Genomic DNA, 51,142 nt, shown 5'->3' with positions numbered 1-51,142 from the left:
AAAACGTTGACAGTAGCTGAACCAGAAACCAATTGAGAACAAACAGGTATCGTATTAGAACTCACACTCACTAAATCATATGTTGCATCAAGCATCTGGAAAACAGTGGCAGATCCTGAGGCATTTAACTGTACAAAATCTGAAACCGTACCTGAAACTGTTGTGACTGTATAATTAACAGTAGCATCTGGCGTACCAGTAAAAACAACATTTGCCGTGTCGCCCGCACAAATATCTTCTGCAGAAACACTTGCCGTTGGTAATGGTAATATCGTAATCGTTACACACTCCGAATTAGGAGTAAAAGTAAATGTACATGCAGGTAATGTAGCCGAACTAACACTTACCAAACAGTAAATAGCATCTACTGTCGTTGTAACTGAGGCAGATCCTGATCCATCCAAAACAATAGAAGCCGTAGATCCATTTAAAGTATAATTAACAGTAGCATCTGCTGTACCCACAAAATCTAAAGTGGCAACATCACCAAAACAAACCTCAGGAGTTGATGTAGATATTGAAACCGTTGGAAGGGGATTAACAAAAATTACTATACTTTGATTGAGGTTTTGAGTACAAAGATCTTGAGAAGTAACAGACGTTAATTGATAAGTTTTATCTGCAAATAAAGGAGAAGTTGTAAAAGAAAAATTTCCTGAATTGTTAAGTTCAATAGTTGTAGAAATTGTACCATCTTCTAGAAAATCAACACTAGCATTAGGTGTACCAGATATGGTAACTAAAACTGTTTCACCTTCACAAATTGTAGTACTATTAGCAATTGTAGCAGTAGGCAAAGGTGAAATTGTAATATCCATCGTAGTTGTATCTGAACAACCTGGTGCGTCTGGAGTAAAAGTATAAGTTAGTGTACCTAAAACAGAAGTATCTACTGTTGGTGGATTCCAAGTCCCTGTAACCCCTTCATTTGAAGTTGTTGGCAAAGCATCAGGTGATTGATTTTGACAATAGGGTCCTAATTGCGTGAACGTAGGAGTTGTTTGCTGAAGGCAAATTAAATTAAAAGGATGCACCTCATAACATGATGAAACCGTATTATCAATTCTTAAATAAATAACCTCGTCACAAAATCCATTATAATTGGACGGATTTGAAATTGGATTGTTATATTGTTCAGCATCAGCGAGTGTATTAAAATATTCTATTTCATGTTCAAAAGGTGATAAGGTTCCTAAAACCTGTGAAGTATTTTGCGTCAAGTCAAAAATGTAAGATGAAGCTCCTGTATCACAAACAGCTAAATCATTTGGAAGTTCATTGTCAATGCCTTCAAATACTTCAACAGTAACAAAATCTGTAACTACAGTTGGTGTTCCTGTACCACAAGGAGCATAAATCGCTTGAGCTGTGTAAGTTGTTGTTATGGTTGGACAAACAGACATAGAAGGACTATTTCCGATAACAACTCCATTTTCTAACCAATTAAACGTTACCGTGCTTGGTCCTGATGGTGTAAATCTCCATGCTTCGTTTGAAGCGGACCAAGGTCCAGTATTTCTACCTGGTGGTGTGTATCCTAAAGTACCTGCAGTATTTTGAATACCAATTACTCCTCTACCACCATTCCAGCCTGTACATGGAGTTCTATCTTTTACATAAACCTCAATAACATTTGTAGTTTCGTACAAAAGAATTTGAGAAGTTTGAAGCCCTACTGAATTATTACATGAAAATTGAGGTACATTCGAAAAGTTAATTACCGCAGTTCTACATGGAAAACTACCTAAAATTTGATAATTGATACTTAAAGTTGCTGGTGGTGTTGGTGTAACATTTGGATTAATATCCTGATAAACACCATATATAGCATTTCTAATAGGAAAACCTGTATTAGGAACTGTTTGGCTGTAAGACCATGCACAATTTCCTCCAGGATTATAATCACCACCACCAAAAGTTACGACACCATTAGAACCTACTAAAATGGTATTATAAGTTGCTCCAAAAAAGCAGAAATTAAATGGTAAAGTTACTAAAGGTGACCAAACATCATCTGTGTTTACTGAAACTGGTGTTCCTCCAACAAAAGGAAAAGGCGGTGCATAAGGAACCGAAGTTACTGAATATGAATTGGTTTGACCTGTTTCAAGATAAGTTGCTTCAATTGTACTACACTGCCCAACTTCACAAATAGGGGACGGATTAAGTGTGGTTACATTAGCACAACCTGGTGCTTGAGCCATTACAAAATTAGTAACTAACAGTGTAACAAATAATATTATTCTTCTTAAACTCATTTTATTCTTTTTTTGAGGGTCTAAAAATACATAATTTTAACAAATAATTTAATAAAAAAAGTTAAAAATTAATGTTTTAACATTTCCATTCTTAATTATGTTTTTATTATTTATCTTTGCCCAATCGAAAAAAATGCAAATTACAATAATAAAACATGCCAGAAAACGAAGAAATAATAAATGAATTGGGTGATAATCACATTGCCACAAGTGCTGAAACTCCTCTTAGAAAAGATGCCTTTGTACTAACAGACGACGAAAAAATAGCATCCATTAAAAAAGATGTTGAAAACATTTTACTTACCTTAGGAATGGACTTGGAGGATGATAGTTTAAAAGGCACTCCAAATCGTGTTGCAAAAATGTTTGTAAAAGAAATTTTTGGCGGCTTAAACCCAGCTAGAAAACCAAGTTCATCAACATTTGATAACAAATACAAATACAACGAAATGCTAGTTGAAAAAAACATTGTAGTTTATTCAACTTGTGAGCATCATTTACTTCCAATAGTTGGTAGAGCTCATGTTGCTTACATTTCGAAAGGTACCGTAGTTGGATTATCAAAAATGAATAGAATTGTGGATTATTTTGCTAAAAGACCTCAAGTTCAAGAACGATTAAATATTCAAATTGTTGAAGAATTAAAAAAAGTTTTAGGTACTGAAGATGTTGCTTGTGTAATTGATGCCAAGCATTTGTGCGTCAACTCAAGAGGAATTAAGGATATTGAAAGCAGTACGGTTACTGCTGAATTTGGTGGTAAATTTAAAGAAGAAAACGTTAGAAAGGAATTTCTTAACTACATCAATTTAGAAACTAAATTTTAATTGTTTAAGATTTTGATTTTAACGCTCAACCCCTAGCCCTGATAGTAACGGCATCCTTTTTTTGTTTTGAAATGAGTTGTATTTTAAATCTTTTTCAACAAAAAAAGATACAGTGAATAGCAGGATTAGCTTCTAAAAATAAGAATTAAAAAACACATGGAATTATATAAAAATCAGCCTTTAAAAATTTACAATACCCTATCTGGTGAAAAGGAACTTTTTAAACCTATTCATGAAGGAACTATTGGAATGTATGTTTGTGGACCAACTGTTTACAGCAATGTTCATTTAGGAAACGTGAGAACTTTTATGAGTTTTGACATGATTTTTAGATATTTAAATCATTTAGAATACAAAGTAAGATATGTTAGAAACATTACCGATGCAGGTCATTTAACAGATGATGGTGATGTTGCCAATGATCGATTTGTAAAACAATCGCGTTTGGAAAAGTTAGAACCTATGGAAATTGTACAGAAATACACGGTTGATTTTCATAATGTTTTGAATACATTTAACTTTCTTCCTCCAACTATTGAACCCACTGCAACGGGACATATAATGGAACAAATTGAATTAATTGAAAAACTAATTGATTCAGAATTAGCTTATGAAAGCCAAGGTTCTGTTTATTTTGATGTTTTGGCTTATAACAAAAAAGGCTTAAATTATGGCGAACTAAGCAATCGAAATATTGAAGAATTATTTGCCAATACTCGTGATTTAGACGGGCAATCCGAAAAAAGGAATCCTCAAGATTTTGCTTTATGGAAAAATGCTTCTCCAGCACACATTATGCGTTGGAATTCTCCTTGGGGAGCTGGTTTTCCAGGATGGCATTTGGAATGTACTGCAATGAGTACAAAATATTTAGGAGAAACTTTTGACATTCATGGCGGTGGAATGGACTTGAAATTCCCGCACCATGAATGCGAAGTTGCACAAGCTAAAGGTTGTTTTGGTCATGCTCCTGTAAAGACTTGGATGCATACCAACATGCTTACCATGAATGGCTTAAGAATGAGTAAATCTACTGGTAACTATATTTTACCTATGGAATTGCTTTTTGGAGAAAATACGTTTTTTGAAAAACCCTTTAATGCCAATGTGGTGCGATTTAATTTCATGCAAGCGCATTACAGAAGCGTTTTAGACATCTCCAATGAAGCTATGTTAGCCAGTGAAAAAGGGTATAACAAAATGACTGAAGCTTATAATTTAGCTAAAAATCTTACTGCAAGTTCTACTTCTACTTTTGACATTTCTGAGTGGAGCAAAAGTTGTTACAATGCAATGAATGACGATTTTAATACTCCAGTTTTAATTGCACAACTTTTTGAGGGTGTACGCTTTATTAATGTAATTAATGATAAAAAAGCAACAATCACTGAAACTGATTTAGAAATTTTGATTAGCACCTTAAAGACTTTTGTAATCGATGTTTTAGGAATTAATTTGGAAGCCTCTAAAGACACTACTTCTTCTTCAAAATTAAAAGGCGTAGTTGAAATGTTAATTGAAATGAGAAATGAAGCTAGAGCCAATAAAAACTGGGCTTTATCTGATGAAATTCGTGATAAACTGGCAGGGCTTGGAGTTATTTTGAAAGATGGCAAAGACGGAACAAATTTTTCGATTTAAGTAAAAAATTAAGAATAATAATTAACGATTTTTGATTGCAGAAAGTTTGGAACACAGATTTGAGAAAATAGAGAAATTTGAATTATCTAAACTATTAAATCTGATTTCTTTTTTGGAATTTAGATTTAAAATATTGGAATTTACATTGAGTTTGAGCTTAAAAAAGATACTTATTTTCCCATTTGTGCTTTTGGTACGTTTTTATCAAGGGGCTATTTCTCCATTTACACCTGCAACTTGCCGTTTTGAACCAACTTGTTCGCATTACACCGTTGAAGCATTGCAAAAACATGGTTTATTTAAAGGAGGCTGGTTGGCTGTAAAAAGAATAGCAAGTTGTCATCCATGGGGAAAAAGTGGTTATGACCCTGTACCGTAAAAGATTTTAAATTTAAAATTAACGATTTTAGCTTGCAGCAATTTTTGGAAATTGTAATTTAATGAATAGGAATTTTCTTTTTTTTAACACCTAAACAAATAATAATCTTTATTTTTACCTCAAAATAGAAAATACTCTTATGAATAACGCTTTAAATATTGTTTGGAATCCAAGTGAAGGATTTGATTTGGGTTTTATTACAATTCGTTTTTATAGTTTAATGTTCGTTGTAGCCTTTGGACTGGGATGGTATATTATGAAAGCTATTTTTGTTCGTGAAAATGAATCTATTGAAAAACTAGACAACTTATTCATGTTTACCGTTTTTGCTACTTTGATTGGAGCAAGACTAGGTCATGTGTTTTTTTATGATTGGGCGTATTTCAGTCAACATCCTTTAGAAATATTATTACCAATGAAAGAAACCCAATCAGGTTGGGAATTTACTGGTTTTAGTGGATTAGCAAGTCATGGTGCTGCAATTGCAATAATCATAGTAATGTTTTACTATAGTAAAAAAATCATCAAGCGTCCTATTTTATGGGTTTTGGATAGAATTGTAATTCCAGTTGCCAGCGGTGCAATTTTTGTAAGAATTGGTAATTTTATGAATTCTGAAATTGTTGGTAATGAAACTAATTCTTCATTCGGAATTAAATTCGTTAAGGATTATTTTTCACCAAGAGAAGCTTCTGTAAAGACTCAAATTATAGACCCAAATGAAGCCTATAATGCCATTGCAAATGATCCAAAATATGCTGATTTGTTGGCAGAAGTTACTCCAAAACATCCAGCGCAATTGTATGAATCATTTGGATATATTTTTGTTTTTGCTGTTCTTTTTTACATGTATTGGAAAACGGAAGCAAGAAATAAGCAAGGACTTTTATTTGGTACTTTTTTAGTATTACTTTGGACGGTTCGTTTCTTTGTAGAATACGTTAAAGGAAGTCAAGGTGGTTTTGAAGAAATGGAAACATTTAACGCACTTTCAACCGGTCAATGGTTAAGTATTCCTTTTATCATTGCTGGATTTTACTTCATTTATAGAGCTAAAAAAACTGCCTAATTTTAACTTTTTTTCACTTTCAATCCAATTCCTAAAACGTTGGGTAAAAATCCGAATTTAGAAGTATTTGAAATAGAAATGGAGTAGTTACCTTTTTCTAAATCGTAATTTGGTTTTAAAACGTATTTTAAATCACAAATATCTCCTGAACAATCCGCTAAATGCTTTCCAGATTTATCTTTTATAGGTAATTCTAATTTTTCATTGGTTTCAGTTCCATCAGGTGATTGTATTTTAATTAACAATGGAATACTTTCCATATCATAATCGTAAATATGAGAAAATTCAAGAATAACATCATACTTATTTGGTTCTGAAATTTCAAAATCATACTTTTTTATGTCTAATTTAGACCAACGATTAGACTCAAAATCTTTATCAAATTTATGAAAGACATTATCTTTGTTACAGGATAAAATAACTAAAAAAGCGATAATCGGTATTATTTTTTTCATAAGATTTGTTTTATTTAAAAACGAAAACCACAAAATTTTAGTATATATGATCCAAAAATTAGTTTTTGATACATATTATTCATTGAACAACTTAAGAACTGTCAATCAATTGAAATTTATTCAAAAATAAGTAAGACAATGGTTTACTGTATTTTTTTTCTTATCTTTTAGGTCTAATTAAAAGACTAAAATGAAAATCACACATATTAGTGCGGAATGTTATCCTATTGCTAAAGTTGGCGGACTTGCAGATGTAGTTGGAGCACTTCCAAAATACCAACAAAACAAGAATAATGTTGCTCAGGTTATCATGCCATTTTACAATAACAAGTTTACTAATGAACATGATTTTGAAAGTCTGTACGAATCTGAACTCAAACTAGATATCATATCTTATAATTATCGGGTTTTAACATTAAAAGAAAATATTCTTGATTTTGATGTGTTTTTTATTGATGTTCCAGATTTATTATTTAAAGATTATGTCTATTCTTTTGATGATACCAATCGTTTTCTGGCTTTTCAAATTGCTACTTTAGATTGGATGCTAACCTGGAAAACAAAACCATCCATTATTCATTGCCACGACCATCATACAAGTTTAATTCCTTTTATGTTACAAGAATCGTTTAAATATGAATCTTTAAATAAAATTCCGGTTATTTTAACCATTCATAATGCGCAATATCAAGGTTGGTTTTCCCATGAAAAAGCAAATTTAATTCCAGAATTCAATCCCATTAATTTTGGTTTACTCGATTGGAATTACCAAATAAATTCTTTAGCTGCCGCAATAAAATGTGCTTGGGCAGTTACAACAGTTTCTCCAAGTTATATGGAAGAATTGAAAGAAAATGCCAATGGTTTAGAAAGCCTGTTAAGTCACGAAAGTGCCAAATGTCACGGAATTTTAAACGGAATTGATTCCGAAGTATGGAATCCTCAAACTGATGAATTCATTATCAAAAATTATAATAATAGAACCATAAAATCGGGAAGAGAAGCTAATAAAAAATGGTTGTGTGAGACTTTCAATTTGGATGAATCAAAACCACTATTTGCTTTTATTGGTAGATTAGTTCACGAAAAAGGAACCGATTTACTTCCTGAAGTTTTAGAAAAAGCTCTAGCTAACAAAGAAATTTCCGTTTTAGTATTAGGTTCAGGAAGCGAAGAAACTCAAATCCAACTTAAACAATTAATTGCTAAACATGAAAACTATTATTATGCTTTCATTGGTTACGATGAAAAATTATCGCACATTATTTATGCTGGAGCCGATTTTCTTTTAATGCCTTCTCGCGTGGAACCTTGTGGTTTAAATCAAATGTACGCTTTACGCTATGGAACTATTCCAATTGTTAGAAATATTGGTGGTTTAAAAGATACCATTGTTGACATTGAAAATGACGGTTTCGGATTCATTCATGAAGATGTGGAAGTCAATCAAATTTTACATGCCATTTCAAGAGCTACTTCATTTTACAGCAATAAAACCAAATTCAATAAAACAAGAAAAGAAATTATGGAAATTGACCATTCTTGGTATGTTTCTGCAAATGAATACAACAATCTATATCAATCCTTATTAAAAAAATAACTACTTATGATTAACAAAGATGTACTTTCGATTATCCTTGGAGGTGGACAAGGTTCAAGACTTCATCCATTAACACAATCTCGATCTAAACCTGCTGTTCCGATTGCAGGGAAGTATCGATTAGTAGATATTCCAATTTCAAATTGTATTAATTCTGATATCAAAAGAATGTTTGTTTTAACACAATTTAATTCAGCTTCATTAAATAAACACATCAAAAACACTTATAGTTTTAGTTTTTTTAGTGATGCCTTTGTAGATGTTTTGGCTGCTGAACAAACTCCTGATAATAAAACTTGGTTTCAAGGAACAGCTGATGCTGTGCGTCAAAGCATGCATCATTTTTTAAGTCACGATTTCAAATATGCTTTAATTTTATCTGGTGATCAATTGTATCAAATGGATTTTGGTGCCATGATAAAAGCTCACGAAAATAATAATGCCGAAATTACCATTGCAACCATTCCTGTGAATGATAAAGATGCAACAGGTTTTGGAATATTAAAAACCAATGCTGAAGATAGAATTACTTCATTTATAGAAAAACCATCAAGTGATTTATTACCTAATTGGACTTCAGAAACCAGTGAAGAAATGAAAGCAGAAGGCAAAAATTATCTAGCTTCAATGGGAATTTACATCTTCAATAGAGAATTATTAATTGATTTGATGAGCAATCCAGACACCAATGATTTTGGAAAAGAAATTATTCCAGGTGCCATTGATAATAATAGGGTTTTTAGTTACCAATATGAAGGCTATTGGACAGATATTGGAAACATTGACTCCTTCTTTGAAGCCAATTTAGGTCTAACAGACGATATTCCTCAATTTAACTTATATGACAAAAATAATAGTATTTATACTAGAGCGAGAATTTTACCTACTTCAAAATATTCTAATACAAAATTAGAAAAAGCTGTAATTGCTGAAGGTTGTATCATTCAAGCTGAAAAAATTGAACATTGTGTTATTGGAATTCGTTCAAGAATTGGTAAAGATTCTGTTGTAACTAACACCTACATGATGGGTTCAGATTATTATGAATCCTTAGAAGAAATTGAAAAAAATCACATTAAAATCCTTTTAGGAATTGGTGAACGTTGTGTAATTAATAATGCTATCCTCGATAAAAATTGCAGAATTGGTGATGATGTAAAAATAATCGGAGGAACACATTTAGAAGATTCAGAAACAGACACATATGTAATAAAAGACGGAATAGTAGTAATCAAAAAAGGAGCTGTAATTCCTTCTGGATTTACCTTATAAACTATGGCAAACACAATAGCATTTAGTCTTTTTACTGACTTTGACATCAATCTTTTTAAAAGCGGAAAACATTATCGATTGTACGAAAAAATGGGTTCACACATCACCACTGTTGATGGTGTAAAAGGTACTTATTTTGCCGTTTGGGCTCCTTCTGCACAGCAAGTTTCTGTAGTTGGAGATTTCAATCATTGGACTGATGGTGAATACAAATTAAACGTGCGTTGGGATTCTTCTGGAATTTGGGAAGGTTTTATTCCTCAAGTTGGTAAGGGAAATCTTTACAAGTATAAAATTCATTCCAACATCAATAATGTCATTACTGAAAAAGCTGATCCTTATGCAAGAAGATGCGAACATCCTCCAAAAACAGCTTCTGTAATTTGGGATGACAATTACAAATGGGAAGATACCGATTGGCTCAAAAACAGAAAAAAATACAATGCTTTAGATGCACCCTATTCTGTATATGAAATGCATTTGGGTTCATGGAAAAAAGTGATTGAAGAAAATCGTTCCCTTTCTTATTTTGAATTGGCAACCGATTTAGTCCATTATTTAAAAGAAATGAATTATACCCATGTAGAGTTAATGCCTATAATGGAGTATCCTTACGACCCTTCTTGGGGTTATCAAATTACAGGTTACTTTGCTCCTACTTCTCGATTTGGTTATCCTGAAGAGTTTAAATATTTAGTAGATAAATTACATCAAAACGGCATCGGAATAATTTTGGATTGGGTTCCTTCTCATTTTCCGGAAGATGCACATGGATTGGGATTTTTTGATGGTTCAAATTTATACGAACATCCAGACAGGAAAAAAGGGTATCACCAAGATTGGAAGAGTTTAATTTTTAATTATGGTCGCAATGAAGTACGTTCGTTTTTAATTAGTAATGCTCTTTTTTGGTTGGAACAATATCATATTGATGGATTACGTGTGGATGCGGTTGCTTCCATGTTATATTTAGATTATTCTCGTGAAGACGGTGAATGGGATCCCAACGAATTTGGAGGCAATGAAAATTTAGATACGATTTCGTTCTTAAAGGAATTGAATGTTGAAATCTATAAATCTTTCCCAGATGTTCAGACAATTGCTGAAGAATCTACTGCTTTTAGTGGAGTTTCTAAACCTGTTTTTTTAGGTGGCTTAGGTTTTGGAATGAAATGGATGATGGGTTGGATGCACGATACATTGGAATATTTTCAAAAGGATTCTATCTATAGAAAATACCATCAAAATGAAATCACTTTTAGTTTGGCTTACGCTTTTACTGAAAATTTCATGTTACCGCTTTCTCATGATGAAGTTGTTTATGGTAAAAACTCTATTTTAGGAAGAATGCCCGGTGACGAATGGCAACGTTTTGCTAATTTAAGACTGCTTTATGGTTATATGTTCACACATCCGGGAACCAAATTAAATTTCATGGGAAGTGAATTTGGACAATATGAAGAATGGGATTTTCAAAGTAGCTTACATTGGAATTTATTGGCATTTGAACCTCATAAAAATACACAAAACTTTATTAAAGATTTGAATGCTTTTTACAGAACCTCTCCTGCTCTATTTGAAAAAGGATTTTCACATGATGGTTTTGAATGGATTAGTTATGACGATTATGAAAATTCAGTGATTTCATACATTAGAAAAGGAAACAATCCTGAAGATGATGTAATTGTTGTTTGTAATTTTACACCAAACACCCATTCAAAATATAAAATTGGAGTCCATCGAAAAGGAAAATTAAAAGAAATATTTAATAGTGATGCATCTAAATATGGAGGTTCAGGAATATCAAATAGCAAAACTATTTCTTCAAAAAAAACAACTTGGAATGGAAAAGAATTTTCTGCTGAAATTGACTTACCACCATTAGGAATAATCGTTTTCAACCTAAAATAACAGATTTATAACAAGATTCAAAAAAACAGCCTTATTTTTATTAATAACCAAAATAATTGCTTTAATTTTTAGCAAAAAGAACCCTTTAAAAAGAACAAAATTTATTAGGTTTACGCTTAATTAAAAATGTTGATTGATTTATGATTTTAAATACAGAATTAGAACAAAAAGGAAATTTATTTCCATCCAAAATAGTATCATATAGAAAAGATGTTGATAGATTATATTTTACTACAGAAAACAACGTTGTTCTTCAAGTAACGATAGTCAGAGATAGTGTTATTCGCTTTCGATATACTACAACTTCTATTTTTGAAAAAGATTTTTCATACGCAATTACAAAATACGCAAGTACGGGTTATAATAAACTTGAAATAAGTGAAGATGCTGAAAAATATTGTATTGCGACTGAAAAATTAATTTGCTACATTTTTAAAGCAGATTTACACACTCAAATGTTTGATGCCAAAGATAAAACCTTAATTTGTGATGACGAACTAGGTTTTCATTGGGAAGAAAGCTATGAATTTGGTGGTGATATTGTAAAAATGTCTAAAACTTCTCAAGCATCTGAAAGTTATTATGGTCTTGGTGATAAACCTGTACACATCAACCTAAAAGGCAAAAGATTTGAAAATTGGGTAACCGATTCTTATGCATATGGCAGAGACACTGATCCAATTTATAAAGCAATTCCGTTTTATATAGGTCTACATCACGAAAAATCGTATGGAATCTTTTTTGACAATACATTCCGATCTTTCTTTGACTTTTGTCATGAAAGAAGAAATGTAACTAGTTTTTGGGCTCAAGGTGGAGAAATGAATTATTACTTCATTTATGGACCAGATATGTCAGATGTAGTTGCCAATTATACAGATTTAACAGGAAAACCTCATGAAATGCCTCCACTTTGGGCATTAGGATATCACCAATGTAAATGGAGTTACTACCCTGAATCCAATGTTAAGGAAATTGCCGCTAAATTTAGAGAATTACAAATTCCATGTGATGCTATTTATTTAGATATTGATTACATGGAAGGTTTCCGTTGTTTTACTTGGAATAATGACTATTTCCCTGATCCAAAACGAATGGTGAAGGAATTAGCTGATGTTGGCTTTAAAACCATTGTTATCATTGATCCTGGAATTAAAATTGATATGGAATATAGTGTTTTTAAAGAAGCACTTGATAAAGATTATTTTTGTAAACGAGCCGATGGACCTTACATGAAAGGAAAAGTTTGGCCTGGTGAATGTTATTTTCCAGATTTTACTAAACCTGAAGTTAGAGAATGGTGGTCCAATTTATTCCAAGAATTAGTTGAAGATATTGGTGTCGCAGGTGTCTGGAATGACATGAACGAACCTGCAGTTATGGATGTTCCCGGAAAAACATTCCCAAATGATGTACGTCATGATTATGATGGAAATCCTTGTAGTCACAGAAAAGCTCATAACGTGTATGGAATGCAAATGGCAAGAGCAACTTATCAAGGAATTAAAAAGTTTGCTTATCCGAAAAGACCTTTCGCTATAACAAGAGCTGCTTATTCTGGTACACAACGCTATACTTCTTCTTGGACTGGTGATAACGTGGCCACTTGGGATCATTTGAATATTGCCAACATTCAAGCACAAAGAATGTGTATGTCAGGTTTTTCTTTTATTGGTTCTGATATTGGAGGTTTTGCCGAACAACCAAACGGAGAATTATATGCCCGTTGGATTCAACTAGGAATTTTTCATCCATTTTGTAGAACACACTCATCAGGTGATCATGGACATCAAGAACCTTGGGCTTTTGACAAAACAGTTACCGATGTTGTTAGAAAATTCATTGAAATTCGTTACCAATTGTTACCTTATTTATATACTGCTTTTTGGAAATATGCCGAAGAAGGTGTACCCATTTTAAAATCTTTAGTGCTTTTTGATCAAGAAGATGAACATACGCATTACAGAAATGATGAATTTATTTTTGGTGAAAAGATTCTAGCATGTCCAATTGCTGAACCTAATGCAAAAGGGAGACGCATGTATATTCCTAGAGGAAAATGGTATAATTTCTGGAATAATGAACTTGTTGAAGGGGAACAAGAAATGTGGGTAGATGCAGATTTAGATAGTATGCCTATTTTTATTAAAGAAGGTGCTATTATTCCTAAATATCCAATTCAACAATATGTTGGTGAAAAAGAAATCACACAAGTAAAATTAGATGCTTATTTTAAGGAAGGAAAAGAAAAGTCAGAGGTTTATGAAGATGCTCATGATGGCTACGATTACAAGAAAGGAAGATTTAGTCTTAGAAACTTTACTTTAGTCGGAAAAAAAGAATCGTTGACTATTCAACAATTCAAATCGGGTAAATACATAACACCTTATGAAACTTTTGAAATAAAATTAATTGGATTGCCTTTTGAAATTGGTAAAATTGAAATTGACAATGAAAACTTTGAATTATCTAATGTTACTTCAGAGAGTATCATGATCATCTCCAAAGAATTTACTGAAATTCACATTACTGGAAAATAAAAAAAAGACCTTAAATTTATTTTTAAGGTCTTCTTTTTTAACTTATAATCTAAATCCTAAAGTTACATGAGCTTTAAAATTTATATCTGAATAATAATCACTTATCTCTTTAGTATTGGTTAAATTTCTTGCAATTTGAGAACCAACCATAAGACTAATTTTATCATTAAATAACCATTTATGTCCAATTCCAAAACCAGCTTCTAAACCACTTAAGTCATTTTCTTGAGTTTCTTCAACATATATTCCAGATACTGGATCATAAACATAAAAATCATTTACTTCTTGCGTTCCGATTCTGTATTTTAAATATGGAAAAAACATAAACCCGTTTTGCTTTTTGTTTTTTGAGAAATAAATATTGTACGAAGCTTGCAAACCTATCAAATCATTATTTTCTAAATAAGAAGCATCTAAATAAGAATAGGTGTCAAATAAGGTTACATCAAATTGAATGGATTGGTTTCCTTTTAAAAAATGTTCGTAACCTACATTAAAAGATTTTCCAATTACTAAATCAAAAAGATTGGATTTGATTTCGCCTTTATACACTTTTGTTTCTTCATTTTGAGCTAACGAAAAAAGCGGCAACATTAACAAAATCAATAAATGTTTTGCCTGTTTTTGAATACATGATTTCATAAATTATCTATTAAAAGTTTTTCAAATATAAATAGAGTTTTTCAAAAAAAAATCCTAAAATTTTCATTTTAGGATTTTTTTTAAAATATATTTAATGGACTAGTCTTCTTTTTTGAATTCAGCCATTTTCAGTTTTTCTTTTTCACTCATAGAGTCTCTCATGATTGGAGTAGCTACAAATAATGAAGAATATGTTCCCACTAATATACCTACTAAAATTGCAAATACAAACCCTCTAATAGTTTCTCCACCAAATGCGAATATGGCAATTAATACTACTAATGTTGTTGCAGAAGTATTAATTGTTCTACTTAAAGTTGTATTTAAAGCTCTGTTAGTTAATCCATCAAAATCTTTTGTTGAATTATAATTTAAATATTCTCTAACACGGTCAAATACAATTACAGTATCATTTAATGAATATCCAATTACAGTTAAGATTGCAGCAATAAATGCTTGATCAATTTCCATATTAAATGGCAATACATTGTAGAAGAATGAGAAAATACCTAAAACAATAATAACGTCATGAGCAACTGCAGCAACTGCACCAAGTCCAAACTGCCATTTTCTGAACGAAATCATTAAATAAAGGAACACAACTAATAATGAAATTACAACAGCCCAAATAGAGTTTTTAGTAATATCTTTTGAAATGGTTCCTGAAACTTTAGAAGATTGCATGATTCCAACAGTTTTAGTATCTGATGTAACTACAAATTCTTCGTAAGTTAGATTACTAGGCAAATATTTCTTTAAAGATTCGTATAATTTTACGTTCACTTCTTTATCTACTCCTTCACTTTCTTCGTCAACTTTATATTTAGTAGTAATTTTCAACTGATTATCGTTACCAAATACTTTAGCTTCTGCACTTCCAAAAGTAGCTACTAAATCTTTTGCAACATCAGGAGCAACAACGGGTTGATCAAATCTTACTTGGAAAGTTCTACCTCCAACAAAATCTACTCCTAAGTTTAATTTTTTAGTAAAAATAGAAGCTAAACTTGCTATAATCAATACACCAGAAATCACGTAAGCAATTTTTCTTTTTCCTAAGAAATCGAAGTTTAAGTTTTTAAACCAGTTTTTAGTGATTCCAGTTGAAAACGCTAATTTTTCCCCTTTTGATAAACTCCAATCTAACAACATTCTTGTTATGAAAATTGCAGTAAACAATGAAGTTAAAATACCAATTAATAATGTAGTTGCAAAACCTTTTATTGGTCCAGTTCCTAAGAAGAAAAGAATTAATGCCGTGATAAAAGTTGTAATGTTTGCATCAACAATAGATGACATTGCTCCTTTCCATGTGAAAGCATAGTTTACAGCCTCTTCGGTTGTTTTACCTGAATCTAATTCTTCTTTAGCTCTTTCAAAGATAATTACGTTAGCATCAACAGCCATACCAATTGTTAAAACAATACCAGCAATACCAGGTAAAGTTAATACAGCTCCAAAACTTGCCAATACACCAAAAATGAATAAAATATTTACTAATAAAGCTAAATTAGCATAGAAACCTGTTTTTCCATAATAGAAAATCATCCATAAAAGTACTAATGAGAAACCAATGATGAATGACATAATACCACTATCAATTGCTTCCATACCTAAAGATGGACCTACTACATCAGATTGTAAAATATCTGCTCTTGCTGGTAATTTACCTGCTCTTAAAACGTTTGCTAAATCCTTAGTTTCTTCCACTGTAAAGTTTCCTGAAATTTCAGAACTTCCACCAGAAATTGGTCCTTTTGACACACCTGGAGCAGAATAAACTGTATTGTCAAGAGTAATAGCTATAGCATTACCTTGTTTAGATACTTCACCAGTCATTTTTTCCCATGCATTTGCACCAGTTCCGTTCATTTGCATACTTACTGCTGGTTTACCAAAACTATCATAAGTATCCGTTGCGTTTGTAATAACACCACCACTAATTGGAGCTTCATTTGATCTGTTTCCTTTTAATGCGTACAATTCTAAAACCGCTTCTTTATTTTTATCATCATTAGATTTTCCCCAAGCAAACTTAACATTTGCAATTGAGTTAGGAATAAGTGCTTTGATGTTATTTCTTTTGAAGTAACTGTTAATAACAGCTGTATCTTTCACTTTTGCATAACCTACAACAGATATTCCTTGTTGTGTTTGCATTTGAAATTTATCAAATAATGGATTTACTTGAGTTTTTAAAGTATCATTCTTATCGGTAAGTAATGAATCTATACCTGTTTTTTTAACTTCTGCAACAGCAGCATCAGTAGTACTAATTTCGGTTTTCTTTAACTCTTCATTAATAGCTCCAAAATATTGATATACCTCATCAATTTTATACGTTTCCCAAAACTCTAACTGAGCTGTTCCTTGTAATAATTTTTTGATACGATCCACATCTTTTGCTCCTGGTAATTCAACTAAGATTCTACCCGTATCTCCTAACATTTGAATGTTTGGTTGTGTAACTCCAAATTGATCGATACGTTTTCTTAGTACTTCAAAAGCACTTTCTACAGATTTTATAACTTCTTGTTTTAAAATTGGTTTAACTTGATCGTTAGTCATTCCAATTTTAACTACTTCGTTTAATGTTTTGGTTAAAAAAATATCTGGACTTGCTAATTGTGTTTTTGTAGCAGCAGCTTCTTTTTCAAAAGTTTCAAAAAAGGCATCAAAATACGTTTGATTACCTACTTGATTTTTTGATGTTTCAGCCAAAGCTTTAACAAAAACTGGGTTTTTAGAATTATTAGCTAAACCATTTAAAATATCTTTAACTGAAATTTGAAGAATTACGTTAATCCCTCCTTCTAAGTCAAGACCTTTGTTGATTTGTTTTTCTGTAACTTGATTGAAAGTGTAGCCCATGTACACTTCTTTGTTACTAATTGAATCTAAATAACTTTGTTCTTTTAATGGATTTCCATTAGCAAATGATTTTGCTTTTTCTTTGTAACTATTTGCTACGAATGTAAATGACAATTGGTAGATACATGCTACAGCAAAAATAATTGCGAAAAATTTAATAAGTCCTTTATTCTGCATTATTCAAAAATTTATTTATTGTATTTTAAAAAACGGACAAATATATACTATACAATAGGATTATACAATTTTATTTTATACTAATGTTAAATATTTAGTACTTTAAAAAGCATTTCTACTCATTTAAAGAAAATAAAAAAGGCTGTTAACAATTAACAGCCTGATTTTTATTGAATTAGTTTATTACAATACCGATTTTAAATCTGCATTCATATTTCTAACTGCGTCAGCGCTTTTGGCAAATAATGCTTTTTCTGCCTCATTTAATTGAATGTCTACAATTTGTTCCACACCATTTTTACCAATGATGCATGGAACTCCGATGCAAATATCGTTTTGACCGTATTCACCATCCAACATAACAGAACAAGGAATCATACGTTTTTGATCGTTTAAAATAGAGTCTACTAAAAATGCTACAGAAGCTCCAGGAGCATACCAAGCAGAAGTTCCTAACAACCCAGTTAAAGTTGCCCCACCAACCATTGTTGAAGCAGCAACTTTATCCATTTCTTCTTGAGATAAGAAATTAGCCACTGGTGAACCATTATAAGAAGCCAATCTAGTTAAAGGAATCATTGTAGTATCACCATGACCACCAATTACCATACCTTGAACGTCATTTGATGGTTTTTGTAAAGCTTGAGATAAGTAATATTTAAAACGAGAACTGTCTAAAGCTCCACCCATACCAATTACTCTATTTTTTGGTAGTCCTGTTGCTTTTAATGTCAAGTAAGTCATCGTATCCATAGGATTAGAAACTACTACAATTATTGTGTTTGGAGAATGTGCTAAAATATTTTCTGCCACTGATTTTACAATTCCAGCATTGATTCCGATTAATTCTTCACGAGTCATTCCAGGTTTTCTTGGAATACCTGATGTAATTACTACAACATCAGAATTAGCTGTTTTGGAATAATCATTGGTGCTTCCTGATACTACAGTATTAAATCCTGTTGTAGTAGCACATTGCATAATATCCATTGCTTTTCCTTCTGCAAAACCTTCTTTGATGTCTAATAAAACTACTTCACTTGCAATTCCTCTGTAAGAAATAACATCTGCACAAGTAGCACCAACATTACCAGCACCTACTATTGTAACTTTCATATTTAATTATTTTAGATATTAATTTTATTTATTTTTTAAGAATCCTATTAGAACTCGTATTGCAAACCAACGTTTGTGTTTACAAATTTACCAAAAGCAACAGTACCTTGAACAAAAAAATTGCTAAATTGATATCTACCAGAAATTTCACCTATTAAATTTCTTTTTGTTTTAGATAATTCTTTCATTTTTTCATTTAAAATATCTTGTAATGGAATAATGCTTTCAATTTCTCCTTTTTCGCCACCGATTTTGTAATTAAAATCACTGACATTAAAAATCATACTCCAAAGCACTTCCAAATTTTTGTGTGTTTTTGAAATTGAAATTTGTGATTGATACGTATCCACTATACTATTCAAGTTATTGATTCCTAGACTTCCAAAACTAGATTGTATGTCTATAAAATCAAAATTAAGATTCTCCTTAGAGTAAGCAATTAAACTTGAAACATGAATATCTTTACTAAAATTAGGAGAAAAATATTGATCTAAATTCCATTTTAAACCAGCACCATAAACTTGATAATTCCCTTTTTTTAATTGTGTTTTTGGAGCAAATTTAACTAGTAATTCTGTACCATATAATAAACCTACTGCTCCTTGCACATAAGGATAAAATACAGTTTCTTCATTAAGTCCTTCTGGAGTTTTTAAGCGAACTTCATTTCCATCTAATTGACCTGTTAAGAAATATTTATCATTATTCCCTAGGGCTGAAGGCACCGTAATTGTTTGTTGATCTTGAATTTGAAAAAATTCTAAATCTGCATTATTCAGCTTAAAAGTTCTGTCAGCTTTAGGTACAAAAAACATGTTTGAATGTATTCCTAAAGTAACTTCACCAAATTGTTTCTTTTTTAATGACGTCATCCAACCAGAAGAGGCTTGATAAACAGCCGCATCCGTAGCTGGAGTAATGTATTTATGAGAATAAAACAGAGCATCATTTAAGAGATGCCCTATTTCTTCTAAAACCTGATTATTTTGAGCTTGTACTTTTCCAAAAAAGATTAAAAAAACCAGTACTAATTGAGATAATTTTCTCATTTAAGCATCAATTTTAGCGTAAGCTGCATTTTTTTCAATAAATTCTCTACGTGGTGGAACCTCATCACCCATTAACATTGAAAATACTCTATCAGCTTCTGACAAACTATCAATAGTTACTTGACGTAACGTTCTGAAATCTGGATTTAAAGTCGTATCCCATAATTGTTCTGCATTCATCTCTCCAAGACCTTTATAACGCTGAATTGCTGCTCCACCACCTAGTTTTTGAGAAATTAAATCGCGCTGATCGTCATTCCAAGCGTATTCTTTTTTATTGCCTTTTTTAACTAAATATAAAGGTGGTGCTGCAATGTAAACATGACCTCCTTCAATTAATTCTTTCATAAAACGGAAGAAAAATGTTAAAATTAGCGTTGAAATGTGAGAACCATCGACATCGGCATCACACATAATCACTACTTTATGATAACGTAATTTAGATAAATTTAGAGCTTTGCTGTCTTCTTCTGTTCCAATAGTAACTCCTAAAGCCGTGAAAATATTTCTAATTTCTTCGTTTTCAAAAACCTTGTGTTGCATGGCTTTTTCAACGTTCAAAATCTTTCCTCTTAATGGTAAAATAGCCTGAAACATTCTGTCACGTCCTTGTTTTGCTGTTCCACCTGCAGAATCTCCCTCGACAAGGAAAATTTCACATTTATGTGGATCTTGTTCAGAACAATCTGATAATTTTCCAGGTAATCCACCACCACCCATAACGGTTTTTCTTTGAACCATTTCACGTGCTTTTTTTGCAGCGTGACGAGCTTGAGCAGCTAAAATTACTTTTTGAACAATGATTTTTGCGTCATTAGGATTTTCTTCCAAATAGGCTTCAATCATATCACCAACTGCTTGACTAACGGGTGATACAACTTCTCTGTTTCCTAATTTTGTTTTGGTTTGTCCTTCAAATTGAGGTTCTGCTACTTTTACAGAAATAATCGCTGTTAAACCTTCACGGAAATCGTCTCCTGAGATTTCAAACTTCAATTTATCTAACATTCCTGAAGCATCTGCATACTTTTTCAAAGAACGAGTTAAACCCGTTCTAAATCCTTGTAAATGAGTACCACCTTCATGAGTATTGATATTATTTACATAAGAAAAAATATTTTCGGAATAACTTGTATTGTAAATTAATGCAACTTCCACTGGAATATCTCCTTTATCAGTATCCATTGAAATTACATGTCCAATAATTGGTTCACGATTGGCATCTAAATATCTAATATATTCTTTTAAACCTTCATTTGAATGAAAAACTTCTGAAAGAAAATTTCCATCTTTATCTAATTCTCTTTTGTCTGTAAATGTGATTGTAATTCCTTTGTTCAAGAAAGATAATTCACGCATACGAGCCGATAAAGTATCATAAGAATACTCTATTGATTGTGTAAAAATTGTCGGATCTGGATAAAAAGTAACGATTGTACCTCTTTTATCCGTAGTTCCAATTTGTTTTACAGGATATAATGCTTTTCCTTTTTCGTATTCTTGCTCATAAATTTTTCCGTCAGAACTATGAACTGTTGCACGTAAATGATTGGATAATGCATTTACAACGGAAACTCCTACACCATGTAATCCTCCAGAAACTTTGTATGAATCTTTATCGAATTTACCTCCAGCACCAATTTTAGTCATTACGACCTCTAATGCAGAAACACCCTCTTTTTTGTGAATTCCGACAGGAATACCACGACCGTTATCTTCTACTGAAATGGAACCGTCTTCATTGATATCTACACGAATGGTATCACAATGACCTCCCATTGCTTCATCAATAGAGTTATCTACTACTTCATAAACTAAATGATGTAAACCTCTTACTCCAACATCTCCAATATACATGGAAGGACGCATTCTTACATGCTCCATTCCTTCTAAAGCCTGAATACTATCAGCTGAATAATTATTATTCTTGTTTTCTTCGCTCATATTTAATCGCTTATAATATCATTTTTATTAAACATACAAATATAGTCATTCAGTAAGAGAAAATGCCTAAAAAGCACCTTAAAATCATTTTAAGTTATCAACATTTGTTAATTTCTGCAAAGTTCCTTAAATCAAATAAAAAAAGGCAAAAATTAGATTTTACTCCATTTTTGCCTTGTTATAAATTAGCGTTTTTGAAAAAGTGTCTTAAATGCGATAATTTGATTGTTTGGATATTTAGAATTTAAGATGTTAGATTTTTAGAAAAAAGAAATTAATATCAAAAATCGATTTTGTACTAAATTTCAAAACAAGAAAAAATCCGAAAACCCACTATCCAAAAATTAGAAAATCAATTCACTAATAAGCTTTCGTATGCACATTTGCTACTGCTCTACCCGATGGATCATTCATGTTTTTAAATGCTTCATCCCATTCTAATGCAATTTTTGTACTACAAGCTACACTTGCTTCCTGAGGCACGCTTAAAGCAGCAGCATCGCTAGGAAAATGTTCAGCAAAAATAGAACGATAATAATATTCTTCTTTTGATGTTGGCGTTTGAATTGGAAACTTGTATTGAGCATTGGCTAATTGTTCATCAGAAACTTCTTTAGCCACCATTTCTTTTAACGTATCGATCCAACTGTAGCCAACACCATCGCTGAATTGTTCTTTTTGTCTCCAAGCTACACTTTCGGGCAACATATCTTCAAAGGCTTTTCGTAAAACCCATTTTTCCATACGTTCGCCATTGATCATTTTGTCTTGTGGATTAATTCGCATGGCAACATCCATAAATTCCTTATCTAAGAAAGGTACACGACCTTCAATTCCCCAAGCGGCAAGACTTTTATTGGCACGAAGACAATCGTACATGTGCAATTTACTTAATTTACGAACGGTTTCTTCATGAAATTCTTGTGCATTTGGTGCTTTATGAAAATACAAATATCCGCCAAATAACTCATCTGAACCTTCTCCAGAAAGAACCATCTTAATTCCCATTGATTTAATAACTCGTGCCATCAAATACATTGGCGTTGAAGCTCTTATCGTAGTAACATCGTAAGTTTCAATATTATAAATTACATCTTTTATTGCATCTAAACCTTCTTGAATGGTGAATTTAATTTCATGATGGATGGTTTTTAAATGGTCGGCTACTTTTTGAGCTGCAGCCAAATCGGGGGAACCTTCTAATCCAACCGCAAAGGAATGTAATTGTGGATACCAAGCTTCTGAAGTATCCTCTGATTCAATTCTTTTTTGCGCATATTTTTTGGCAATAGCCGAAGTAATTGATGAGTCTAATCCACCCGAAAGTAAAACTCCGTAAGGAACATCACTCATCAATTGCCTTTTTACTGCTGCTTCAAGTGCTACTTTAATAGCTTCAATACTTGTGGCATTTTCCTTTACAGCATCAAAATCTGTCCATTCTCTTTTGTACCATTGCACAAATTCTCCGTCTTTACTTGACATGTAATGTCCTGGAGGAAACAATTGAATTTTTGTACAAACTCCTTCTAAAGCCTTTAGTTCTGAAGCTACATAAAATGTTCCGTGTTCATCCCAACCAATGTATAAAGGAATAATTCCCATGTGATCGCGTGCGATAAAATATTCATCTTTAGCAACATCGTAAATCGCAAAACCAAAAATTCCGTTCATTTCATCAACAAAATGAGTTCCTTTTTCTTGATACAAGGCCAAAATAACTTCACAATCACTTTCGGTTTGAAAATCGTATTTGCCTTCAAATTGTTTTCTCAACTCTCTATGGTTGTATATTTCTCCATTAGCAGCCAAAACCAAACTTTTATCTTTAGTAAACAAAGGTTGTTTTCCAGAAGCTGGATCAACAATTGCCAAACGTTCATGAGCCATAATGGCTTTTTCATCGCTATAAATTCCGCTCCAATCTGGTCCACGATGACGAATTATTTTAGACATTTCCAAAACTTTTGGTCTTAACGTTTCTGCTTTTTGTTTAAGGTCGAAGGCACATACTATTCCGCACATTTTTTTTAGTTTAAATGGTTATGAGTTTATAAGTTTAAAAGACAAACTGTTTAATTGTTGAACAAAATTGAAGATAAATTGACAATACTTAAACTTAATTGTTATTTTTAGTTTATATTTATAACTATATTTTTTATTTTAGTGTAAAATTATAACTAAAAGTGCGTGTTGGTTTGATTTTGATTGAAATATTTAAAAATAAGTGAATTACTTCCTTAGTAAGGATAATAAAATTGTCCAAAAGAATTAAAAAAATATTGTATTTAGAAACTGAATCAAGTTGGCATGACAAAAAAAATTATTCTATTGATTGAATTATGTATTTTGTAGTATTCATTTGGAATTCAGCTCCCACTTTGTTTCCCATTAATTTTAAACCTAAAGGTGAATGTGGTGAAAGTGCAAAAACATCTTTACTTTCCTTACTTATTTTTGGCAAAGCTGCACTTACAAAGAAATAAGTTTCATTCGCTATTACTAAACTTCCTAAAGCAACTAAATTATGAATTTGAGTAATATCAATTTTATCTAAAACTGCCTTTTGTTCTAGAACTTCTTTTAATTTTTGTGTTAACTTTTCTTGTTCCAAATGCATCATTGCTAGGGCTGTTTCGTGTTTGTCTCCAGCTGAACCTTTGGCATCGTTTTGTGCATCAATAGCTAAATCGGAAATCATCTTTTGAAGCGTTTCGATTTTTTCTTGAACTATGGATTTATATTGAGAAAGTATTTGAGGTTTTAATAACATGATTTATCATTTTCTGCCAATGATTACAAAGATTTACACGGATTTTTCAATAAAAAAACACAAAGAAAAAACTATATTCTTCTTTGTGTCTTTGTGACTTTGTAGCTAAAACTAAAAATCAAACTTATAATTAGCTCCAAGCATTATTTGAATTCCTTGAACTGGATAGTTTACCCATCTGTTGTATTGCTGATTGGCTATATTGTTTGCTTTTAAAAATCCCGTTAATCTTTCGTTATACTTATAACCTAAATGTGCATTTAAATCAAAAAAACTATCTAAAGTAATAGTTTCAGTGTTGTAAATTGGAGGAAAAATAGCTGCTGCGCTTGGAATGGCTACTTGGTCTTTTCTATCACCAACAAAAAACACTTTAGTTCCAGCATACCATTTATCTGAAAGTATAAAATCTAATGTTGTAGCCAATTCAAATTGAGGTAAATTCCATGCTTCTTCTTCAGCATCAGTGCTATAATTGTTATACGAACCACTTAAACCAAATGACACATTTTTAGAGAAATCGGCTTTTATTTCGGCAAATCCAGTTATTGTTCTAACATTATCATATGTAACGTTAAATGAGTTTCCGTTAGCATAACCTTCTGTATTTGTTGAAGTTGGATTAAAAACATTGTTATTGAATAAGGCTTTTGATTCTTCATCTTTGTAAGAAGCTCTTAAATTAAAAGCTACTGCATTGGACAATTTACCTTTTAATCCTAAATAAGCATCATATTTTTGGTTGGTTGGTGTAACTAACAACGTAGGAGAAACAAAGGGGTTTTCATCCACAAAATCTGCATAAGTATTTTGTTTTAGTGTTCCTTCTGCACCAGCATAAGCGGTTATAATTTCTGGAACTAATTTGTACGAAGCTAAAATATTTGGATAAATGAATACATTACTGTCAGAAATTCCATCGAATTTTTGTGTACTGTAAAAAATAGATGCTCCAATTTGTACCGAATAATCATCCTCTTGTAACAGAATACTTGGGCTAGCTCCAAAATTAATGGTACTGTATTTATAGGCTTGATTGTTTTCAAAAGTTCTTTCAAAAGTGCCACCAACATAATCAACTACTACATCAAAATTTATTTTTGTGTTTACAACTTCAAATGAAGTTTCTGGTTTAATATAAAAACGATTCTCACCTGATCCAAAAGCATCTGAAAAACGTTTAAACAACAAGGTGGATTCGTCTAAAATCCCATCTTTTAAAGCAATTTTTCCACCTAAACCAATAGTGTTATAAGATTGTTTTTCGTTAATCGCATCTAAAGCGGTTTGATCGAAATTAGTGTAATCAACAGGTAAACCATACCAATTGCTTACTTGATTTTTATATCCTAAATCTATACTATATTGTACATCTTTATCACGACTTCCATAAGCTAAATCAACCGTTGAAGTTGCAAATTGGTTGTCTAGTTCAACGTCTTTAATTCCTCCTTGAGAAGATAAATGACGAATCATTCCGCTCACGTATTCGTTTCTGTTAAGATTTTCGGTAATGTATAATTCTGCATTAGCCGTTAAAAAATTTCCTAAACCTAGAGTAGCATAATTTTTAAACAAACGTTCCTTTTTGGCTTTTTCTACATCAGCTGCTTTTCCTTTGGCTGGTGTAAATGTTGATGCTACAGGAAATGAAAAAATAGAATACGCTACTTTTTGTTTTTGAACCTCAACATCGTCTTCAAAGGCTGGAATTTCTTTCACTTTAAATGCATCAGAAATCGTTGGACTATAGGGTTTTACAATAGTTACAACTTCTGAACCAATTTTATCGTCTTCTTTTTGAGAAAAACCAATTTGGAAACTGATTAAAGTTAGTATTAGTGCTATTTTATTGAAATTTGTCATTTTGTTTTTTTCTAAATTCTTAATCAAATTAACTATTCTTGGATGGATGAATTTCGTTTGGCTTCTTCCGCTTTAATTTGTGCTAATTCTGTTTTTGCCTCATCCACAACATCACTATATTCTTGATAATTTTCAATTATATTCTCTAAAATACTAGTGGCTTGAAAACTATCGTTTAGTTTGTAATAATTTTTAGCCATTACTATTAAACTTTTAGCTGCAAAATAATCGTAACCCGAATATTTTTCTGAATATTTTTCAACAACTTTGTTGGAATCTCCGTATTTTCCTTCTTTATTTTTAAAATAAGCTTCGAAGTATAAAGCTTCAGCAGCCAACTCACCTTTAGCAATTTTTTGTAGGTTTTGGTAAGCGGTTTTAGCTTTAACTTCATTGCCTGATTTGAATGCTGAACGTGCTACAATAATTTGAGCATCACTCTTAATTCTGTCGTCAATTTTATCTTGTGCCAATACTTTATCTGCATAAACAACAGCATTGGTAAAATCTTCTTTTTCGTAATATGACTTCATTAAATTAGATTGTGCGTACAATACATTTTGCGGAAAGTCAGCTTCAACTTCCAAACGTTTTAAGACAGGAATTGCATCCGTAAAGTTTTTAGATTTTATGTAAACTTCGCTCAATCTTGCTAATCCTTGCTCTGTAAATTCGCTACGTGGTTTGCTAATTACATATTCATAATGTTTGGCTGAATTGCTTTTTAAATCATCTGCAAAGTACAATTGAGCCAAGTAAAAATTAGCATTTAAAGCATTTAATCCATCAGGAAACTTACTTAAATAAGAAGTAAATCCTGAGATTGCTCCTTTTGTATTGTTGGTTAAGTATTGCTTTTCAGCAGATTCATAAGTTGCATTATCCAAATCTTCGTTTGAAACTTCAATAAAGTTTAAAGTTTTTACCCAAGCAGCATATTCTTCTACTCTACCTTTATCAATATAAATCAAACGAGCTGCATCAACCGCTGCAATCGCTTCTGGTGACTTAGGAAAATCAGCTGCCACTTTTTTAAACTTAGTAATGGCTAAATCTTGTTTTCCTGAATTGTTGTAAATTAATCCTTGTTTCAAAAGCGCTTTTGCTATGTAAGAACTCGACTTATAATTGGCTACTAATTTATCGAATGTTTGAATGGCTTTATCGTTTTGATTCTGATTTACATAAGTATTTCCCAATTCGTACAAAACATCATCTGCGTATTGTGATTTTGGATAAACCAACATAAATTTATTTAAATCCTCAATTTTTCTATCAACTTTACCAACAAATCCGTAGCTGATTCCTTTTTGATACGCTGCATAATCGGCATCAGGACTTTTTAATTCCATTACTTTATTATAGGCATCCATTGCAGGCCAATATTTTGCTGAAATAAAATTACAATCGGCAAGTCTTAAATAAGCATCCGATAATCTTGAAATATCTGACGTTCCGTTGGTTGTATATTTTGAAAAGTAAGCAATTGCATTATCATATTCCTTCAATTTAAAATAGGTATAAGCCATATTATAATCGAAATTCTTAATTTCAGGAGTTGCAGTTGCAGCACTGTTATTCATAAATTGCTTAAATGTAATTTTAGCTTCTTCAAACTTATCTAAATTGTATTCGGTTTCGGCTTTCCAAAATAAAGCTCTTGCTGTAAATTTTGGATCTTTATTTTCTAAAACCGCTTTTTTAAATAATGCATAAGCTTCGTTATTATTTCCATCGGTATACAATTCTAAACCTCTGTAAAAATTAGCCATTTGATAGGCCAATTTATTTTCTGGTGCTTTATTTTTTTCTAATAAGACTAATGCGTCTTTATAATTTTTGGAAGTTATATAACTACTAATCAATAAATTATTTATTTCTTGTTTGTAAGAAGAATTAGGATATTTATCTAAATACGATTGCAAAACTTCTGGAGTACTTTTAAAAGCATTTCCAATTTCGTAACTTAATTTGGCATAATTTAAAAAGGAATCTTCCTGAATTTTAGCATCAAAATCCATTTCTGAAGCAATTTTAAAAGCCGTTAAAGCTTGACTTTTCTTATCGGTATTCAAATAACATTCTGCTAAATGATAATATGCATTTTGAGCAACTGCATCTTTTCCCCCAATAATTTTGTTGAATTGCGAAATGGCGTTTTCATACTCCTTTTTTTGATAATAAGCATAACCCAATTGATAGTAATCCGTGTTGTTTAATTTTCCTTTTTTTCCTTTATAATCTGACAAATATTCAAGTGCTTTATCATATTGTTTAAGGTTAAAATAACTTTCGCCAATAATTTTAGATAATTCGCTTTTTTCAATTCCTTTAGATTTTGACATTTGAGCCAAACCTAAATCAATAGCTTTTTGAAAATTACCTAGTTTAAAATTCATATCTGCTTGAAAGTAACCCATTTTTTCTTTATATCGATCTTGGTCTGATACTTTATCAAAATAGTCATTAGCTTTATCGTAATCATCGGTTTCATAAGCTAAGTAACCTAAATAATATTTGGCTTGATTTCCATATTCTTTCGAATTGACCACTTTATTAAAATAATTAGAAGCCTCTTTTACATTTTTACCATTAAAGTAAGCATACCCTTTTTGAAAATTAAATTTTTCGCGTTCGCCATAAGTCAAACCACTTTCATCAACTTTATCAAAATATTTCAAAGCTTGCGGATAATTACTTTGATCAAAATAATAATGAGCCACTTCAATGTAGGCTTGGTTTTGCTTGGTACTTGTTGGATATTTTTCTACAAAATCTTCTACTAATTGATCAGCACCTACTTGATTTAAACGAATGGCACAATTAGCAATATAATAGGCACAATCCGATTTTACATCGAAGCTTACTTGCGTATTATTTACTTTGTCAAAAATAATTTGAGCAGCCAAATATTGCTTGTCGTTGTACAAGGCAACTGCTTTGTCAAATTCTTTTAAATCGTGAGAATAGATAGCTGTTTTTTGAGCAAAACTTAGGCTTGCCGTAATAAAAAAAGCTAAGATATACAGTTTTTGAAAATTCATTAGTCTCAATATTTTGTTTAAAATTCAAAGATAAGTTTTATATTAGGGTTAACGAAAATTAAGCCTTTAATATTGTAAACAAGGTTTTAAACAATTTGGATTGAAGGATAAAAAATAAATCAAATTTTAATTCTACTATTTTTTTGAAGTAATAGAATGTTTAGTACTTTTACATCATAAAAGAGTATAATTATGTCAGAATCCATTCTAAGTTTAAAAGACGCCACAATTTATCAAGAAAACAACAACGTACTTGTTGATGTAAATTTGGAAGTTAAAAAAGGTGATTTTATTTATATTATTGGAAAGACAGGTTCTGGAAAGAGTAGTTTTTTAAAAACTTTATATGGTGATTTAGCATTAACCAAAGGTGAAGGAACTATAGTTGATTATAATTTAAGAGATTTAAAAGAAAAAGACATTCCTTATTTAAGAAGAAAATTAGGAATCATTTTTCAAGATTTCAAACTTCTATCAGACAGAAACATTCATGAAAATTTACTTTTTGTATTAAAAGCAACTGGCTGGAGCGATAAAGTAGAAATGAATAAAAAAATTGATGAAGTATTGGATAAAGTGGGTATGAAATCTCAATCTCATAAAATGCCGCATCAAATTTCTGGCGGTGAACAACAACGAATTGCTATTGCTAGAGCATTATTGAATAATCCTGATTTAATTTTAGCTGATGAACCTACAGGAAATTTAGATCCACAAACCTCTGTTGAAATCATGGGAGTTCTTAAAAAAATCAATGAAAACGGAAAAACTATTGTAATGGCTACTCATGATTATGCTTTAATTATGAAATTCCCATCTAAGACTTTAAAATGTGAAGACAGTTCGTTGTTTGAAGTAGTACAAAGAACGGTTTAACGTTTTTTCTTTAATTTTTTACTCCAAAATTTAACCAAAGAAGCAAAGGATCATGAAAATTTTCATCGTCATTATTTACCTATAAAAAAGTATTTATTGAGCTTCCTTGTTTTTATACACGTGAGGATTTTCTTTAATACCATTTTTAAAAATTTTTCGGATACTCATTCTTATCTTAGTATCTGTTTTTAAAAGAAAATCTATAAACCTATTTTCAGGTCTGCCTCTAAAAGAAGTAACATGAAAAGTATCTGAATTAGATAAAGGATTATTTGAAAAATAATAATTGGAAACACAACTTCTAAAGCCATTAAACTTGACTGGTGACACCGAATGAAGCGATTTATTATGTGTTGCCATTACAACCAAACGGTTAAATTTACTCGTAATTGTAATTTGAGAATGATCCAATCCGTTGGGCCAAAGTTCTAAATTTCCACCATAATGTTCTTGCCAATCAGGTGTTGTGTAGTACAACAAATTCAAAACACGCCATAACGTTCTATCTTTATCATGTGAATTGTCTAAATGTGGATTTAGAAACTGATTTTCTTCCATTTTAGAAATTCCTCCAGCATACAAATTAACATCAGGTTGAAGACTCTCAATCGAACAAATTTCACCTACTATTTTAACTATTCTTTCATCCTGAAAAGCATAAATAATTTCCTCTAAAATAGAGGGATACAAATTCATTTGAACTCCAATATATTTATCTTCTCGTAAACTTTTTTTAAGAACCAAATCCTTAGAATCAGGAAAAGAAGTATAAATTTTTAAAGCAATTTCAGAAGGTAATAAATCATCCAAATAAAAAAAACCAATAGCTTTTTCACTGGCAATATATTGCTCCTTTAAGACATGAAAATGCTTTTCTAAATTTAATAAAATTAATGAAGCTAAATCTAAACGATTCATTTATGTTTAATTAAAATAATTATATTTGTAAAGATAAAATTAAATTTTAAAAATTGTCTCAAAAAAAAATAGTTATCTCTGGTGTCAACATGGTTGAAGGTGGAATATTTACTATTCTTGACAATTTTTTGCAAAAAATATCTGAAGTTGCTCTAAAAAACAACTTAAAAGTAATAGCATTAGTGAATGATGCTTCAAGATTTAATTATCCTAACATTGAGTATATTGCCTTTCCAAAATCAAAAAAAAACTGGCTTTACAGGGTTTATTATGAATACTTTTATTTTAAAAAACTGTCTCAAAAAATACAACCTAACATTTGGTTTTCATTGCATGACATGAGTCCGAATGTTATTGCAGATAAAAGAATTGTTTATTGCCATAATCCTGGAATTTTATACAATGCCACTTTTAAAGATTGGAAATTTGATTACAAAACAGGCCTTTTTACTCTATTTTACAAATATTTGTTTCAAATCAACATCAAAAAAAATAAAATTGTTTTTGTACAACAACATTATATCAAAAAAGAGTTTGAAAGATTATATAAAATTGACACAGTTATAGTTTCTAAACCAGAATTTACTGAAGAAATCACTTCCAACAGAATTGATTTAGATGCTAATAAAGTTCATTTTTTTTATCCTAGTTTTCCACGTTCGTTCAAAAATTTTGAAGTAATATTAGATGCCATAGCTTATTTATCAGAAGAAACAAAAGCCAAAACACAATTTCATTTTACAACTGTTAAAGACACGAAAACCAATTATGCTCAGTTTTTATTGAAAAAATATGGTCATTTGAACGCTGTGAATTTTATGGGAGAAATTTCAAGAGAGCAATTGTTAAGCTACTATAATTCTATTGATTGCTTGATTTTTCCTTCCAAATTAGAGACTTGGGGATTGCCTTTATCGGAAGCTAAAAGTTATGAAAAACCCATTCTTGCTGCCAATTTACCTTATGCCAAAGAAACGTTAGGAAATTATGAAAAGGTATCGTTTTTTGATGTCACAAATCCTAAAGAACTTGCCGATTTAATAACACAATTTGTTGCTAAAACAATTACTTTTCAAGGAAATAAAGATGAAAATGAAAATGAAAAAGCCTTAGAAAATTGGAACGAAGTGTTTGAATGTATTCTTAAAAACTAAATTTATGCCTTTCTTTTCTGTTATAATTCCACTTTTCAACAAAGAGAAATATATTGAAAATGCCTTAAAAAGCATTCTTAATCAAACGTTTTTGGATTATGAAATTATTATTGTAAATGACTGTTCTACTGACGAAAGTATTACCAAAATTGAAGGTCATTTATCAGAAAAGATACAACTAATTCATCACCAAAAAAACAAAGGACTATCAGCAACTAGAAACACAGGAATTGTTAATGCAAAAGCAAACTATGTGACTTATTTAGATGCAGATGATTTATGGAAACCTACCTTTTTGGAAAGCATTTATCGCATGATTTGTAATTTTCCTGAAGCTAAAATTTTTGGAACTAATTATGAAGAAGTTTATGGTGAAAAGATAATCAAGCCTGTCAATGGCTCGGAAAATTTAGCGCCAGACTTTGAAGGAATTATCGATTTTTTTTCAATTAACTTGAAACAAGGCATATACAATCACGGTTCTGTTTGTTTTCATAAATCGGTTTTTGAAAAAGTGGGTTATTATGATGAAAATATAGATTTTTCAGAAGATATTGATTTCAACATTAGAGCAAATGCTGTTTTTAAATTGGCTTATTCAACTTCAGTTCAAATGAGTTATTTTAAACAAACTGACAATCAATTAACTTTTTCTAGCATTTTAAATAAAAAACTTCCTGATTATGATGCTTATGAAAATCTTTCGTTTTCAAATCAAAAAATCAAAAAATACTTGGACTTTGAACGTTATGTCTTAGCTAAAAATTTAAAAAAACACGGCAATAATTTTCTATACAAAAAAATCAAAGCTTCAATTGATGCTAAAAACTTAAGTTGGAAACAAAAAATTCTTTTAAACTTACCAAGGTTTGCTTTGAAAATAATTTCGAAGTTTAAGCAATTTTTATTTTCAAAAAACATCAATTATACCAGTTATAATTAATCCAACTTCCTTTGATTTCCTTCAAATTTTAAATAAGGATTGTCTAACACATAAGCTTCTCTTGTTTTGTTTGTATTAAAGCGTTTTTCATGATCTAATACGTGCAAATAATACAGTTGCTTGATCCAATTGGCATGTTTAAAAATTCTTGAATTGCTTAAAAAATTGTGTTGTTCAATTAATCTGAATTCATTTTCTTGGTTGAATTCTTTTATAGCCAATAATTCACCACATTTTGAATTGTGATGTTCCATAAAAGTATCGTCAAAATAGACATAAGTCAAGGGTAAAAAATTAGATGCTTTGGCTTTTAACAATTGAAGTGTTTCAGTTGTAGAGCTGTAATAATCCACATCAACACTAACAAAACCAATTGGTGCATCGCTAGTAAGAGTTTCTTCAAATGCTTTTAAACTTTCTTTAATATCACCAAAAATTATCGTGGCTTTATTATTAATTTGTTGCAATAAAAGTTCTTTGTTCATTGGAAAATCTCCCGTATTGTAATATTCTGGATGATCTTTATAATCTTTGGGATCAGGCATTCCTTTTCCTGAATCAAAGCCAATAATTTCAATGGCTACGCCTGTTGTTTTGGTCACTTTTTCGGCAATTTTGATCATGTTCATAATTCCAGCACCATTGGCAACACCAAATTCTAAAATTTTAATTTTTTTCAAACCTTGTTTTTTAGCAGCATCACAAGCTTTTAAAATAGCAAAAGCATGATAAGGGCGCAATACCAAATCAAAAGCCACTTTTTGTCGGAATGAGCCAAAAATAAAAACAAAAAAAGCAATACAATTTAAGTGAAAAGGTTCTGTTAATCGTTCAATAAAGATGCGTTTCCAAATTCGTTTTTCAGCTATTCGTTTTAATAAAAAACTCATGAATTATAATTTTAAATAGGTAATAAAATCCTTAAAATCTCTAATGTAATCTTCTTCTAAAAAAACATCCGAATTTAAGACCAAACAAACCGCTCCAGAAGAAAAATTATCTAATTCTCTCCAAACATTAGTTTTAATAAGCAATCCTTTATCAGGTTTGTTTAAAGTTACTTTTTGTGTTGTTTTTCCATCATTTAAAACCACATCAAAACTACCCGAAAGTGCTATTAAAAATTCCATTTGGTCTTTATGAGCATGACCACCACGACTTGCCGAACTTGGTACATCATACAAATAATATACACGCTTTATCTCAAAAGGAACCACATCTTTTTCAATTATAGCCAAGTTACCTCTATAATCTTCAACTTTAGGAATGTTTATGATTTCTATGTTCATTTTTCTAATTCATTAAAAAGTTGCAGCCATTGATTTCCTATATTTTCCAATGAAAATCGTTCCACTGAGCTTTTTGCATTTTGTTTACAATGTAAATATAAATCTTTATTTGAAATCATCATGTTCATTGCCTTTGTCATTTCAATTTTATTTTGATTTTCGACTAGTATTCCGTTTTCATTTGGGATAATAATTTCGCTTGGTCCTGATTGCAAATCATAAGAAATCACTGGAGTTTTACATGCCAATGATTCCAATAAAACCATAGGAAAACCTTCATATTTGCTAGTCATAACAGTAAATAATGCTTTAGAAAAATAAGCAAAAGGATTGGCTACATTTCCTAAAAAAACAACATTATGTTCTTGATGAAGTGATTTTGCCAATTCATGCCATTTCTGTTTCAATTTACCTTCTCCCAAAACTACTAATTTAATTTGTTCTTTTGGTAAATTTGAATTGGAATAGCTCTCAATTAAATGATCAAATTGTTTTACATTATCTTCCATTCGACCAACACCCAAAATATATTTAAATCCTATTTCAGTGGCTTCTTTGTGGAGTTTTTCTATGTTTAAAAAATCTATTGGGTTATAAATTTGACTGTGCGTTTTAAAAGCATATTTATTTTGAATAGTGGTATGAATTTCTTCAGAAACTGAAACAAAACCTGAAGCATTTTTATATAACAATTTTGCTAAAACTACATTTTTGGGAATGTAAGATTCAACTCTATTGCTGTGAATGGTTTGAATAAATTTTTTATAAATAAATTGATGAATTATATATTCTTGCAAATAAAATTCTTTAACTCTAAAGTCAATAATAACATCAAATTGATGTTTTTTAAAATAGTTGCGTAATTCAAGAAATCTTTTAAATCGACTGAACAGCGAATTATTTTCATCTTTTAAAGTTTCTAAATGTAATAATTCTCCTGAATATTCATAAACCACTGAACCTGCAAAAACCACATGATGTACTTGAAAACCTTGATTTACAAAGTAATGAGACAAAGAAGCAGCACTTCTTTCGGCACCACCACCAGAGAGCGATACTGTTGTTAAGCAAATTTTTAAAGGTTTATTATTTAGATTCAAATTTTTAAAGCTATTTCACAAAGTTACACAAAGGAGTCACATAGCAACTCGAAAATTAATTTTATAGGAAAATTACAAATCAAAAATTGTTCATCTTCAATCATCAATCTCAAATTTTATGTATTTTAGCAAATGTAAAATAAAAGTTTTAAATGCGAATACTACTGGTTGGTGAGTTTAGTCGATTACACAATTCTTTGAAAGAAGGATTGATTGCTTTGGGTCATGAAGTAATCTTAGTGAACCATGGTGATGGCTTTAAAAATTATCCTTCTGATTATTCCAATAGAGCGGTTTGGAGTGAAAGTAAATTAGGTACCATTCCTAGAAAACTTATTTACAAAATCATCAAATTTGATATTGCAGAACTAGAACGTGGGATTCGTTTTTATTTTCATTTGAATAAATTGAAAAACTTTGATGTGGTTCAGTTGATAAATGAGGCACCCATTCAAACCACACAAAAACTAGAGTTGTATCTTTTAAAAAAAGTAAGTCAACAAAATAAAAATATATTTCTTTTATGCAGCGGCGTTGATTTTATGACTTTGAATCACATGCTTCAAAAAAAGGAACGTTATTCTATAATGAACGCTTATTTTGAAGGAATTGTTGAAGCAAAAAAACAATATGAATTTATGTTTGCTTATTTAACTAAAACGCATCAAAAAATTCATAATTTTCTTTACAATACAATAAAGGGTGTTATTGCTACAGATTTAGATTACGTAAATCCATTGAAAGAAAATCAGAAATATATTGGAATGATTCCAAATCCAATAAATTTGACTCAAATTGAAACTAAAGAGTTAGATATCTCTAGCAAAATCAATATTTTTTTAGGCATTAATTCTGGAAATTCTTTTAAAAAAGGGGTTCCTTTTTTTGAAAAAGCATTAAAAATTATTGAAGAAAAATATAAAGAAAAAGTCACTATTCAAATCACTACAAACATTCCTTACAATGAATATATCAAAATCTACAACAAAGCGCATATTTTATTAGATCAAGTGTACGGTTTTGATCAAGGGTATAATGCTTTAGAAGCCATGGCAAAAGGAAAAGTAGTTTTTACTGGTGCTGATGCAGAATTTTTAGACTATTACCATTTAAAAGAAGATGAAGTTGCAATTAATGCCTTACCTGATGTAGCTTATTTAGTTGAAAAACTATCTTTTTTAATTGAAAATCCTAAAAAAATTACAGCAATTGGACAAAAAGCACGAGAATTTGTAAAAAGAGAACACGATTATCTTAAAATTGCAGCAATGTATTTAGAAAAATGGAAAACTACTTCTTAAACTTTTTCAATTTCTTTGAAATAAAATCTAAAACAGGAACTCTTTTGTTTAATTGTAGGAATGAATAAGATAGCGAAAACAGAAAAACTATCGAAAGTAAAATATAAGTCCAAAGACCTTCAGTAAAATAAATAATCAAAATAGACGCTATTCCAATGCCTAAATTAATTCCAATCAATTGCATATTTTCGGTATAATAATTGAAATTATATTTATCTTTCACCACATTGTAAACATAAATTCCGTAGATAACATAATTGATAATGTAAGCCAAACCAATGCCTATTAATCCAAAATAATGATATAAACCAATGGTTAGCGTTACATTTAAAAAATCTCCTAAAAGTTCTTGTTTAAAGTATTGTTTTTTATCTCCTTTAGCTAAGATAAGATAAGCCAAAGGAGTCAAAATTGCCTTTAATATAACCGAAAACAATGCTAATTTTAAAATGGTAAAAGTGGCTAAAAATTCTTTCGTGTATAGCAATTGAATTAACAAAGGTCCAAAAATATATAAAAAAACAATGGCTGGAGTTACCAACAAAATCGCAATCTCCATTTGGCTGTTGACTAATTCTTTAACTTTTTGATTATCGTGACTTAAAGCTGTTAATTTGGGATAAAAATCATAAGACATGGCATTAAAAATCAAGCCTAAATAGTTTACAATAATTACGGTATTGACTTCATAAAAACCAAGAATATTGGTTGAATTTCCATCACCATTCAAATAACTCCTTATAATAAAGAAACAAATTTGTCCAAATATTAAATTAATGGATAATACAAAACCCAATTTAACAACAGGAGAAGATTCTTGATACACTTTTTTAAAACCTGAAAAATCTAACTTGAAAGAATAAGTTCTAGTAAAATAAACGGTTACAAAAAGAGTAATACAACTTGCGTACAAAATCACCCAAATGATGCCTTCTAGGCGTAAATAATAATAAATAAGAACAGAACCAACAGCTGTAAAAAACGCAATAATGATATTAGACCAAGCTAATGTTTTAATTTGATTGACTCCTTGTAAAATAGCCATTCTAGCATTTGAATAAGTAGCAACTATGAAATAAAAACTCAAATAATAAAACCAATGTTGCTTGTCCGAACTTCCGAAAGTAAGCTCACTTAAATACTTGCTAAATACAATTGAAATTACAGCTCCAAACAAGCCAATAATTAAAGCCAATCGATTTAAGTTTTCAATGGTTTTGGTTAATTTATCTCCTTTTTCTATACTATTTAATGCAATTTCTCTAGTTCCTGTTTTTAAAAACTCGAAATTAGTAATGGATAAAATTAAGGTTATGGCATTGGTTAAAAGTGATACCAAACCTATCCCAATTGGCCCTAAAAAGACAGCAACAAATTTAGAACTTACAACACTAATAAATAACTTAAACACATGCAAAAAACCAAAAACGCCTGTAGCTTTTAGTATGGATTGATGCGATGTTGTTTTGGTTGTATTATTTTCCATTCATTATATTTAGACTATTACACATCCCATTGAAAGGTACTGATTTTTAAAACTTGTAACCCAAGATGCCCAAACTTTCGGATCAATACTTCCTTCATTTTTTAAAATTTCTTGAATCTTATCTGTACTAATATCTAAAGGTAAATCTTCAATTCCATTAAATTTATCCTGCAACCAAGCTTCATTTAATATAGAATTGAATTGAAACATATTGATATTACCTGCATAATGTTCTTTATGCTGATTGGTTGCAGAAGATTGAAAGCCTGTTCTTAAAACTTCACTTTTATAATTGGCAAAAGTGCTGTTTTTATTTTTTTTATAAAACTTTAAAGCATTCAATATTTGTAGTGATTCTTCTACTTTATTTTGATGATTGTTCCACAAAGTAGCATAAAAATTTTTGTTAAGAACTGTGCCTGCAACCGCATAAATAGTATAATAAGCCATATGACGTTTGAAGGTATATATCTTCAATTTTGCCAATATTCTTCTGTGGATTTCAAAATAGTTCTTTCTGAAAATTAAATTGTAGAAAAAGGGTTCTTTGGTAAATAAATCTGGTTTTACAAGTTCTAAATTAGTTGTTTTTTGAATGCCCTTATTTTGTTTTAAATACTCATTCCCCAACCAAAACAGCTTGGTAATTTGTGTATTATTTTGTCGCATTTCAGAAGCAATTTCTAAAACATCAATTGCATCAATAAACCATGTGTCATCTTCAATTAAAATAAAATAATCACTCACTTCAGTCACAATATCTGACCATAAATCAATTGGAATTTTATAAGATTTAGGTTGAATTCCTTTTTCAATATCCGAAACTTTTTGTGGGTAAAACTTAGATTTTTTAAGCATTACTTTTGGATATTTTTCTGTAATTTTATTTAAGTATTTCTCAGGAGTTCCATCATCTAAAATGAAAATCGTTCCTTCAAAATTTTTGACATATTGATGAATGGAAAATAAACATCGTTCCAAATAATAAGGCCTATTAAATGACTTAATGACTATATCCATGCATTGATTTTTTCAATAATAAACGTTTGCTCCTCAAAAGTCAGTAGTGGTGAAATGGGTAAACTTAAAACCTCATCATGAATTTTTTCTGTAATAGGAAATGATAAAGTATTCCACTCAACAAATGCTTTTTGTTTGTGTGGTGGAATGGGATAATGAATCATGGTTTCAATTGTATTTTGTTTTAAATACTCTTGAAAAGCAGCTCTGTTTTTTGTTCGTATCACAAACAAATGAAATACATGATTATTTGACAAATCCCAATAAGGCAAAGTAATTTTATGGTTTTTAATCTCAGACAAATAGCGCTTGGCAATAACTTTTCGCTGGTTATTTTCTGCTTCTAAATGAGGTAATTTTACGTTTAAAAAAGCCGCTTGAACTTCGTCTAAACGACTATTTATTCCAACAAATTCATTGTGATACTTTTTCTCTGAACCGTAATTTCTTAAAGAAAATAAAACTTTAGCCAAATCCGCATCATTAGTTGTAATGGCACCAGCGTCTCCTAAAGCACCAAGATTCTTTCCTGGATAAAAACTGTAGGCTGACGCTGATTTTAGATTATTGATTGTTGATTGTTGATTGTTGAATTGTGCTCCGTGAGATTGCGCTGCATCTTCAACAACTAATAAATTATGCTTTTGTGCTATTTCATAAATTTGATCCATTTCACATAATTGTCCGTATAAATGAACTGGTAAAATGGCTTTTGTTTTTGAAGTGATTTTATCTTGAATTAACGCTGGATTAATGGTAAATGTTTCCAACTTTGGCTCCACTAAAACAGGAACTAAATCTGCTTGTAATACTGCTAAAACACTTGCAATATAGGTGTTTGCTGGCACAATAACTTCATCGCCTTTTTGGATTAATCCTAATTGAATATACCCTTTAAAAATCAACACCAAAGCCTCTAAACCATTACCAACACCTATGCAATATTTGGAATGCGTATATTTTGCAAAATCGCTTTCAAATTGTTTTACTTCATCACCTAAAATGAACCATCCTTTATCTAAAACCAATTGCATTTTTTGATGAAATTCATCTTGATATGGTGCATTTATTTTTTGTAAATCAAGAAATTTTATCATAACATTACGGTATCAAGCAAACCAAAATTTGCAGTTTCTACTTCATAAAAATCCTGAATTACTGTTTTAGTTCCAAAACTTTCTTTCCAAAACAATAAGCCTTCATTGATGTTTTTGCCCTGATTTTCGTTGGACGGTCCAAAATCAAAATAAGGATACGCTTTAAACACTTCAGTAATTAAATGATGGTATAAAAAATCCAAACTACCCAATTCATTTTTAGCTGAATTACCAGAAATATATTGCGGATGAATCACGTTTGGAGTAAAAAAAATAGTGGTTCCTGCAACAATTTTATCCTTCTGATATACATTAAAATGTCTTATGTTTTTAGGGAATTTTTGTTGTAGCAACATGATTTCCTCTAAACTATGAACGGGTTTCACTTGATGTTTTTTATTCATATTTGGAATTAAAATTTCTTTCCAAAACAACTCAAAATTTAATTCTTCTCTAATTTCCAAATTATTTTTTATGCCTCTTCGGATGCATTGTCTTCTGTCTTTTGAAAATTTATATTCCTTTTGTAAATCTAAGATCGACAAAGTATCTCTTCTAATCAAGGACGCATTTGCTATAAACAAGCCATAATTAATCTCCTGTGAAAATGAATTGAAATAAATGGAAGGCATCATTTTTATTTGAAATGTCTTTATTTTTTTGTCATGCAAATAAAACAATGTGGCTCTAAACACTTTTAAAGCCAAATTCAGCTTCATTTTGTCTCCAAAAACAAATCCACCATAAGTCAATCCTTGATGCGAATATACAACATCTCCTACGCTATTGGCTGGTAAAACAGCAACTAATTGTACCCCTTTAAAAACCATCAATGAAGCATCTTCAAATCGATCTTGATGATATTCCATAAAGTCTCTATGAAATAAAAAAGTAGCATTTTTGGCATTAGCTACAAAATTATTCCAAAGCGTAAAGTCTTCTTTTGTGTATTGTTTTACCGTTAAACCGTTCAAAATAAATAGTTCTTGTTTTAAATAGTGTTAAATCTTATCTCAATAACTTAAAATTTAATAAATTAGTATCCAAATTAAATGCCCTTGCAAAAAAATACTTCTTTATTTTTTTCAAAAATAGTGATTTTATCTTTGTTATTTATCATAAATATGCAAGGACAAGATCTCTCGTTATACAATCAATTTAACGGTCGTTTTGATTTTACTTTTGTGGGAAACACAATGAATCCCAACGAAAATTCCTTCCAAACCGTGCCTTCTATTTTTACAAGTTCTTCTGCTACATTGACTTTAAACCCTAATGATGTTGTTGAAAAAGCCTTTATTTATTGGGCGGGTTGCGGCACTGGTGATTTTAATATCAAACTGAACAATATTGATGTAACTTCGGAAAGAAATTTTTCAAACGTATTAAACACGCAATTCAACTTTTTTAGCGCTTTTGCCGATGTTACTTCAATAATTCAAAATCAAGGCAATGGCACTTACACCGTTTCCGATTTAGATGTAAGTTCTTTTATTGAATTGCATCATTTAAACCGAACCAATTTTGCGGGTTGGGCCATTGTGGTGGTTTATAAAAATGATACTTTACCTTTGAATCAATTGAATATTTATGACGGTTTACAAGTCGTTTCTTCAACACAAAATTTATTGACCATCAACTTAAATTCAATCAATGTTTTTGATAATGATGGTGCCAAATTAGGTTTTGTGGCCTGGGAAGGCGATGTAAATATTGCCAATAACGAATCGTTGACTTTTAACGGAAATGTTTTGAGTAATCCACCTTTAAATCCAGAAAATAACGCTTTTAACAGCACAAATTCTATAACAGGAAGTACTACTTTGTATAACATGGATTTGGATATTTACAACATCGAAAACAACATTCAAATTGGAGATACTTCTGCCCTTATAGAGCTTACTTCTTTTCAAGATTATGTTATGATTAACACCGTTGTGACCAAATTAAATTCGCAATTGCCAGACGCTACCATAACTATAGATGCAATAAATCAAGAATGCGATTCTAATGCCATTTTGGTCGACTATACCGTTTCAAATTACAATGCCACTAAAGAACTTCCTACCAATACGCCCATTGCTATTTACGCTAATGATGTTCTGATTGATTTTACAGAAACGCTAGTCACCATTCCAATTAATGAAAGCTGGAGCAGTCAAATAATACTAAGCATACCTTCAACAGTTCCAAATAATTTTGAATTAAAATTGGCCGTTGACGATTTAGGAACTTCAATAGGTATTGTCAATGAAATTGTTGAAACCAACAATACTGCTTTGTTAAATGTATCGCAATTTTTTAAACCTAAATTTTACGAACCACAAGATTTAACTACTTGCAATATCGGTTTTGGAAAAGGCATTTTTGATTTTTCTTTGTACGAAGAAGAAGTTAAAATGGAACAAAACGATTCGGTCAGTTTTTATGAAAACTATGAAAATGCAGAGTTGCATTTCAATCCTATTTTAAATCCTTTTAATTACGAAACTACACAAGCAACACAGACCATATTTGTCAGAATTGAAAATGAAAATTGTTTTGCTATTACTTCATTTAATTTAAGTGTAATAAATTGTCCTCCTGAAGTGTACAACTTTGTTTCTAGCAATAACGATGGCTTAAATGATGATTTCTTTATAGAAAATTTGAGGGATATTTTCTTAAACTTTGAATTGTTCGTTTACAATCGATGGGGAAAATTAGTTTGGCAAGGCAACAATAATTTACCCAATTGGGATGGCACTATTAAAGAAGGATTTATAGATACAAATGCTCCTAATGGAACCTATTTTTATGTGCTAAAACTAAACGATGACAGTTACCCTGACGATTTAACGGGTTACTTATACCTCACACGTTAAACTACATGTTCTGTGTGTAATAATTGTAATCTTTTATTAGCGTTCTAAAAAAATCATGATCATTTCCTGAGGTGTTTTTTATACCTGTAACACTAATTACTTTTTCTCTCAACTTGATTAAAGTGCCGTAATCTCTGGTTTTTAAGGCAAGTTCAAAAGTTTCCTTAATGATTCTAACGTCGTTATCTGATAATTTAATTACTAAAGGATAGGTAGGTACGTATGCGTCATCCAATTCTTGAAGTATGGTATGATTGATGTTGATTTTGTTTTTTAATGAAATTACAGCTGTTCCCGCAGCAATATCTCCTAAACGCTGGTTTTTTTTATTAAATACAATCGTTAAGAAAGCAATTGCTCCATTTGGAATTAAAATTTCAAACAATCGAAACAACCATCGCACAAAATAATCGCCAAAACCTGCTTGATAACCGTCAATTTTTATGACTTTGGTTTTTAATATTTTTTTTCCAATGGTTTGCCCTTCCCAAATACTTTCCAATAGTAAACTATAAAAAATAATGGGCGAAAAAATTAAAATATAAATAGCACCTATCGACCAAGGATCTAATTTTTCAATAACTTGATCAATTTTGGTATAATCAATAAGAAAACCAACAATAACTGCATAAGCTATAAAGACCAATAAATCAAGAAGTTGACTTAAAATTCTTGTTCCTACAGATGCTGCTGTAAAATTTATGGCAACATTTTGAGTGGTATTTATGGATAATTGATTCATATTTTCTATTTTAGCCTCACATGAGAGAAGTTGCTTTTATAAAACAAAATAAAGAAAAATGGCTTGAATTTGAACAAGCAATTTTTGGTAAACTTAAAAAAAATCCTGACCAATTAGCCAGTTTGTATATTCATTTGGTTAATGATCTATCTTATGCACAAACGTATTATCCAAAAAGTAAAACCGTTGTTTATCTCAATCATTTAGCTTCACAAACCTACCAAAAGATTTACAAAACTAAAAGAGAAGACACCAATAAATTTATTTATTTTTTCAAAACCGAAGTTCCTTTAATCGTTTATCAATACAAAAGATACATTTTATATGCTTTTGTACTTTTTGGTTTACTGACTTCTATTGGTGTTATTTCAGCTGTAAATGATGAGTCATTTGTTCGTGTTGTTTTGGGTGACGACTATGTAAACATGTCTTTGGAAAATATTAAAGACGGAAATCCAGTTGCGGTTTATAAATCCGGAAGCAATTGGGGAAGTTTTATTGGAATCACTTTCAACAATCTAAAAGTGGGTACTCTATCCTATTTTTTAGGTATTTTTCTTGGTATTGGAACGTTTTATGTTTTGTTTGAAAATTGCGTCATGCTGGGTTCCTTTCAGTACTTTTTTTATAAAGAAGGTGTTTTTTGGGAAAGTGTTCGTGGCATTTGGATTCACGGTTCTATGGAAATTTTTGCCATGATTATTGAAGCGGCTGCAGGTTTTGCCTTAGGAGCAAGCCTCTTGTTTCCAAATACTTTTTCCCGATTAAATTCTTTTAAAATTGGTTTTAAAAATACTTTTAAAATTTTTATCAGTACCATGCCTTTTACAGTAGCGGCAGGATTCTTAGAAGGTTTCATTACAAGATATTCGATAGATATGCCCAGAATATTAAATATTTTTATCATCATATCTACCCTATTTGCCATCAGTTATTATTATTTGGTGTATCCTTATATCGTTTACAAAAAAGTGAATAAACATAATTCTCTAACTCAAAAATGAAAAAAATAATTTTCTTCCTTTTATTTTTTGTTGGAATTAGTTTAGCACAAAACGATACCCTAACGGTTCCTGAAAATGATGTAGAATCAGTTGTAATAGAAGTGCAACCCAAACATTTTACACCTCAATTTAAAGACAAATACGATTCAAGAGAATTCAATTACAATCCGATAGAAGAAATTCCATCTGATAAGTTATCGGCTTGGGAACGTTTTAAAAGAATTGTAATTGCTTTTTTTAGAGATTTATTTGATTTTGGCACAGCCAACGGTTCTGTAAGCACATTAAATATCATCATGAAAATTATAGCCTTTTTAATCATTGGTTTTGTGATTTTTATGATTGTAAAAATCTTCATAAACAAAGAAGGCGGTTGGGTTTTTGGCACTTCCTCTAAAAAAATAAATGTTTCTGAATTGGTAGAAGAAAACATTCATACCATCAATTTCAAACAATTGATTCAAAAATCTAAAAACGAAAAAGAATTCAGAATTTCAATTCGATACTATTATTTGTGGTTCTTAAAAACCCTTTCAGACAAAGACATAATTGAATGGGATATTGAAAAAACAAACTCCGATTATTTTTATGAAATCAACAATTACGATTTAAAAATGGAGTTCAAACAACTTTCCTACATTTATGAATATTGTTGGTATGGCGATTTTGCCTTAAACGAAAACGACTTTTCAAAAGCAGAAAATTCATTTCTAAAAGCCATTAAATCCCTGTAAGTTATGCCCAAAAGTATCAGAATATACATCTTTATATTGGTTCTCATTTTTATTGGAACCGTTTGGGTTGACGCCAACAAACAAAAGCCAATTGACTGGAAACCAACTTATGCCAATAGCGACAAAATTCCTTATGGTTTATACGTTTTTGATAAGGAAGCTGAAGGTTTATTTAAAAATCAAAAACTAGAAAAAATTGGAGCAACTCCCTACGAATATTTCGATGACAAATACAATTACGAAGATTCTACTTACACCGTAAAAGGTACTGTTTTATACATTGATAATGAAGTGGAAATTGACAACTCATCTCTTGACGAACTTTTTTATTTTGCAAGCAGAGGAAACGATGTTTTTATCAGTTCAACACGTTTTGAAAATGCTTTGAAAGATTCCTTAAAGTTTGACATTGTGCATTCCAATGCTTTTCAAGATACTATTGCTTTTTCGGTAACTAACAAAAACTTAAAACCAAAAGAGTATTATTTTGATAAAGATTTTGAAACGGGTTATTTCACTTTTACAGATTCTATAACGACCGAAATTTTGGGTTATCAAAAAGCTATGGATCAATCATTAAAAGCCAATTTTATACGAATTCCTTATGTAAATGGTAATTTTTACTTACACTCGCAACCCATAGCTTTTACCAATTATAATTTACTTAAAAAAGACAACAGTCAATACATTGCACAAATAAGTTCTTACATCAATCAAGATACTGTTTTTTGGTTTTCTAAATTTTACGACAAAAATTTCGGCAGCAAATCCAAATTGGATTATATTTTTAGTGAACCCGCTTTAAAGTCGGTTTGGTATTTGTTTATTCTTGGATTTATAATTTTTATGATTTTTAATGCCAAGCGCAAACAAAGAGTCATTCCTATTGTAGAACCTTTGCGAAATACTACAGTAGATTTTGCTAAAACCATTGGAAATTTATACTATTTGGAAGGCGATCACAAAAACATTATCGATAAAAAAATCATCTTCTTTTTGGAAAAAATAAGAAACGAATATTATTTAGATACCACTACTTTAGATGAGAAATTCATCAATCGTTTGCATCAGAAATCAGGAATAAAAAAGGAATTGGTTTTATCAACCATTACTAAAATCAATTACTTAAGAAACAAACAAAATTGTACAGAAAAAGAGCTTATCGATTTAAATAATGCCTTAGAAAATTTTAAAAAAGACTAAATATCTATACCTATGGAAAACAATATAGAACAACCAGAAAACGACAACTTAAGTTTTAACGCTCGCATCGATTTAATGCCACTTCAGGAAAGTATTGCAAAAGTTAGAACCGAAATTGCTAAAGTAATTGTGGGTCAATCTAAGATGATTGATCAACTATTGGTAGCTATTTTGGCTAACGGACATGTACTTTTGGAAGGAGTTCCTGGCGTTGCTAAAACGGTTACAGCCAAATTATTATCTAAAACCTTGTCTTTGGATTTTAGTCGAATTCAGTTTACACCCGATTTAATGCCTTCGGATATTATTGGAACTTCTGTTTTTGATTTGTCTAAATCGAGTTTTGAATTTAAAAAAGGACCTATTTTTTCCAACTTTATTTTGATTGATGAAATTAACCGTGCTCCAGCCAAAACACAAGCGGCTTTATTTGAAGTGATGGAAGAAACTCAAATTACGGCTGATGGCACTACTTATGTGTTAGACAAACCCTTTATAGTAATTGCTACTCAAAATCCTATTGAACAAGAAGGTACCTATCGTTTACCGGAAGCGCAATTGGACCGTTTTTTATTTAAAATCAACATCGATTATCCCAATTTGAATGAAGAACTGGCTATTCTTCAAAAAGAAAATGAATTGCAAAATAAGGATAAGTTAGCAACCATTGCACAGGTATTGTCGCAAAGTGAAATTATCCACTATCAAAGCTTAATCAAACAAGTACTTATTGAACCCCAATTGATGGAATACATTGCCAAGATTGTATTAAATACCCGAGAAAATCCATTTTTGTATTTGGGTGCTTCACCAAGAGCTTCTATAGCCATTTTAAATGCATCCAAAGCTTATGCAGCCATCAAAGGAAGAGATTTTGTAACTCCAGATGACATTAAAGAGGCAGCAATTCCTGTAATGCAACACCGAATTGTGGTTACACCAGAGCGTGAAATGGAAGGCATTAGCAGTACCGAAATCATCAAGCAAATCATCGATTCAGTAGAAATTCCAAGATAAAAATGATGTGGAAATTATTTAAACAATTGTATCTAAACAACCTGTTCTTTTATCTCGGAATAGGTATTTTGGCATGCTTTATTGTTTCCTACTTTTTTCCAATGCTTTACAATGCAACATGGTATCTTTTGTACGTATTGCTTTTATTTACAGGTATCGAAATAGTGCTTTTGTTTGCTGTAAAAGGTTCGGTGGAAGGCCATCGAATAACACCCGAAAAATTATCAAACGGTGATGAAAACGAAATCCACATTCATATAAAAAACAAATATACGTTTCCCATTTATACCCGAATTATTGATGAAATTCCACTGCAATTTCAACTGAGAAATTTCAATGTGTATCGTAAAATTAAAACCCAAGACAAAGACCAATACAAATACTTTATAAGACCTACCGAAAGAGGCGAATATTTTTTTGGAAATCTAAATGTATATGTAAGTTCGCCTTTAAGATTAGTGGCCAAACGATATACCTTCAACAACAATCAAATGGTGCCTACTTATCCGTCGTACATTCAATTGCGAAAATATGATTTAATGGCTTTTACTAATAATTTGTTTCAGTTTGGACTCAAAAAAATAAGAAAAATTGGAAATACGTTAGAGTTTGAACAAATTAAAGAATACATTCAAGGAGACGATATTAGAACCATCAACTGGAAAGCAACTGCCAAAAAAAACCAATTGATGGTGAACCAGTTTCAGGATGAAAAATCTCAAAATGTATACATGGTTATTGATAAAGGTAGAGTAATGAAAATGCCTTTTAACGGTTTGAGTCTTTTAGATTATGCCATCAATGCCACTTTAGTGTTGTCTAATGTAATTTTAAAAAAACACGATAAAGCGGGTATGCTGACCTTTTCAAAAAAAGTGGAAAACAGAATTGCTGCCGAAAAACGCACCAGTCAAATGCAATTGATTTTAGAAAACTTGTACAACATAAAAACCGATTACTTTGAAAGTGATTTTGGAAGGTTGTATGTGGATATAAAAAAGAACATCAACCACCGAAGTTTGATTGTTTTGTACACCAATTTTGAAACTTTAGACGGTTTGCACAGACAATTGCCTTATTTAAAAGGTATTGCAAAAAATCATTTGTTGGTAATTGTATTTTTCAAGAATTCAGAACTAAAAGAATTACAAGATAAAAAAGCCAAAAACGTTCAAGAAATTTACGACAAGGTAATTGCTGAAAAATTTGATTTTGAAAAACGATTGATCGTAACCGAATTGAGAAAATACGGCATTTATTCCGTTTTAACTCAACCGGAACATTTGACTTTGGATGTAATTAATAAATATTTGGAGATTAAAGCTCGCGGGATATTATAAGATTACTATCCCTATTTACTATTGAAAACCTTTGAAAAACAATTCATAACCAATCAAGTGTAAAAAAACCGCCAATCTTGTCAAGGTGGAACTCATTTCAGCTTCTAAAATTTTAGCTTATTTTTTGAAAGATCACGCAGAGACGCAGAGACGCAAAGAAATTATGGCTTTAACTTAGCGACTTGGTGACTTAGCCTGAAATAAATTGATTCCTAATTTTTTAAGCACACATTTGTGATTCTGAATCCAGTTAAGAATGACAGAAAACAAGAAATATGAACCCAATACAGAATGAAAAATACCTGAAATTATCATTAAAATGGTACCATTAATTTTTCTAAAAAAAAAGAATGATAAAAAAATTGATAAAAAAGTATAAAATTTACCACAACATTTCGCAACAAAACGACAAATTTTATTAAATTTACACCATAATTCGTTAGAGTATCTGGAAATATTCGAAGTCTTACATTAATTTATGCTCAAAAAAACGCGTTTCTAGCCTGTATTTTTGAGCTTTTTTTATGCCCTAAAAGCAACAAAATACTGCATTAAAATCATTTTTTGAACATAAAAAAGTAAAAATGCTTTGTTTTTTTTGAAAAATGTAAGCCCATCAGTCCCTTTTACAAGTTTTTTGAACTGGTCCGCATCAATTTTATAACTCGACCGCACGAATTAAAAGACTCGTCCGTACGAGTAGATTGACTTAACCTGACGAATTGAAGCCCTTTCAAGGCAAAAAAAAAGACTCCGAGTACCGGAATACTCGAAGTCTTACATTAACTTATCCTAAAAAAATGCGTTTCTAGCCTGCTTTTCTATAAGATAAATCGGTTAATACACTGCGTAATTTTTTTCCTGGTCGAAATAAAATACGACTTTTTACTATGGTGCTGGCACTCACCTCTTCTGGTGTGTCTTTACCCATAGCACTAATACCCACTTGGAAGGTGCCCAGTTTCCCTAATCGTACAATACGACCTTCGTTCAACTCTTGACTGACATTGTGTACTAAAGACAACAATACAGCGTGGCAATCCACTTCTGTTAAGGTACACTGATACGCAATTTTTTCTGCAAGCGCATCCAAATCAATTTCGCCGTCTCCAATAGCGGCAGCATAATACTTTTCAGGAGCTAATAAATCCTGAGGGTTCTTTCTTTGAAGAACTTTAAATTTTATTGACATGATTATCAATATTAAATTATAAAAAAATATTAGACTTAGTACAAAGCAGCGCTACATTGCCTAACTGTCTGGTACAAATTTAATAAGGTTTTTTAAAATATGGTAACTATACTTATTCACAATAGACACTATTTTTAACAAAGAGTAGAAAAAAACTTACACTTTTTAAAGATATAAAGTGCTTATTATCAAGTATTTAAAAACTAAAAAAAATACTTAAAAAAAGATGCCAAATACTGTTTTCATTGGGCTTAGCGAGATTTAAGATTGTAAAATAATATAAATTTAATTTTTCATATTTGTATCGCTTTTTGTTGCTTTAATTAAAGTCATTCAAAGCTTTTTTTTTAATGTGTCTTGTCCTGAAAAAAGTTGACTAAATATTAAATAATATGTCAACAAAAAAGAAAATTTCAAAAATTCCGAGT

Annotated in this window: 38 protein-coding genes and 1 pseudogene; 18 read left to right on the top strand and 21 right to left on the bottom strand. The window is 30.7% G+C overall.

Annotation, left to right across the window (positions count from 1 at the left end):
* Positions 1 to 2,258 (bottom strand): annotated as a pseudogene (locus tag ACTF56_RS10470) (hypothetical protein); the annotation flags it as partial.
* Between the two features lie 155 nt (positions 2,259 to 2,413).
* On the opposite strand from ACTF56_RS10470, the gene folE reads away from it, so the two are divergent.
* The 4 genes from folE (at position 2,414) to lgt (ending at position 6,174) form a co-directional block, all read left to right on the top strand.
* Positions 2,414 to 3,085 (top strand): GTP cyclohydrolase I FolE, encoded by a 672-nt coding sequence (gene folE, locus ACTF56_RS10465; RefSeq protein ID WP_438966854.1) that lies wholly within the window; start codon positions 2,414 to 2,416, stop codon positions 3,083 to 3,085.
* A 156-nt stretch (positions 3,086 to 3,241) separates the two neighbouring features.
* Positions 3,242 to 4,726, top strand: coding sequence for a cysteine--tRNA ligase (cysS, locus tag ACTF56_RS10460; RefSeq protein ID WP_438966853.1), 1,485 nt, complete (start codon positions 3,242 to 3,244; stop codon positions 4,724 to 4,726).
* Positions 4,727 to 4,877: 151 nt separating this feature from the next.
* On the top strand, positions 4,878 to 5,105 hold the full coding sequence (gene yidD, locus ACTF56_RS10455; RefSeq protein ID WP_438966856.1) for a membrane protein insertion efficiency factor YidD: 228 nt from the start codon (positions 4,878 to 4,880) through the stop codon (positions 5,103 to 5,105).
* 139 nt (positions 5,106 to 5,244) lie between these two features.
* A complete protein-coding gene (lgt, locus tag ACTF56_RS10450) occupies positions 5,245 to 6,174 on the top strand; it encodes a prolipoprotein diacylglyceryl transferase (RefSeq protein WP_438966852.1) in 930 nt (309 codons plus the stop codon).
* 2 nt (positions 6,175 to 6,176) lie between these two features.
* On the opposite strand, the gene ACTF56_RS10445 is transcribed toward lgt, so the two are convergent.
* A complete protein-coding gene (locus tag ACTF56_RS10445; RefSeq protein ID WP_438966851.1) occupies positions 6,177 to 6,629 on the bottom strand; it encodes a hypothetical protein in 453 nt (150 codons plus the stop codon).
* Positions 6,630 to 6,819: 190 nt separating this feature from the next.
* On the opposite strand from ACTF56_RS10445, the gene ACTF56_RS10440 reads away from it, so the two are divergent.
* The 4 genes from ACTF56_RS10440 (at position 6,820) to ACTF56_RS10425 (ending at position 13,952) form a co-directional block, all read left to right on the top strand.
* A complete protein-coding gene (locus ACTF56_RS10440) occupies positions 6,820 to 8,229 on the top strand; it encodes a glycogen synthase (RefSeq protein WP_438966850.1) in 1,410 nt (469 codons plus the stop codon).
* A 6-nt stretch (positions 8,230 to 8,235) separates the two neighbouring features.
* Complete coding sequence (locus ACTF56_RS10435; RefSeq protein ID WP_438966849.1) at positions 8,236 to 9,501, top strand: glucose-1-phosphate adenylyltransferase; 1,266 nt, start codon at positions 8,236 to 8,238, stop codon at positions 9,499 to 9,501.
* 3 nt (positions 9,502 to 9,504) lie between these two features.
* The gene (gene glgB, locus ACTF56_RS10430) at positions 9,505 to 11,412 is read left to right on the top strand and encodes a 1,4-alpha-glucan branching protein GlgB (RefSeq protein ID WP_438966848.1); all 1,908 of its coding nucleotides are present in this window, start codon (positions 9,505 to 9,507) and stop codon (positions 11,410 to 11,412) included.
* Positions 11,413 to 11,552: 140 nt separating this feature from the next.
* Positions 11,553 to 13,952 carry a glycoside hydrolase family 31 protein gene (locus ACTF56_RS10425; RefSeq protein WP_438966847.1) on the top strand — a complete coding sequence of 800 codons (2,400 nt, stop codon included), beginning with the start codon at positions 11,553 to 11,555 and terminating at the stop codon, positions 13,950 to 13,952.
* 42 nt (positions 13,953 to 13,994) lie between these two features.
* Here ACTF56_RS10425 and ACTF56_RS10420 read toward each other — a convergent pair whose 3' ends face one another.
* The 9 genes from ACTF56_RS10420 to ACTF56_RS10380 all read right to left on the bottom strand — a co-directional run bounded on the left by ACTF56_RS10420 (position 13,995) and on the right by ACTF56_RS10380 (position 29,434).
* Complete coding sequence (locus tag ACTF56_RS10420; protein WP_438966846.1) at positions 13,995 to 14,594, bottom strand: hypothetical protein; 600 nt, start codon at positions 14,592 to 14,594, stop codon at positions 13,995 to 13,997.
* Positions 14,595 to 14,693: 99 nt separating this feature from the next.
* Positions 14,694 to 17,642: a protein translocase subunit SecDF gene (gene secDF / locus ACTF56_RS10415; RefSeq protein ID WP_438966845.1), complete on the bottom strand. Its 2,949-nt coding sequence runs from the start codon at positions 17,640 to 17,642 to the stop codon at positions 14,694 to 14,696.
* Positions 17,643 to 17,825: 183 nt separating this feature from the next.
* Complete coding sequence (mdh, locus tag ACTF56_RS10410; protein ID WP_438966844.1) at positions 17,826 to 18,758, bottom strand: malate dehydrogenase; 933 nt, start codon at positions 18,756 to 18,758, stop codon at positions 17,826 to 17,828.
* Between the two features lie 47 nt (positions 18,759 to 18,805).
* Positions 18,806 to 19,807: a DUF6588 family protein gene (locus ACTF56_RS10405; RefSeq protein WP_438966843.1), complete on the bottom strand. Its 1,002-nt coding sequence runs from the start codon at positions 19,805 to 19,807 to the stop codon at positions 18,806 to 18,808.
* The gene (gene gyrB, locus ACTF56_RS10400; protein ID WP_438966842.1) at positions 19,808 to 21,751 is read right to left on the bottom strand and encodes a DNA topoisomerase (ATP-hydrolyzing) subunit B; all 1,944 of its coding nucleotides are present in this window, start codon (positions 21,749 to 21,751) and stop codon (positions 19,808 to 19,810) included. It abuts the gene before it with no gap.
* A gap of 360 nt (positions 21,752 to 22,111) precedes the next feature.
* Positions 22,112 to 23,776, bottom strand: a complete 1,665-nt coding sequence (gene asnB, locus ACTF56_RS10395; protein WP_438966841.1) for an asparagine synthase B — start codon at positions 23,774 to 23,776, stop codon at positions 22,112 to 22,114.
* A gap of 298 nt (positions 23,777 to 24,074) precedes the next feature.
* Positions 24,075 to 24,524: a hypothetical protein gene (locus ACTF56_RS10390; RefSeq protein ID WP_438966840.1), complete on the bottom strand. Its 450-nt coding sequence runs from the start codon at positions 24,522 to 24,524 to the stop codon at positions 24,075 to 24,077.
* A 111-nt stretch (positions 24,525 to 24,635) separates the two neighbouring features.
* Positions 24,636 to 26,390, bottom strand: a complete 1,755-nt coding sequence (locus ACTF56_RS10385; protein WP_438966839.1) for a TonB-dependent receptor — start codon at positions 26,388 to 26,390, stop codon at positions 24,636 to 24,638.
* 32 nt (positions 26,391 to 26,422) lie between these two features.
* On the bottom strand, positions 26,423 to 29,434 hold the full coding sequence (locus tag ACTF56_RS10380; protein WP_438966838.1) for a tetratricopeptide repeat protein: 3,012 nt from the start codon (positions 29,432 to 29,434) through the stop codon (positions 26,423 to 26,425).
* Positions 29,435 to 29,626: 192 nt separating this feature from the next.
* Between ACTF56_RS10380 and ACTF56_RS10375 the strand changes: the two genes are divergently transcribed.
* A complete protein-coding gene (locus tag ACTF56_RS10375; RefSeq protein ID WP_438966837.1) occupies positions 29,627 to 30,310 on the top strand; it encodes a cell division ATP-binding protein FtsE in 684 nt (227 codons plus the stop codon).
* A gap of 93 nt (positions 30,311 to 30,403) precedes the next feature.
* Here the strand turns inward: ACTF56_RS10375 and ACTF56_RS10370 are convergent, their stop codons facing one another.
* Positions 30,404 to 31,228: a 2OG-Fe(II) oxygenase gene (locus ACTF56_RS10370; protein ID WP_438966836.1), complete on the bottom strand. Its 825-nt coding sequence runs from the start codon at positions 31,226 to 31,228 to the stop codon at positions 30,404 to 30,406.
* A 53-nt stretch (positions 31,229 to 31,281) separates the two neighbouring features.
* Here ACTF56_RS10370 and ACTF56_RS10365 point away from each other — a divergent pair, with 53 nt between their 5' ends.
* Complete coding sequence (locus ACTF56_RS10365) at positions 31,282 to 32,382, top strand: glycosyltransferase (RefSeq protein ID WP_438966835.1); 1,101 nt, start codon at positions 31,282 to 31,284, stop codon at positions 32,380 to 32,382.
* 4 nt (positions 32,383 to 32,386) lie between these two features.
* Positions 32,387 to 33,325 carry a glycosyltransferase family 2 protein gene (locus ACTF56_RS10360; protein ID WP_438966834.1) on the top strand — a complete coding sequence of 313 codons (939 nt, stop codon included), beginning with the start codon at positions 32,387 to 32,389 and terminating at the stop codon, positions 33,323 to 33,325.
* Here the strand turns inward: ACTF56_RS10360 and ACTF56_RS10355 are convergent.
* From ACTF56_RS10355 to ACTF56_RS10345, 3 genes are read right to left on the bottom strand one after another with little or no spacing between them, the layout of a single operon-like run.
* A complete protein-coding gene (locus tag ACTF56_RS10355; RefSeq protein WP_438966833.1) occupies positions 33,322 to 34,215 on the bottom strand; it encodes a hypothetical protein in 894 nt (297 codons plus the stop codon). The genes ACTF56_RS10360 and ACTF56_RS10355 overlap by 4 nt on opposite strands.
* 3 nt (positions 34,216 to 34,218) lie before the next feature.
* Positions 34,219 to 34,614, bottom strand: a complete 396-nt coding sequence (locus ACTF56_RS10350) for a sugar 3,4-ketoisomerase (protein WP_438966832.1) — start codon at positions 34,612 to 34,614, stop codon at positions 34,219 to 34,221.
* On the bottom strand, positions 34,611 to 35,714 hold the full coding sequence (locus ACTF56_RS10345; RefSeq protein ID WP_438966831.1) for a glycosyltransferase: 1,104 nt from the start codon (positions 35,712 to 35,714) through the stop codon (positions 34,611 to 34,613). Before ACTF56_RS10345 ends, ACTF56_RS10350 begins: the two co-directional genes overlap by 4 nt.
* Positions 35,715 to 35,866: 152 nt before the next feature.
* Here ACTF56_RS10345 and ACTF56_RS10340 point away from each other — a divergent pair, with 152 nt between their 5' ends.
* Entirely contained in the window at positions 35,867 to 37,015 is a 1,149-nt protein-coding gene (locus tag ACTF56_RS10340) for a glycosyltransferase (RefSeq protein WP_438966830.1), read from the top strand.
* Here ACTF56_RS10340 and ACTF56_RS10335 read toward each other — a convergent pair.
* The 4 genes from ACTF56_RS10335 to ACTF56_RS10320 are packed head-to-tail and all read right to left on the bottom strand — an operon-like array spanning position 37,005 to position 41,592.
* Entirely contained in the window at positions 37,005 to 38,501 is a 1,497-nt protein-coding gene (locus ACTF56_RS10335; RefSeq protein WP_438966829.1) for an oligosaccharide flippase family protein, read from the bottom strand. The genes ACTF56_RS10340 and ACTF56_RS10335 overlap by 11 nt on opposite strands.
* Positions 38,502 to 38,510: 9 nt before the next feature.
* A complete protein-coding gene (locus ACTF56_RS10330; protein WP_438966828.1) occupies positions 38,511 to 39,521 on the bottom strand; it encodes a glycosyltransferase family 2 protein in 1,011 nt (336 codons plus the stop codon).
* On the bottom strand, positions 39,512 to 40,618 hold the full coding sequence (locus tag ACTF56_RS10325) for a DegT/DnrJ/EryC1/StrS family aminotransferase (RefSeq protein ID WP_438966827.1): 1,107 nt from the start codon (positions 40,616 to 40,618) through the stop codon (positions 39,512 to 39,514). Before ACTF56_RS10325 ends, ACTF56_RS10330 begins: the two co-directional genes overlap by 10 nt.
* The gene (locus ACTF56_RS10320; protein WP_438966826.1) at positions 40,615 to 41,592 is read right to left on the bottom strand and encodes a GNAT family N-acetyltransferase; all 978 of its coding nucleotides are present in this window, start codon (positions 41,590 to 41,592) and stop codon (positions 40,615 to 40,617) included. Before ACTF56_RS10320 ends, ACTF56_RS10325 begins: the two co-directional genes overlap by 4 nt.
* Positions 41,593 to 41,742: 150 nt before the next feature.
* Here ACTF56_RS10320 and ACTF56_RS10315 point away from each other — a divergent pair, with 150 nt between their 5' ends.
* Positions 41,743 to 43,482 (top strand): gliding motility-associated C-terminal domain-containing protein, encoded by a 1,740-nt coding sequence (locus ACTF56_RS10315; protein WP_438966825.1) that lies wholly within the window; start codon positions 41,743 to 41,745, stop codon positions 43,480 to 43,482.
* A gap of 1 nt (position 43,483) precedes the next feature.
* Here ACTF56_RS10315 and ACTF56_RS10310 read toward each other — a convergent pair whose 3' ends face one another.
* Positions 43,484 to 44,224, bottom strand: a complete 741-nt coding sequence (locus tag ACTF56_RS10310; RefSeq protein WP_438966824.1) for an RDD family protein — start codon at positions 44,222 to 44,224, stop codon at positions 43,484 to 43,486.
* A 20-nt stretch (positions 44,225 to 44,244) separates the two neighbouring features.
* Between ACTF56_RS10310 and ACTF56_RS10305 the strand changes: the two genes are divergently transcribed.
* Genes ACTF56_RS10305 through ACTF56_RS10285 form a run of 5 tightly spaced genes read left to right on the top strand, consistent with a single transcriptional unit; the run spans position 44,245 to position 49,522 of the window.
* A complete protein-coding gene (locus ACTF56_RS10305) occupies positions 44,245 to 45,228 on the top strand; it encodes a stage II sporulation protein M (RefSeq protein WP_438966823.1) in 984 nt (327 codons plus the stop codon).
* The gene (locus tag ACTF56_RS10300; protein WP_438966822.1) at positions 45,225 to 45,962 is read left to right on the top strand and encodes a DUF4129 domain-containing protein; all 738 of its coding nucleotides are present in this window, start codon (positions 45,225 to 45,227) and stop codon (positions 45,960 to 45,962) included. Before ACTF56_RS10305 ends, ACTF56_RS10300 begins: the two co-directional genes overlap by 4 nt.
* Positions 45,963 to 45,965: 3 nt before the next feature.
* On the top strand, positions 45,966 to 47,165 hold the full coding sequence (locus tag ACTF56_RS10295; protein ID WP_438966821.1) for a DUF4350 domain-containing protein: 1,200 nt from the start codon (positions 45,966 to 45,968) through the stop codon (positions 47,163 to 47,165).
* A 12-nt stretch (positions 47,166 to 47,177) separates the two neighbouring features.
* Complete coding sequence (locus ACTF56_RS10290) at positions 47,178 to 48,182, top strand: AAA family ATPase (protein ID WP_438966820.1); 1,005 nt, start codon at positions 47,178 to 47,180, stop codon at positions 48,180 to 48,182.
* 5 nt (positions 48,183 to 48,187) lie between these two features.
* Entirely contained in the window at positions 48,188 to 49,522 is a 1,335-nt protein-coding gene (locus ACTF56_RS10285; protein ID WP_438966855.1) for a DUF58 domain-containing protein, read from the top strand.
* Between the two features lie 808 nt (positions 49,523 to 50,330).
* Here ACTF56_RS10285 and ACTF56_RS10280 read toward each other — a convergent pair.
* Positions 50,331 to 50,714, bottom strand: coding sequence for an HU family DNA-binding protein (locus ACTF56_RS10280; protein WP_438966819.1), 384 nt, complete (start codon positions 50,712 to 50,714; stop codon positions 50,331 to 50,333).
* Positions 50,715 to 51,142 lie beyond the last annotated feature (428 nt).

Source organism: Flavobacterium sp. (assembly GCF_965657075.1).
Classification (GTDB): domain Bacteria; phylum Bacteroidota; class Bacteroidia; order Flavobacteriales; family Flavobacteriaceae; genus Flavobacterium.
This window is presented reverse-complemented; position numbering and strand designations above follow the sequence as displayed.

What these genes read in the sequence shown, in the direction of transcription:
- ACTF56_RS10325 (WP_438966827.1), bottom strand. Translation starts at nt 40,618, where the DNA reads ATGATAAAATTTCTTGATTTACAAAAAATAAATGCACCATATCAAGAT.
- ACTF56_RS10330 (WP_438966828.1), bottom strand. Translation starts at nt 39,521, where the DNA reads ATGGATATAGTCATTAAGTCATTTAATAGGCCTTATTATTTGGAACGA.
- ACTF56_RS10445 (WP_438966851.1), bottom strand. Translation starts at nt 6,629, where the DNA reads ATGAAAAAAATAATACCGATTATCGCTTTTTTAGTTATTTTATCCTGT.
- ACTF56_RS10435 (WP_438966849.1), top strand. Translation starts at nt 8,236, where the DNA reads ATGATTAACAAAGATGTACTTTCGATTATCCTTGGAGGTGGACAAGGT.
- ACTF56_RS10405 (WP_438966843.1), bottom strand. Translation starts at nt 19,807, where the DNA reads ATGAGAAAATTATCTCAATTAGTACTGGTTTTTTTAATCTTTTTTGGA.
- secDF (WP_438966845.1), bottom strand. Translation starts at nt 17,642, where the DNA reads ATGCAGAATAAAGGACTTATTAAATTTTTCGCAATTATTTTTGCTGTA.
- ACTF56_RS10440 (WP_438966850.1), top strand. Translation starts at nt 6,820, where the DNA reads ATGAAAATCACACATATTAGTGCGGAATGTTATCCTATTGCTAAAGTT.
- cysS (WP_438966853.1), top strand. Translation starts at nt 3,242, where the DNA reads ATGGAATTATATAAAAATCAGCCTTTAAAAATTTACAATACCCTATCT.
- ACTF56_RS10285 (WP_438966855.1), top strand. Translation starts at nt 48,188, where the DNA reads ATGTGGAAATTATTTAAACAATTGTATCTAAACAACCTGTTCTTTTAT.
- ACTF56_RS10350 (WP_438966832.1), bottom strand. Translation starts at nt 34,614, where the DNA reads ATGAACATAGAAATCATAAACATTCCTAAAGTTGAAGATTATAGAGGT.
- ACTF56_RS10425 (WP_438966847.1), top strand. Translation starts at nt 11,553, where the DNA reads ATGATTTTAAATACAGAATTAGAACAAAAAGGAAATTTATTTCCATCC.
- ACTF56_RS10305 (WP_438966823.1), top strand. Translation starts at nt 44,245, where the DNA reads ATGAGAGAAGTTGCTTTTATAAAACAAAATAAAGAAAAATGGCTTGAA.
- ACTF56_RS10295 (WP_438966821.1), top strand. Translation starts at nt 45,966, where the DNA reads ATGCCCAAAAGTATCAGAATATACATCTTTATATTGGTTCTCATTTTT.
- ACTF56_RS10300 (WP_438966822.1), top strand. Translation starts at nt 45,225, where the DNA reads ATGAAAAAAATAATTTTCTTCCTTTTATTTTTTGTTGGAATTAGTTTA.
- ACTF56_RS10420 (WP_438966846.1), bottom strand. Translation starts at nt 14,594, where the DNA reads ATGAAATCATGTATTCAAAAACAGGCAAAACATTTATTGATTTTGTTA.
- glgB (WP_438966848.1), top strand. Translation starts at nt 9,505, where the DNA reads ATGGCAAACACAATAGCATTTAGTCTTTTTACTGACTTTGACATCAAT.
- lgt (WP_438966852.1), top strand. Translation starts at nt 5,245, where the DNA reads ATGAATAACGCTTTAAATATTGTTTGGAATCCAAGTGAAGGATTTGAT.
- ACTF56_RS10355 (WP_438966833.1), bottom strand. Translation starts at nt 34,215, where the DNA reads ATGAGTTTTTTATTAAAACGAATAGCTGAAAAACGAATTTGGAAACGC.
- ACTF56_RS10370 (WP_438966836.1), bottom strand. Translation starts at nt 31,228, where the DNA reads ATGAATCGTTTAGATTTAGCTTCATTAATTTTATTAAATTTAGAAAAG.
- folE (WP_438966854.1), top strand. Translation starts at nt 2,414, where the DNA reads ATGCCAGAAAACGAAGAAATAATAAATGAATTGGGTGATAATCACATT.
- mdh (WP_438966844.1), bottom strand. Translation starts at nt 18,758, where the DNA reads ATGAAAGTTACAATAGTAGGTGCTGGTAATGTTGGTGCTACTTGTGCA.
- gyrB (WP_438966842.1), bottom strand. Translation starts at nt 21,751, where the DNA reads ATGAGCGAAGAAAACAAGAATAATAATTATTCAGCTGATAGTATTCAG.
- ACTF56_RS10375 (WP_438966837.1), top strand. Translation starts at nt 29,627, where the DNA reads ATGTCAGAATCCATTCTAAGTTTAAAAGACGCCACAATTTATCAAGAA.
- ACTF56_RS10380 (WP_438966838.1), bottom strand. Translation starts at nt 29,434, where the DNA reads ATGAATTTTCAAAAACTGTATATCTTAGCTTTTTTTATTACGGCAAGC.
- ACTF56_RS10280 (WP_438966819.1), bottom strand. Translation starts at nt 50,714, where the DNA reads ATGTCAATAAAATTTAAAGTTCTTCAAAGAAAGAACCCTCAGGATTTA.
- asnB (WP_438966841.1), bottom strand. Translation starts at nt 23,776, where the DNA reads ATGTGCGGAATAGTATGTGCCTTCGACCTTAAACAAAAAGCAGAAACG.
- ACTF56_RS10390 (WP_438966840.1), bottom strand. Translation starts at nt 24,524, where the DNA reads ATGTTATTAAAACCTCAAATACTTTCTCAATATAAATCCATAGTTCAA.
- ACTF56_RS10310 (WP_438966824.1), bottom strand. Translation starts at nt 44,224, where the DNA reads ATGAATCAATTATCCATAAATACCACTCAAAATGTTGCCATAAATTTT.
- ACTF56_RS10340 (WP_438966830.1), top strand. Translation starts at nt 35,867, where the DNA reads ATGCGAATACTACTGGTTGGTGAGTTTAGTCGATTACACAATTCTTTG.
- ACTF56_RS10385 (WP_438966839.1), bottom strand. Translation starts at nt 26,390, where the DNA reads ATGACAAATTTCAATAAAATAGCACTAATACTAACTTTAATCAGTTTC.
- ACTF56_RS10315 (WP_438966825.1), top strand. Translation starts at nt 41,743, where the DNA reads ATGCAAGGACAAGATCTCTCGTTATACAATCAATTTAACGGTCGTTTT.
- ACTF56_RS10290 (WP_438966820.1), top strand. Translation starts at nt 47,178, where the DNA reads ATGGAAAACAATATAGAACAACCAGAAAACGACAACTTAAGTTTTAAC.
- ACTF56_RS10335 (WP_438966829.1), bottom strand. Translation starts at nt 38,501, where the DNA reads ATGGAAAATAATACAACCAAAACAACATCGCATCAATCCATACTAAAA.
- ACTF56_RS10360 (WP_438966834.1), top strand. Translation starts at nt 32,387, where the DNA reads ATGCCTTTCTTTTCTGTTATAATTCCACTTTTCAACAAAGAGAAATAT.